Here is a 57,671-nt window from a genome sequence, read left to right as displayed (position 1 = left end):
GCCGATCGTTATTGAAATGTCGGAGATGTTTGTGCCTAAGGGCAAAGGAATCGTTCAGGTCGAGAATAAGAACGGACGCCGGGAGGCCACGTTATCGCAAGGCTCCGGCAAGCCGTATCCGATCGTGGTGGTTACGAATAAAGGCAGCGCCAGCGCATCGGAAATTTTGGCGGGAGCATTGCAGGAATCGGCAGGAGCGAAGCTGGTCGGTGAGCCGACCTACGGCAAAGGCACGGTGCAGTCAAGCTACTCTCAGGAACTGGGCGATGGCAGCATGCTCAAAATCACGATCGCCAAGTGGCTGACCCCGAACGGGGAGTGGATTCACAAGAAGGGAATCCAGCCGGACATCAGTGTGTCCCAGCCGGATTATTTCTGGGTAGCTCCGATCAATAAAGAGAAAACCTATAAGTATGATATGCTCGGTGAAGACGTGAAGAGCGCGCAAATCATGCTCAAAGGCCTCGGCTTCGATCCGGGCCGGGTAGACGGCTATTTCGATAAAAATACAGAGCGTGCACTGAAACAATTCCAGGGTGCTAATGAGCTCGAAGCAAATGGTGTGCTTGAGGCTAAGACGGCAGAGAAGCTGGAGAGCAAACTGATTGAGCTCATCCGCGATCCGAAGAATGATGCACAATTGAACCGTGCCTTGGAGGAAATCCGGAAGGAAATCACCAAAGCGGCGTCGAAACCATAAGAGGGCTGACTTCAGCCTTCTTTTTTCTTAAGATGATTGCTTGTGGACCGTTAGGATGGTTGCTGGAGTAACTGTTATGATTACTGCTAGTGGAGTCGCTGGGCTTACTTGCTCGTGTAAAAGTTAGCTGTTTGCAGGTGTAAAAGTTAGCTGTTTGCAGGCGTTATCGTTATGGCGTTATCGTTATATAGTAATTGGATTTGTTGTATTTAAAAGTTGCATTTTAACGTTCAACATATAATTAGCTGGATTTTCTGTATTTAAAATAAGTCTTTTAGGAAAGTAGAGTTAAAAACAGTACTTTAGTTACAATAAATACAGCTATTTTGTCTAGTCGGTGCAAAAAGATAAAATAGACACAGGCAATCCAGCTAAATGTACATTAATCGTGAATATTGGCACCGATTGTGCTTCTCAAAAGGATGGGGGCGTGAATACCACTTGGATACCGTGCTTGAAGTTCTGTGGATGCTGGCGGAAGCGGGAGGGCAGCTTCTCCTGCAGCCGTTCTATTATATTGCGATTATTCTGATCATGCTTATTTATAGGCGTCAGGTGCTGCTGGAGCGCAAGCTATTCCATGTCAGGCTGCACAGCTGGGGCGCGCAGACGTGGCGCACCGTCCTAGGAGGACTCGCGGCCGGAGCCTGTGTATCGCTCATTTCGCTGTTTCTCGGCATGTCCATAAGCATGGAGGGGATCATCTGCATTTGGGCGGTCACGCTGTTTTTGCTGCTGTTCCGAGTCCGTTATCTATGTCTGGCTTATGCTGTGGGGCTGCTTGGCATAGCTCAGTTTATTCTGAATCTGGCTCCGGGGCTTCAAGGCAGCGGATGGATCGCCGAGGTGATTCGGATTGTCCGTGAGCTGAATATGCCTGCGCTGCTATGCTTAGCGGCCGTGCTTCATGTGGCGGAGGGCCTGCTGGTACGCTGGCAGGGGGCAGCCTTTGCCGGACCGCTGTTCTTTGAAGGGAAGCGCGGGAAGCTGGTTGGGGGCTATCAATTGCAAAGCCTGTGGCCGGTTCCGCTGTTCCTGCTGATTCCGGCGCAAACGGCCGGGGCTGTCCTGCCATGGACGCCGTTGTTTGGCGGGGATGCCTGGCAGGGAGGGTTTCAATGGATTGCTTTTCCGATCGTGATTGGTTTTACGGAGATGACCACTGGGCTGCTGCCAAAGGCAAAGGCTCGGGTATCCTCCGGCCGGCTGGTCGGTTACGGGGTGGTTATGCTGGCGCTAGCCCTGTTAAGCGCATGGTGGAGTCCATTTATGGTTGTGGCTGCGCTGGCGGGCATTATTTTGCATGAAGGGCTGGTGTGGCTTAGCCGTTTGGAAGAACAGAAAAGCAGCCCGCTGTTCGTTCATCCGGTTGACGGACTCAAGGTGCTTGCCGTGCTTCCGGGCAGTCCTGCGGAGGAGCTCGGCATCCAGGCCGGTGAGACGATCGCCAAGGCCAATGGCACTCCTGTGACCACGAAGGAGGAGCTGCACGCCGCGCTGCGCATGAACCCGGCTTTCTGCAAGCTGGAGGTGCGCAATTTCGCGGGCGAGAGCAAGTTCCTGCAGCGCGCGATTTATGCGGGCGAGCATCACCAGCTTGGCGTTATATTGGCGCCCGACGATCAGGCGCCGTTCGCCGTGCGGATGCGGCCGATCTCGCTGATTCACCTGCTTCGCCCGCGCCGCGAAGGAGAGTCGGCAAATCGCGGGGCTCGCCGTTCTGGAGGAGGGCATAAGTCCAGGTCTGCGGACAAGGGCCAGACGCCGTTGAAGCAGGATATACAGGCGGAGACGGAAGGTTAGCCAAAGTGTGTAAAGAACCATTAGGCGAAATCAGGTAAACTCAGGCGAAGTCACGTTAAATCACGCAAAATCAGGCGAGATCGGACGAAATTAGACGAAATTACGTAAAATCACCCGAAGTCACACAAAATCACACAAAATCACACAAAATCACACGAAATCGCTCGAAATCACACAAAGTCACGCAAGTTATCCGAAGTCACCCAAAGTCATACGAAATCACACGAAATTACTGTATTTGGGGTGGTCACTCGGCCACAGGCAGCGGAATATAATCTATAAGATCAGCGCGACAAAGAGCAGTTCAGAAGAGGATCTCTGAACTGCTTTTTTTGTGAAATACCTGAGGTTAACAATGTACGATCGACAACAAATTGATTAGGTTGAGAAGGTCGGTCGGATGTACTTGTGCAGCAGGATGGAGATCTCCATAGTACGGCAAATAAAACGCAGCATGAGCACAGATCTTGTGCAGGCAGCGCAGAGCTATAGCCCAGGCAGCACAGAGCTATTCGCCCTGGCGGCGCCGAGTCTAAGAAATACGGCAAACAAAAACGCAACGAGTATGAATTGCTCGCCTGGGCGATGCTGAAATCCAAGAAATACAGCAAATCAAAAACGCACCGTGAGCGGCAAGCGGCTCGCGGTGCGAGAAAGGCCAGGCTATAGCACAATCCAGCCTGGCTACTGCTGCAGCTGGCGAAGGACGGTGATTTCGACGCGGCGGTTTTTTTGACGGCCGGCTTCGGTGGAGTTGTCGGCATCCGGGCGTGTGTCCGCGTATCCGGCATACTGAAAGCCCTCCGGATCGAGCTTCTCGGTGTCCACGAAATAACGCAATACCGATAAAGCTCTGGCTCCTGACAGCTCCCAGTTATCCTTGTATTTCGAGGCATGGACGATCGGCAGATTGTCCGTATGTCCTTCAATGCTGATGACGGTGTCAAGCGTGCTGAACAGGCTGGCAAGCTTGGACAGCGTCTTGGCGGAGCCCTCTTTGAGCTCGGCCTTGCCTACGTCGAACAGGAAACGGTCGCTTAGGGTGATAGAAATCCCCTTGGGCAGGTCGGCTATCGTAATCTGATCCTCCAGCCCGTTGTCTTTAATGTAAGCTTCAATCATCTTCATCAGGTTGGACAGCTCTTCCTCCTGCTTGCGGAAGGCCAGCTCGCGTTCCGTAAGCGGCCCCTGCGAGGAGGCTCCCTGCTGCAGGCCGCTGCCTTGGTTCTGGTCTGGCCCCTGGGCATCCTTGCCGTTGTTATCCGCTTGATTCGTGCCCAGCTCTCCTTCGGATGGCGGGTTCCGATGGGTGTAGCGGTCGGCTGAGTCCAGAATTCCGCTGCCCTTTTCCAGAATCGAGTCCCCGCTCTTGAACGTATGCTGGAGCGATGCGGTGACGACCTCATATTTTTCGATATCGAGGCGGCTCATCGCATACATGATCACGAAAAAAATAAGCAGCAGTGTGATCAAGTCAGCATAAGTGATCAGCCAGCGGTCTCTGGTCTCGGCTCCTTCCTGCCTGCGTTGTCTGCTGCTGCGCTGCCTCATAGGTCATTCTCCATGAAGGAAGCTGATGATGAAGACGGAGATGAAGATGCAGCGGAAGGCAGCCCGGCATCCATGTCCGTGACGAAGGAGTCCATTTTCCGCCGAACGAGGATCGGATGATCTCCATTCTGGATGGAAAGTACGCCTTCAAGAATCATTTCCATCCGGGTGATGTCGTCTTCGCCGCGGGCTTTGATCTTGGAAGCGATCGGCAGGAATATGAGGTTGGCGCTAGCCACCCCGTACAGCGTAGCCGTAAAAGCCAATGCGATCGAAGGGCCGAGGGCCGTCGGCTCCGTCAGGCTGCCCAGGACATGGATGAGCCCCATGACCGTCCCAATGATTCCCATCGTCGGGGCATATCCGCCGGCGGATTCGAAGATTTTGGCGTAGCCATCGTATTTGTACTGGGCCGCATCCATGTCATACTCCATGATTTGCTTGACCATTTCCCTGTCGGTACCGTCAACGACAAGCTGAATCCCCTCCCGCAAATAGGCGTCGGGATGCTCGGCGATCTTCTGTTCCAGGGAGAGAACGCCTTCACGTCTTGCTGTTGAAGCCATATCGACGATGTCTTCAATTAATTGCCCGGTGTTTGCGTTTGCGGATGTAAAAGCGAGCTTCAAGGCTCGGGGAATTGTCTTTAGCCTCCGAACAGGAAAGCTGATCATGACCGCTGCGAACGTACCGCCGAAAACGATCAATGCTGCCGTAAGCTGCATGAGGCCTCCGACCTCTCCGCCTTCCCACAAAAAACCGCCAATCAGGGCGGCCAGTCCGATAATAATGCCAATAATCGTTGCGATATCCATAGATTTTCGACAGCTCCTATCCTATACTTACCGATTGCATCGAGAGGATGAAAAAGGTATAATTACATGGGAACACTTATTCCTATTTTGCGTAAATGTGGAATTAGCAAATCCGGCTTCTGTGACGCCTATCTGTGTCATCGGTGCATGATTTTCTTAAAAATAGAGAATTAGGTTAATATGATAAGGAGGCCTTGTCCTCCTTTTTGGAAATAATGAAGATATTTTAATTCCCTAGTATTTCATTTTAGACGATAAGGGTGATGTTGGACAATGAGTGATATTGTCTTTAGCAACAATAAATTTGAAATTGTCTCCGATTTCTCTCCCCAGGGCGATCAGCCAGCGGCGATCGAGGAGCTGGTGGAGGGGGTCCGCCAAGGCAAGAGGCACCAGACGCTGCTGGGCGCAACGGGTACAGGGAAGACGTTCACGATTGCCCATACGATCGCTAAACTAGGCCGTCCAACGCTCGTGATCGCCCACAACAAGACGCTGGCTGCCCAGCTTGCGAGCGAGTTCAAAGAATTCTTTCCGAACAACTCTGTAGATTACTTCGTCAGCTATTATGACTACTATCAGCCAGAAGCCTATATCCCATCCTCTGACACATACATCGAGAAAGATTCCAGTATTAACGAAGAGATCGACAAGCTTAGGCACTCCGCGACAAGCTCGCTGTTCGAGCGCCGCGACGTTATTATCGTAGCCAGCGTGTCCTGCATCTACGGCCTCGGTTCGCCGATGGAGTACCGCGATCTCGTCCTCTCTTTGCGGATCGGCATGGAGAAGCCGCGCAATCAGATATTGAGCCGGCTGGTAGATATTCAGTATCAGAGGAACGACATCAATTTCGTCCGGGGCACGTTTCGCGTGCGCGGCGATGTACTGGAGATTTTTCCGGCATCCAAAGGGGAGCAGGCTGTACGGATTGAATTCTTCGGCGATGAGATCGAGCGGATTACGGAAATCGACGTGCTGACCGGGGAATTGGTGGGGGAACGCGATCATGTGGCTATTTTCCCGGCTTCTCACTTCGTTACCCAGGAAGAAACGATGCGCATTGCGATCCAGAATATCGAAAGGGAGCTGGAGGAGCGGCTGGAGCTGTTCCGCTCGCAGGGCAAGCTGCTGGAGGCGCAGCGGCTGGAGCAGCGCACCCGTTACGATATCGAAATGATGAAGGAGGTTGGATTCTGCTCGGGGATCGAGAACTACTCCGGGCCGCTGACCTTCCGGGAGCGGGGAGCTACCCCTTATACCTTGCTTGACTATTTTCCGGACGATATGCTGATCGTGATCGATGAGTCTCACGTTACCCTGCCGCAGATCAGAGCGATGTACAACGGGGACCAGGCGCGGAAAACCGTGCTTGTCGAGCATGGATTCCGGCTGCCATCGGCGCTGGATAACCGTCCGCTGAAGTTCGAGGAGTTCGAGGGGAAGGCGAATCAGCTGATTTACGTGTCCGCGACGCCGGGTCCTTACGAGATTGAGCATACGGATAAAATGGTAGAGCAAATCATCCGCCCGACAGGGCTGCTTGATCCGGTCATCGAGGTGCGTCCGACGAAGGGGCAAATCGACGATCTAATCGGAGAGATCCAGGATCGCCTGGAGAAGGATGAGCGGGTGCTGGTCACTACGCTCACGAAGAAGATGGCCGAGGATCTGACCGATTACTTGAAAGAGATCGGCATTAAGGTCCGTTATCTCCATTCCGATATCAAGACACTGGAGCGGATGAGCATCCTGCGGGATCTGCGGCTGGGTACCTTCCATGTACTGATCGGCATCAACCTGCTGCGGGAAGGGCTGGATCTGCCGGAGGTGTCACTAGTGGCGATACTGGATGCGGATAAGGAAGGCTTCCTGCGCTCGGAGCGCTCCTTGATCCAGACGATTGGCCGGGCGGCCCGGAACTCCGAGGGACGTGTGCTTATGTACGCCGATCAGATTACAGATTCGATGGATAAAGCGATCAAGGAGACGGAGCGCCGCCGCGCGATTCAGATTGCCTACAATGAGAAGCATGGCATCACGCCGCAGACGATCCGCAAGAAGGTACGCGACGTCATCGAGGCGACCCGTGTGGCCGAGAGCAAGAGCGAATACCTGGCTGACGTAGGCAAGGGCAAGATGTCCAAGCGCGATCGCCAGGCGATGATCGGACGCCTGGAGGCCGAGATGAAGGAAGCGGCCAAGAACCTGCAATTCGAACGCGCCGCAGAGCTGCGCGACGCTATTCTTGAGCTTAAGGCGGAGTAAAAAACGAAGCTATATTCAGTTGAGCTTAAGTATGGAATTCATAGCAGGGTGGTGAAATGATTCTGAAGAACCTGCGCTTTCTGTAAGAAAGCTGCTTTGAAAGCATAGGCTGCGGCCGCCTTTGTTTTCGGATTTCAACCGTTGTGGATCTATCAAATGATGAAATTTGAAAACAATTCCGGCCGTAGGAGCATTTTTCTAACGCAGCTATCTTCATCCAAGTCCATAGCTCAAGTTATATAGTATCAAGGAGATGAAAACATTGGCCAGTGAGAGTATAGTCATTAAAGGTGCCAGAGCGCACAACTTGAAAAATATAGATATTACGATTCCGCGTGACAAGTTCGTGGTGTTGACCGGGCTCAGCGGATCAGGGAAATCCTCTCTGGCCTTCGATACGATTTATGCGGAAGGGCAGCGTCGTTACGTAGAATCGCTTTCCGCTTATGCGCGTCAATTCCTGGGGCAAATGGAGAAGCCGGATGTCGATTCTATCGAGGGGCTGTCTCCGGCGATTTCGATCGATCAGAAGACGACGAGCCGGAACCCTCGCTCTACAGTAGGAACTGTAACGGAAATCTATGACTATTTGCGCCTGCTGTTCGCCCGGGTTGGTCATCCCCACTGTCCCGAGCATGGCATCGAGATTACTTCGCAAACGGTAGAGCAAATGGTAGACCGGATTATGCAGTATCCAGAGAGAACGAGACTGCAAATTTTGTCGCCCGTTATTTCAGGCAAGAAGGGGGAGCATAAGAGCCTCTTCACCGAGATCGCGAAGCAAGGCTTCGTACGGGTCCGGGTCGATGGAGAGCAGCGCGATCTTTCCGAGAAGATCGAGCTGGAGAAGAACAAGAAGCATTCAATCGAAGTGATCGTGGACCGGATCATCATTAAGGAGGACGTGCGCAGCCGGCTGGCGGATTCGATCGAAACGGCTCTCAAAATGTCCGGCGGACAGCTGCTTGTCGATATTATCGGCCAGGAGGAGCTGCGGTTCAGCTCGAATTTTGCCTGTCCGATCTGCGGCTTCAGCATCGAGGAGCTGTCTCCGCGAATGTTCTCCTTTAATAGTCCGTTCGGCGCCTGCCCGGAATGCGACGGGCTTGGAGCCAAGATGATCATCGATCCCGAGCTGCTCATCCCGAATCCGAATAAGAGCATTGAAGAAGGCGCGTTTGAAGCTTGGGCTGGAAGCACGTCCAACTACTATCCGCAATTTCTGAAATCGGTGTGCGAGCATTACGGTATTCCGCAGGACATACCGGTCAGCGAGCTGACAAAGGAGCAGATGGATATACTGCTGTACGGGACCGGCAATACCAAAGTCCGCTTCCGTTACCAGAACGATTTTGGCATGAGCAAGGACGCTTATGTAACCTTTGAAGGAATCGTGCACAATTTGGAGCGCCGTTACCGGGAGACATCCTCGGACGGGATTCGTGAATTCATCGAAGAGTTCATGGGCTCCAAGCCGTGCGGCACATGCAAAGGACACCGTCTGAAGAAAGAAAGTCTCGCCGTCACCATTAATGAGCGGAATATGGCCTACGTAACCAGCCTTTCAATTGGCGAGGCGAGAGAATTCTTTAACGGCTTGAGCTTGAGCGAGAAAGAGATGACCATTGCCCATATGATCCTCAAGGAGATTAACAGCCGTCTAGGCTTCCTTGTTAATGTTGGTCTTGACTATTTGACGCTGAGCCGCGCAGCTGGAACGCTGTCCGGAGGCGAGGCCCAGCGGATCAGGCTGGCTACGCAAATCGGGTCTAGCCTGATGGGAGTACTGTATATTCTGGATGAGCCGAGCATCGGGCTTCACCAGAGGGACAATGACCGATTGATTACCACGCTTGCCCATATGCGGGATCTCGGCAATACGCTGATCGTCGTGGAGCATGACGAGGATACGATGATGGCTGCCGATTATATTATCGATATCGGCCCGGGAGCCGGCATGCACGGGGGACAGGTTGTCGCGCAAGGAACACCGCAGGAAGTGATGGAGGATCCGAACTCCCTGACGGGCCAATATTTGAGCGGCAGGAAGTTCATCCCGGTGAATACGGAGCGCCGGAAGCCTGACGGACGCTGGCTCGAGGTGAAGGGCGCGAAGGAGAACAACCTGAAGAATATTAACGTGAAGTTCCCGATCGGCGTGTTCACCGCTGTGACGGGCGTATCCGGTTCAGGGAAATCGACGCTTGTTAATGAAATTTTATATAAAACGCTCGCCCGTGATTTGAATCGTGCCAAGGTACGCCCGGGTCAATACCGGGAAATCAAAGGCTTGGAGCATGTCGAGAAGGTCGTGGACATCGACCAGTCCCCGATCGGGCGTACGCCGCGTTCTAATCCGGCGACCTATACGGGTGTCTTTGACGATATTCGCGATCTCTTCTCCCAGACCTCGGAAGCGAAGATTCGCGGCTATAAGAAAGGGCGCTTCAGCTTCAACATCAAGGGCGGACGCTGTGAGGCCTGCCGCGGAGACGGGATCATCAAGATCGAGATGCACTTCCTGCCCGATGTATATGTGCCTTGCGAGGTATGTAAAGGAAAGCGATATAACCGCGAGACGCTAGAAGTAAAATACAAAGGCAAGAGCATCGCTGATGTGCTGGAGATGACGGTGGAAGTGGCGACTGAGTTCTTCCAGAACATTCCGCGGATCCACCGCAAGATCCAGACTCTGCTTGATGTAGGACTGGGCTACATTAAACTGGGCCAACCGGCGACGACGCTGTCGGGCGGGGAAGCACAGCGGGTGAAGCTGGCTTCTGAGCTGTACCGCCGCAGTACGGGCAAGACGATTTACATTTTGGACGAGCCGACGACGGGTCTGCATGTCGATGATATCGACCGACTGCTTAAGGTGCTCCACCGATTGGTAGACTCCGGGGAGACGGTGCTCGTCATTGAGCATAATCTCGACGTCATCAAGACGGCAGATTACCTCATTGATCTTGGACCTGAAGGAGGCAGCGGCGGAGGCACCATTATCGGTACAGGCACGCCGGAGGAGCTTGCCAATAATAAGCAATCCTATACGGGACGTTATTTGAAGCCGATCCTGGAGCGAGATACGAAGCGAACCCGGGAGCTGCAGCTGCAAGGATGACCCGGTGAGCTAAGCTGGTCGGAGAACAGGGGACCAGTATGTGGTTTGGCAGATCGGCTGCTAGAGCAACAGAGCTGAGCATATCGCGCTTGGAGTCGCCGATTTGCATCATGCAGTAATCCTCATGTGTTGTGAGCCTCGTGCTGTGGGCTGCGCATTGTGGGCTCCGCGCTGTGGGCTTAGTTATGAGCCAGTGAACAGTGCGGTGATCAGCAGGGGATCTGCAAGGTGCAAGAGCTGAAGGGCAGAATGCTCAGGAATTTTTGTTGCTTGCGTGCTTTGTTGCTTGAGAAGCCCCCCTGAGCCACATCCAGTGACTCGGGGGGGTTATGTTTTGGGCGGGGCGCTTAATGTACTCCTCTTAAAATCAAGGGAAAAGGTTACTTAAATTAAGCAAACCCGTCCGAAATATTGTCTAAATTGTGACAAATTTATTTTTTATTTGCTGTTCCCCTTGCATCTCGCCCTCGGGGAAGATAACATATAGGGAGATGTGTATATACGTGATTTTAAAGAAGGGGGTTACGGCATGCGACTGCTCGCAGAAGCGGCAGGGAATACATCAAACTTCAACGGTTTCGATATTTTTATGCTGCTGTTTACAGTAATTATTTTTATCGGCGTGGTTCGGCTTATGGTCGCTCGTCCGAAGAAGAATTTGTTTGCAATCGGTTTCGGCATCGTAAGTTTGCTCGTTTTCCTGGCATCGGATGCTGTGATGATCAGCGGTTGGTTTAAATAAATACGGTAATGAGCGGAAGACACTTTGTTTCGTTACGGAACAGGGTGTTTTTTCAATTCAAGAATTGTACATACAAATAATATAAGCCTGCATCGACCGTTTCCTATAATGAAGTATCGACCGATGGATGCTTGGTCTATTTCATCCAGGCCGCTTTGGATCGGGCTTGGACTATATGGCTGCTTGATAATCTTTCTAGAAGACAGCTGTGCCAAAGAGCCCACCGATAGGTTATCCTAACGGTGGGCTCTTTGGCGTAGCTTTTTGAATTCACTTGGGAAGACTTTGAACTAGAATTCAGTTCTAGCCCCCATGCTGTGCTAAATAGCTGCTAATTTTAGCGTCTGCTGGGAGCTGAGTGGGAATAAATAGAACAAAAGCAAAGCTAGCTGCCAAAAAAAGTAATGCAATTTTTTTCTTCATTTTCATACACTCCTTTTATTATGGTTTTATAATTGATCAGAGTTTCTGAGGATGCAACGTCTCTAAACTTCTCAAATAATCCCATACATTTAATTATGCACCTTTTATTGTTTATAATAGCAGATTTCTTAAGACTTGTTAATAAAAATATAAAGCCGTTAGTATAATCTTTTTTTTCTAGATAATAGTAAGCGAGATTATGCAATAACAGTGAGAAAAGATTAGTACTAAACTGGTTCTTATAGATGTCAAAAGTCATTTCCTCATTAACATAAGTTGCAATTTCCGATTCGAATTGCTTGAGAATATGATCTACATTGATATGATATCGGTTAGCTGCCTCCATAATATTAAAAAGAGCTGGAATAAATTCATCTTGGTCTTTCTCGATATAAGCTATGTAATCTGGAAGTATACTGGCATCTCCAGACAATAGCTTGTTTACATAGGAATTGGCCTTCGCCCATTCAAGGATAACCTGTTTCCAGTGCCTGGTGTCGGCATCATCTTCTTTAACCCAGCTTAAGTCGGCATAGGAATAAGTGTATTGCAGTGCCTGCTTATAATCTCTCCGTGCATCACAGACATCGGCATGGAACAGGTTGGATAATGCGATATACGTAAACAAAGGTCGGCTTGGTTTACCGGCTTGTTGAAGCTTGTCGGATCGAGCCGAGAAGTATTGCGTTTTAGCTAAATGCTCCAGTTTATTGGCGATCATTTCCACCTTGTCCCACTGGTTTAAAGAGCGATGGATATTGCCTAAGTCTTTTAATGCATCCAGCTGATCAAGCTCATCTAACCGCTCTACATAAGGCTCGAAAAGTATAGCAGCTTGATAGTTTTTCTCTTGATCGCTCCCTAACCGGATTTGAAACAAGCGATACTGGCATAAGGCAAGCCGTTCTGAATGCTGGTTCTTCTCACTGGCGGCCACGTCCGAGAATAATAAGGCTGCAGCGGAGTGATACCCTTTCTCGAAGAGATCCTCTGCCACGTCAAATAATAAAGGAGAATACATGAGATTATCTAGCAGCAGATTCAACGTCCGTTGGATCGAGTCCAGCTTGTCCAGCTCTGCGCAGCGGTAGATGAAGGGCTTGAACCTACGCCAGTTCGGAGAAGTTTGACTTAAGTATTCCTCAACATATTGCTCGTAAAAATAACCTTCCGGCAGATTCATCACGGCAGTAAGGCGATCCAGGTGATCAACCGTTAATATTTTATTTCTGCTAAAAATGGAACTGAGCGTACCCGCATTTAAACTAGCGCTGTGTGCTAATTTTCTGAGATTCATATTTTCACGTTTCATAAAAAGGTCTAGCTGCTGGAGAATCGAAGCTGTTTGCCCCATACAAATCATCCTTCTTCAGAAAATTCCTACTAAATTCACTAAAGAGCTCTGGGCACCCGTGAAGTTCCTATTTAAATTCTGCTTTAATGCCCAATAATTGTTAACATATTACAAATATAAACAATATTTGAAGGGTGGTCAATTCTTTTCCGCAAATCTATTAAATATATTCTAAATAGGATGAACAATGAAATGATGCGGGGCAAGTGCCTAAAATGTCCTATGGTCGCTCCTGCTCCCAGATGTCTTGGATGATATGGGCTCATAAGAGGTAGAAATCAGGATATAAAGGCGGTCGCAAGCCCATGCCCCGAAGCAGCTATAAAGGTGACCATGAGCTTATGCCCTCGCAGCAGCTGTAAAGTTGATCAAGAGCTCATGTCCTCGAAGCAGCTGTAAAGGTGACCATGAGCTTAAGTCGTCGAAGCAGCTAGAAGGTCGATCATGAGCTTATGTCCTCGAAGCAGCTGTAAAGGTGACCATGAGCTTATGCCCTCAAAAGCAGCTGTAAAGGTGACCATGAGCTTAAGTCGTCGAAGCAGCTAGAAGGTCGATCATGAGCTTAAGTCGTCGAAGCAGCTAGAAGGTCGATCATGAGCTTATGTCCTCGAAGCAGTTATAAAGTCCGATCAAGAGCTTATGTTCTTGAAGAAACTTTCTATCAAAGCTTTCCGTTTCCTCAGATTCATTATCCTGCCTTATCTGCGACCATTCTTTAGTTCAACTTACTATAAGCTACCGGGCACTAAGCTGTTGTATACTGTGAGGCATCAAGCTGTTGTGCACCTTAGATGCCATACACTGAGCTGCTGTACAGGAAGATGTCGTGCATTAAGGCTGTGGTATCACTATGATGCCATGACACTGAGCTGTGTTGCACATGAAGCATGCCATACACTAAGCTGAGTCGGACACTAAGAAGCCATGCACTAAGCTATGTTGTACCCGGAGATATAATGCATTAAGGCTATGTTGTACACGAAATGGAATTCATGTATCTAATCTATGCTTCAAACGAATGTTTCAGGAGATAGATGGATTTCATGCACCTAGAATCAAAGAACCCAGCCCATGCTAGCAAATACCCTTCTTCTAATGACATGAAATGCATTTAAATCTGCTTTCTCTTTCTTGCCACAGAAATTAACTGCTAAAAATCCATTTATATTAGGATCTATATTCTATATTAGATAAGTTAATGTGATTCAGGATGATGATCAGCGCTCTGGAAGGGATTAAAGCTAGAGTCTGCCGGAAATGTCTGATAAAATAAATAAGTTATCGTCGTTTCATTTTAAATTTAATGAAAATTATTATATGAGGGTCTATTCTATGGATCACTCTGGGAGGAATATATGAGCAGCACAACATTAACGCGGCAAGACGTGGAGTTGCTGGCACCGGCAGGCGATTGGGACTGCATGAGGGCGGCAGTGGCGAATGGGGCAGACGCTGTTTTTTTTGGAGTCGAGAAATTCAATGCCAGGGCCCGAGCGAATAACTTCCGCATGGACGAGCTTCCGGAAATTATGGCCTTTCTCCACAGCTATGGGGTAAAAGGTTTTCTGACCTTCAATATTCTCGTATTTGAGGATGAGCTGCGGGATGCAGCCGAACTGATCGAGGCATGTATTGATGCGGGCGTGGATGCGGTGATCGTACAGGATTTAGGCTTGGTCAAAATGATTCGCGAAATGTCGCCAGACTTCCCGATTCATGGCTCGACCCAGATGACGATTACTTCGCCGGAAGCGGTCGAATTCACGAAGCCCTGGAATATGGAACGCGTCGTTCTGGGCCGCGAGAATAATTTGAAGCAAATCCAGAAGATCGGGGAGCAGGCGAGGCTGCCGATGGAGGTATTTGTCCATGGTGCGCTTTGCGTATCGTACTCGGGTCAGTGCCTGACCTCAGAAATGTGGGGCGGACGTTCGGCGAACCGGGGAGAATGCGCTCAGGCCTGTCGTCTTCCGTATGACCTGATCGTGGACGGCGAGCCCAAGCCGATGGGAGATGTGGCGTATTTGCTGTCTCCGAAGGACCTGGCGGCGATCGATCTGATGCCTGAGTTAATCGAGGCGGGCGTGACGTCGTTCAAAATCGAAGGCCGCTTGAAAAGCCCGGAGTATGTGGCTAATGTCGTGAGCAAGTACCGTAAGGCGATTGACCGTTATTTTGACGGGAAGGATGCCCGTCCGTCAAAGGAGGAGGTTCGCGAGCTGCAGCAGAGCTTCTCGCGCGGCTTTACACATGGCTTCTTAGAGGGGACGAATAACAAGAAGCTCGTGGAAGGCACGTTTCCAAAAAGCCGAGGCGTGTATTTGGGCCGGGTAAAGCAGGTGCTGCGCGATGGCGTGGTCTGCCGTCTAGAGGCTCCTTTGAAGCGGGGAGACGGAATCGTCTTCGATGCCGGGGATCCGACGAAAAAGGAAGAAGGCGGGCGTGTCTACGACCTTCGCCGCAAAGGCGTTAAGCTGGAAGGCGAGGCGGATGAGAACTGGATCGTCGATATCGTTCCGGGACGGAATGACGTCGATCTGCGCAAGGTTCGCGAAGGCGACCGGATCTGGAAGACGAGCGACCCGGCGCTTGATAAGAGGCTGCGCCAGACTTTTGAGACGGACAAGCCGTACCGGGTATTCCCGGTGCATGTTCGTGCTACGGGGCGGGCAGGCGAGCCGCTGGCGACCTTCTGGACGGATGTACAGAAGGGAACAACGGTGCGCGTCGACTCCGAGCTGCTGCTCGAGACGGCGCAGAAGCGGCCGATGGACGATGCCCTGCTCGAAGAGCAGTTTGGCCGTCTCGGCGGCACGCTGTTTCAGCTGGAGCGCTTGGACACGGCGCTGTATGGCGACGTGATCCTGCCGATGCGAGAGCTGAACAGCATCCGCCGGCGCGCAGTGGAGCTGCTAGCCGGCGAACGGCCCAAGCCGCCCGTTTACGTGAAACGGGCGGATGCCGCCACCGCCGCCACAGCTGTGCTGGGCCTGGCTCTTATCCACCGCTAGATGTGTATAAGATTGCAGGGTGACTGGAGGGGGCAGTGGTATGTGCTGCTTCTTATTCATGGCACTCTCTCTTCATGGTTGAGAAGCGGCAGCACGGTCTCTTATACCTACCTAGATGAGTATAAGCGACAGGAGCTCACCGCGCTGTGCCGCAGCCTGCCGCAGGTGCAGGCTGCGCTGGAGGCGGGCGTAGGGATGATCTACGCCGACTTTGAATTTATCAAGCAATTCCCGGCAGCGGTGGAAGCCGTTCGTGCCGCCGGCAAGCGCATTGCGCTGGCCACGCCGCGTATCCATATGCCGGGCGAGAACGGCTATCATAACAACATCCTGCGCCTTCAGCCGGACGCGGTGCTGGTGCGTAATACCGGTGCGCTGTATTATTATCTGCGCCACCGGCAGGAGAATCCGGATGCGAAGCATCCGCAGCTGATCGGCGACTTCTCGCTGAATATTGCGAACCATAAAACCGCGGAGCTATTCCTAGAGGCGGGCTGCGATATCGTTACGCCATCCTATGATCTCAACATTCAGCAGATGGTTGACTTGCTAGGCTGCAGTCAGAGCCTGGCCGGCAGCATGGAAATCGTCATCCACCAGCATCTGCCGATGTTCCACACGGAACACTGCGTCTACTGCACTTTCCTGAGCGAAGGGACGGACTACACGAACTGCGGCCGGCCTTGCGAGCAGCACAGAGCATCACTGCAGGACCGTATCGGCATGTCCCATCCGGTCCGTGTCGACGAAGGCTGCCGTAATACGGTGTATAATGCGATCGAGCAATCGGGTGCGGAGTATTTGCGCAACTTCCTGGAGCTGGGCGTGCGAAGCTATCGTGTCGAATTTCTGGAAGAAACGCCGGAGAAGGTGCACGAAGTCATTCGTCTGTATACCCAAGCCTTGCACGGCGAAATTAGCGGCACCCAGGTATGGAAAACACTCAAGGCGACGAATCAGCTGGGCGTAACACGCGGACAGCTGGTGAAATAATTTAACCCCCTCGGAACGTCATGTTATGGACGGGAAGAGGGGGTTGTTTTTTCATTCAACGGTATACTGGACCGAAGATGAAATTAATTACTTCTTAACCTTACCATCAGTTGATAGAAGATATAGATGCTAAGCAGAATAAAAGATAAAAACGTGAGTACCGCTAAACCTCCCCCAGCTTGGGAATCTCGCAAAAATATTAATCCAACCAGACTCAAAATCATATTCATTAGAAACCACCAGATCATTGCTTTTCCCGCAGCTTTGTCGAAAATCAAACTTTTCATTGCACCTGTTAGTTTGCTAATGTGTAACACATCCTTATAATCAAATAATTTGGCTAGACAGACTCAATGAAATGAAAATAGAACACGTTCTTATTATGGTTTGAAGATAGTATCATAAGCAGCTGCTCCCCCGGCTGCACCAGCCATTGCACCACTAACGCCACCTGCTATTCCTCCGGTTATAATGCCCGCTGTGGTACCAAACACTGGTATAACGGAACCAGCCGCTCCAGCCGCCGCCGCTCCAGCTGCTGCTCCTCCTATTGCACCAGCTACTCCTCCAGCAACTGTCCAAACATCCCTCCAACTTCCTGCATCGATAAGGACTAGCTCATCTTCAGTTAATGCTGCAAAATTTGGCTGAATAGTAACTTCCATAAAAAATAATCCTCCCTCGAAATAATATATATGTTGTTACTATCATTATATATGCATCCAAAAAAATGTAAATATAGTAATTAATTATAGTTTGATTTTTTAAAGTTATTGCCTTCTAAGCATCATTAAATTTTTTAGATGAAAATATCAAGGATAAATTAATCTCACATCCTTGCCCTCAATCTATAAGCGCCGCAGTAATTTTGCCTGCAGACAGGGTTGTCGTATAATCTGCGGGCGTTCCGGTATGCTCATAACCAGTCGGCCAAAAAATCGTTGAGGTCGGCGGGGAGGAATTCAGTGAAGACATCATGATCCACTTGCCGCAGCTGTCTCGGTAACTAAAGTGGTCGCATATCACGACATCATGCCGTGTCGTCCATTCGGGAAGCGGGTCAGGAACGACCTCGAATTTCTGGTCGCAGGCGGCAACGACAAGTCTGGCGTTGGTCAATGAATCTATCGGCTCCTCCTCAGCCAGGAAGGTTTTTACAACCTCGCCCGCAACCTTGTATTCGAGCTGGTGATCACCATTCAGGGATAGCTCAATTGGAACAGTAGTTCCGCCTTTTATCATCCAAGGTCCTCCATCGTTGGAAAATCCGGTATTCCAGAACCAGTGCCAGTTATCGTTAGCCGCTTCAGCAGGCTTGGTGGATAGGCCGCATTCATAATGAACATTCGCACCATATACTCCTAAATAAAAGTTAATGAAGCCTTAATTTTTCTCGAAGGCTGCGCTTTTGGGAAGCTGAATGTTGGTTCTAAGCCCATATACGGCTTCATCCTTCGACCAACGCAGCACCTTTGCATACTCTTCCATGACTATAACCTCTCTTCGTGTATTTTTGGGAATCCGAGGGGACAAGCTGTGCTTATGCTGAACAATATTCCCCTCTCATTAGTAAAGGGAAATTGAGAGAGAGTTTTACAACCTGTTTTTCTAAAAAAATATATTTAAAGTTAGGAAATTTCAAAAGAATTTCTCGACCCTATCAAATAAAAAACGACCCCTAGAGGTCGTTGAGAGTTCGTCGTTTGTTTAGCTTTCATATTTAACAATTGTTGCAGCTGGTTCAATACATTCTTCTTTTCAGCTTTATCTGCATTTTCATCTTCATCTAACTGCTTTTTTCCAATCGTTCTTTTCGAAATCAGTATGATGGATTGTTGAGAATATGATAGTTAGCACGATGTACAGCACATGCCCTACATGAATACTATCAATGACCTTTTCTCCATGGCCGATTTTGTTCCTAATCTCCTCGATTTTTTCCGCTTCTTTAATCAAAGAATACATCTGTTTGAAATCATCATTCTTACCATGGATCCCGACCTCTTTTAAAGCATCCCTTAACTTTTCCATAATGCGCCTGTTATCTTTGCCAAACTTTTTTATTTTCGTCTTTAAGAAAGCACTGATATCCACCTGATCCTCTGACGTATTTGCAAATTTCTTTATCAGCTTATTATAATTTTCAATGTAATAATCGAAGATCCTCTCATTCAATAATTCAATAAATTTATCTAGTGAAGCAAAAATATTAAATAACGCCATCTTGTTATTGGCATACTCCACGTTAATACATCCCTCTAGGAGATATTCGACCCAAGAAGGAATCAGCTCATCTTTTAATAAACCAGTGACATCAAGACTGATGTTCTTCTCCAATTCATCAAAAGCATTATGGCTGACAGAATCATTTTGAATAAAACGGCCTTTCAAATAAATATCTTTACTCAAATGATTGAACCTGTCCAGTTCTATGTCATGATTAATAAAAGCATTAACATCATGGCCTTCAGAATCATAAAAGTACAAGTATGGAGAAGAAACATCAGTAATAATATTAAACTCTCCTGCTCTCAGAGAAAGAGTGAAAGGGAATTCTTCCTTCTCTCTGAAATCTGAGGTGTCCAAATCAACATCTGCTTCTTCCATGACCTCTTTGCAAACAAGATAGGGAACCAGCTGATTCAGTACGGTTAACGGTGTCGTATTAAGAAGCTCGATCATCATCTCTTTGTTCGTTTTATTCGTACTATCGTGCCCGTAGGACAAATTATCATATAATTTTGCGATAAAAGTTCTTTTAATTTTCTTAATGGTTAACATACCCTTATATCGTTTTATAAGGCTCCGTCTATTCTTTTTATGAATTGCATTCAGCAGATGATCATCCATATCAAGATTTACCTCTTTTCTATTAGTCGATAGATATTAATGTTTGGAGCTCTATAAATAATACTTGGAAGGGATAGTTCAATTAGTTCGACATCAACCGCCAACTTCCTGTTTATTCCACCCCGTTTTTGCAAGAAAACGTTGAATATTTACCTTGAAGAAGCTGCTTAGAAAACATTCTGTACAGGTCAATTTAGAGTCCCGGCTTTAGTTCTTTTTACTTTTACCGTTGTATTGAGCAGAATTAACGTTGAAGCCGGTTTTTTGTGTATAATAGGCTTATGTTATTTCAGGTCTGTTACATAAAGGGGATATAGCGGGATGAAGATACGTAAAGCCATTATACCTGCAGCGGGGCTAGGAACGCGGTTTTTACCGGCAACTAAGGCGATGCCCAAAGAAATGCTGCCGATTGTCGATAAGCCGACAATTCAATATATTGTAGAAGAAGCAGTGGCCTCCGGGATTGAGGATATCATTATCGTAACTGGTAAGAACAAACGTGCTATCGAGGATCATTTCGACAATTCGTTTGAGCTGGAATTCAATCTTCATGAGAAAGGCAAGTGGAAGCTGCTGGAGGAGGTTCGGAAGTCCTCAGAGATGGCGGATATCCATTATATCCGACAAAAGGAGCCGAAGGGGCTGGGGCATGCGATTTGGTGCGCGAGAAAATTTATAGGGGACGAGCCATTCGCGGTGCTGCTCGGGGATGATATCGTCGAATCGGAAAAACCGTGCCTAAGGCAAATGATCGAAGTCTACAATGAACAGAAATCATCGATCGTAGGCGTGCAACCGGTCCCGTGGAACGAAGTATCCCGGTACGGCATCGTGGATGGAACAGAGATCGGAGATCGTGTTTTCATCGCTAATCAACTGGTGGAGAAGCCGGAAATGGAGAAGTCTCCGTCTAACCTGGCGATTATGGGCAGATATATTTTAACTCCTGCGATTTTTGGCATCCTGGAAGAACAGCGTATTGGCGTAGGGGGCGAAATCCAGTTAACGGATGCGATCTCCAGGCTCAAAGAGTATGAGCAAATCATCGCCTACAATTTTGAGGGAGCCCGGCATGATGTGGGCGAGAAGCTGGGCTTTATTCAGACCACGATACATTATGCTTTGCAGAACGAAGAATTAAGAGATCAGCTTCTGGATTATATGGCGCAAATCGTCGATCGGAACGAACGAACAAAAACGGCTTCTCGTTAAACGAGAAGCCGTTTTATGTTGTCCTAGAACTGCAGCCCTGCGAGCTGATCTATGGAGTTTTTCTCCGCAGGATCGATTTGCATCAATTGATCGTAAACCGCCTGATCGGTTGCTCCGTTTTTCTGCAAAGCGGCCAGGTACCAGCGGGCGATTTCCCGCATGGTGGAATCCTTCAAGTCCTCGGTTAGGCCGTTTTTCAGAATGGCAGCGGCCTGATCCGGCTCATTCATCATAAAATGCATTTTGCCAGCGTTTAACGTCATTTGCGGCGTAATATAGAACTCACCGCCCTGGAATTGCCCTGGAGGCAGGCTCTTCAGATGCTCGACCCCAGAGGCCACATGCTGGTAGGCAGCCAGCCCGGTTTTGAAATACTGCTCTTTCTCCGGGATATTAGTCTGTCCTAACGCTTGGTAACCCAGCTCAAAGGATTGAGAAATCAGTTGATCATACCAATTCATATCCCAAGCATATTTGTCCGCATTATCTCTAAGTATGGCGTAAGCCTGTTCGTGCTCCCCTTTTAGCTCGTGGAGGGCCATAAGCTGGTTGTAGATATTTTTATTAAACGGTTCCTTCTTCAAGGTATTGGTCAGCAAAGCATAGCTCTCATTGTAGAAAGCCTCATCCTGCGTTTGTTCGTAGCCTGCTTTAAGCAGCACATGGAGATTCAAAGCAGCATCAGGCAGACCCGCACGTTTTTGGAGTGCCCGCTCCAACGGCGCTTTGATCTCTTGAAAGTTGGAACTCGTGCTCATGAGCTCTTTGCCCCGGGTTACTTCATCATTAGCTTGAATGTAGCGGATCGAAGTAAAGATCAAGACTAAAGAAGCGACAACTGTCACCGCGCTGTATATCCCGCGTGCAGCAGAAGGCTTTAGAGCCAGCCGCTTGACAGGTGCGTTATCCATCGCTGCGGCCATTCCGCCAAGCCCAAGGAAAAAGATGATGCCGATGTATACATAGCTCATATTGAAGTCCATCAAGCTGTGAATGAACAACGAGAATACGAGAATGAAGTAGATGAAATGGGATTCGCGCTGCTCCTCGGATGAACGGATATAACCTCGAATATATTTACAGGAAATAAACAGGATAAAGGCCAGGAACACCACAAAGCCTAAAATGCCGACTTCAACAATATACTGCATGACAAAGCTATGGGCTTGTCGGCTGAGGTAAGGGTTGTTCTGGTATTTTTCATATAGGGAAGCCCATGCGCCACCGCCGGCGCCAATTACTGGGTAATCCTTCACAACCTTAAGGGCATCCTTATAAAAGGTTAGACGCTCAAGCACACTGTGCTGCTGGAAATTGATATTCTCCAGGCGTTCGCCGATATTGCCCGGCAATATATGCTTGGCATTCGTTCCTAGGAACACGGCTGCAAGAATGACAACGGCTACGATGGAACCGATCGGCAGCCACAGATTGGCCAGCTTGCGTGTTGATAAGCCGCTGAGGCGCTGTTCCAGCTTAGGAGCAAGGAAGCGTTGAATAGCCCAAGCAAGAGCCGCCACGATCACGGATGCAGCTAATACGTATCCCCAGCCTTTGGCTGGATTATGGATGATGCCTTGATGGAACTGCTGTCCTAATTCGGTTACCGGCTTAGCAATCAGCAGCGTGCCGATCCCAGCGATCAGGCAGTACAGTATCCACAGCACCTGCTTTGCAGGCTTCAGGAATAACAGAAGAATTATAAATACGACCGGCAGAAAGACGAGACCCCCGCGTGACAGAGTCAGCAGAATGGATAACGCCATGGGTACAAGCATGAAGCCGTGGATGGCCTGCTCATACCCTTTCCGGGAACGAGTAATGGCGAACACCGCAACAAAGAAGAAAGCCATCAGGAATGCGGCGTATGTATTCGGATATTGGAACACGGAGGCCAGCCGCGGGCCATTAGCATCAATCCAGACAGCCTGGTTATATTCTCCATTAAATACAGTGCCCGAAAACCATCCGACGAGGGCTGACGCGGTTCTGCCTTGGCCGAGCCAATTGAGCAGCCCGAACATAACGATGATGTAAGCGGCAGTAATCGTCGTTATTTCGACAAACCGGTTAGCCTGTTTATTTTGCAGCAGATATAAGCCTATAATAAATTGGATGGCGTACAGGCATTGAATAAGTACCATGTTCATTGCAAAATGATGCGATACCGCTGATATGACCGAGAGCAGGTAAGTGATCGGTAACAGCAGTACGAAGGCAGCTGTCCAGCTGCGCTGGTCATCCAGCTTGATGTTTTTGTAGTAAGCAGCTAGCCAGATTAGCAGCAGGAAGCTGCCGATAATAACAGACCCAAAGATGGGGTTCTCGAATTGCAAGATTAGGCCATTGAATAGCCCCGCTTGAAAGGGGGCCCAAATCATTAATAGGACAATACCAATTTTTAACAGCCATACAGCAACCGACAATTTGTCTCCATTTCTCGACGCTGAGGATTTTTTCCCGTATACTGGATTCGACAAGGTTACAATCTCCTTTGCTTGTAGATACGTCAATTATTTTAGCATAATGGTAGAGTTGGAGCCACATATCATTAATAACACGAGCTTAATTTTGGAGGTTGGACAATGAGTTTTTGGAGAAACCGACAGTTGATTTTGCAATTTATAAAGCGGGATATTAGCAGCAAGTATAAAGGATCCTACTTAGGGAAGATATGGTCAATTCTAACTCCGCTATTTATGTTGGCTATATATACGTTCGTATTTAGTGTGGTATTTCAGGCGAAATGGAATGTTAACACAGATAATAAATTAGACTTTGCATTTATTATTTTTTCAGGAATGATAGCTTTTAATGTTTTCTCAGATGTAATTCTTAGGGCCCCTAATTTGATTATTAGTAATGTGAACTTTGTAAAGAAGATAGTTTTTCCCCTAGAAATATTAGTTGTGGTCGTTATGGGATCTTCCCTATTTCTTGCGGGCATAAATTCACTTATTCTTATAATAGGACAGTTTATATTGAATGGAGTTATTCAATGGACTGTAGTTTTGCTCCCGGTAGTCATGTTGCCGTTGATATTAATAACTTTGGGATTAGGGTGGTTCATAGCTTCTTTGGGAACTTATTATCGCGATATTAGTCATGTTATCGGCTTAATTGTATCTGCTTTAATGTTCATGAGTCCTATATTTTATCCAGTTTCAAATATTCCCGAAGGTCTAAAAGGGTTATACTCATTAAATCCAATTAGTCACATTGTGGAAGATATGCGAAGAGTGCTAGTGTTTGGCCAAATGCCAAATTGGGAATGGATATTTTTCGGGAGCATACTAGGACTGGTTGTGTCATTTTTGGGATTAAAGTGGTTTAACAAAACAAGAGGAGGGTTCGCGGATGTCCTCTAATATTTCCATTTCCGTTAAAGAAGTCAGTAAATGCTATAGAATGTTTGATCGTCCTCAAGATCGTTTGAAGCAGGGATTTATAAGGAGCAAGAAATATTATAAAGAGTTTTGGGCGTTAAAAAATGTATCCTTTGATGTACTGCGCGGTCAAACGGTCGGAATTATAGGGCGTAATGGCTCGGGAAAAAGTACAATACTTCAGATCATTGCTAATACACTTAATCTTACTTCAGGAGAAGTGAAAGTAAATGGAAGAGTTGCCGCCTTGCTGGAGCTTGGAAGCGGCTTTAATCCAGAGTTTACTGGAAGAGAAAATGTAATCATGAATTGCACTATAATGGGGCTTAGCAGCGCTGAAATACAAGAAAGGCTTCCTTTAATAGAGGAGTTTGCAGAAATAGGGGATTTCATTAATCAGCCTGTAAAGTTATATTCATCAGGAATGTATGTTAGACTTGCTTTTGCATGTGCGATAAATGTAGATCCAGATATCCTTGTAATTGATGAAGCATTAGCTGTAGGGGACATGCGTTTTCAATTGAAATGCATGGATAAGATCAAATCTTTCCAAAAAGAAGGAAAGACTATACTTTTTGTAAGCCATGATTCTTATTCCATTAGAAATGTATGCGACGAGGCCATCTGGATGATGGATGGTCAAATTTATCGCCGCGGTGATGCTAAGGCTATTATAGAAGAATACCAAGATTATATGAAAGCAGACAGCGTTCAAACTTCGAAGGAGGATAGTGATATCCAGATACCAGAACAGTACGGTGATATTTTAGATATTAAAGATGTAAGAATAGTTGACTCTACGGATAATATTATCCCTTTCAGGCAGCCAATTAGTGTAGAAGTAGAGTACGCCCTAAAGGAACCAGTAAAACAACTGCTTGGTGGGATTGCAATCTATGACAATCAGAACAATTATATCTGTGGGTTAAATACAAAACTGAGTGGATGTTCACTTCAGGATCAGCCGGGAAATTACAAATTGAGGTTGCACTATAAGGAAATGAATTTAATGCCTGGCACTTATTTTATTGATGTTGGTTTTTTTGAAAGTGCAGGAGTGGTTCCCTTAGATTATCAAGGAAAGATCAAATCTTTCAGAGTTGCTTCTGGAGAGTATTTAGCTGAAGGAATGGTCTATCTGGACCATGAGTGGGTCTTGTTGGAGGAGGAGTAACAACCAAAATGCAAAAATACGATCATGAGCTTGATATGTTGTCAGAAAATTCTGCATCGTTAGTTCTACGGCAAATTACGGCGGGCTCAAAAGTATTGGAATTAGGGCCTGCGACAGGCTATATGACCCGTTATATGAAAGAACAGCTTAATTGCTCTGTGTACTGTATTGAATATGATAAGGATTCGGCAGAGCAGGCGTCTGTTTATTCAGAAAAAATGATAATTTCCGATTTGGAGGATGTATTCACCTGGAATAAAGAGCTTTCAGGTGAATCATTTGATTATATCCTATGTGTGGATGTACTAGAGCATTTGAAAAATCCCCTTGAAATACTGAAAGAGGTCGTTAAATTTTTGGGGCCAGATGGCTCTGTCATAACCTCGATCCCCAATGTCTCTCATAACGTTATTGTTATGGGGCTTCTTAAAGGTGAGTTCAATTACAAGCCATTAGGTCTACTAGACAATACTCATATTAGGTTTTTTACAAAAGAGTCCATTATAGAGATGCTAAATGACGCTGGTCTAGAAATTTTAGAAATGAAAGCTACGAAGGCTCGGCCTGAAGACACTGAATTTCATAGAAGCTACGAAGAATTCCCCGAGTTTGTTCAACAATATTTACTCAGTAACCCTGAAGGGCATGCCTATCAATATATTTCTATTGCCAAGAAGAAGGCATCAGACAGAGTACGGGCCAGAAATACAGGTGCTTTATTTCCCATATCAACTATAGACCCCACTTATAATCAATTACAAATATTTTGGAGTGAGGACGGTCAGTTTACTGAAGAAAGTTCAACTCAATGTTACCTTAATTATGATGATGAATACCATATCTATAAGCTTGATATACCCGCTCTAAAGGTAAACAAGATTCGAATTGACCCGGGCTCATGGTCAGGGTTTATCCGTATTAAATCGATCAAATTAATCAATAAAAACCATAGCGGCACTATGTGCACTATTCAAGAATCCTCTTCTTTAAATGATTGGGCTGAGTTATCAGAGGGGAATAATGTATCTTTAATTAAAAAAGACGAAGTTTTTGAAGTGTTTGCTTCTAACAAAGATCCCCAGTTGATTTGGGATATTGTTGCAGAGTCCAAAGATGCTAATCTTGAAATATGGATTGAGCTCTCTGCTTCAAAGGGGAATTATGCTGATCAGGTGAGTGCTTTTATATTGAATTCTAATCTCTCAATAAAGGCTTTAGAAGAACAGTTACTTCATTTACAGAAAAGTCATGAAGAGATGTATAGTAGAATTGAAAAAAAGCATAGTAGCTTGGAAGAACAGCATAGAAGCCTAGAAGAGCAGCATAAAAGCCTAGAAGAGCAGCATAGAAGCTTGAAAGAAAAGTATGTCATGTCGACTTCGCAATTGGAATATGAGCGGATGGAAAATAAATCCCTGCTTGAAGAGATTGATAGAATCTCAGAACAATTCAATGATAAAACACAAGAACACGAACAATTAAATAATGTATTGGCTGAAATGAAATCTTCAAGATCTTGGCGTATAACAAGGCCGTTACGATATATAGGGAGTAAAGTTAGGGGAATTAAAAGGAAGCTATCAAAGTTCCTTGCTCTTATCTTTAAATATCCATTTAAAATGAATTTGATTCCAATGCAGAATGTGATAAGTAAGGAGAAGGATCAATGGGAAGCAGTAAGTCATGACCCTGCATTTATCCTTGATGGAAAGTTTCCTACGGGGTGGGTTGTCATGAAGCTCCTAACAAGCTCGGAGGTTAACTTACCACTAAAAATATATTGGGATCAAGGACATGGGATGTCAGAGCAGGATAGCTCTGTGGTCGGTGTGTTGGTTCGGGGGCAACACGTTGAACAGAAATTCAAGGTGCTGATACCTAATGATACTATTTCCCTAAGAATAGATCCTGGTGAAGAAACCGTAAAATTTTTAATGAAAGATCTTAGATTGGTAAAAATCAGTAAATATCATGTGTTCATTGATGCCCTAAGAGACTATACCCGGGTACGAGGCGGGGTCATTCGTTCAATACTTCCGCTGTCCCGAAAAGTAATTCAAGTATTAAAGAATTCTGGATTATCGGGAGTTAAGAATCAAACGAAACGCGTATTGGGATTGTCAGAAATAGGCGATTTGACTCAAAACTACCAGCAGTGGGTGGATTCTAGGACCTTAACTAAATCAAGAATTAAAGAGATTAAAAAAGAAGTTGAACACTTCACCTATAAGCCGTTAATTTCAATCATAGTTCCTGTTTATAATGTCGAGGAGAAATGGTTGAGGAAATGTATTGATTCTGTACGGAATCAACTTTACCCTCATTGGGAGCTATGCATTGCTGACGATGCTTCTCCAAAAAAACATATAAAAGCATTACTTGAAGAATATAAGCTCATTGATCCACGAATTAAAGTAGTGTACAGGAAACAAAATGGGCATATTTCCGAGTGTTCTAACTCGGCGCTGGAAATAGCAAGTGGGGAATTCATCGGTCTACTGGATCATGATGATGAATTATCAATAGATGCATTATATGAGAATGTAAAGTTGCTTAATAAACACCCCGATGCTGATTTGATTTACAGTGATGAAGATAAAATCAGTGTAGAAGGAGAAAGGCATTCGCCGTTTTTTAAGCCGGATTGGTCACCGGATTTATTATTATCACAAATGTATATATGCCATTTTGGTGTTTACCGGAAGAACCTCGTTGATCAAATCGGAGGTTTTCGTAAAGGATATGAGGGTAGCCAAGATTACGATCTCGCTTTGCGTTTTACAGAAAAGACGGCTGCTATTTATCATATACCCAAGATACTTTACCATTGGAGAACGATTCCTGAGTCAACTGCATCAGGAGCACAGGCTAAGAATTATACGCACTATGCTGGTTTAAAGGCATTACAGGATGCTCTTAAACGCAGGGAATTAGATGCTGCTGTAAAGGAAATTGGTGATTATTCAAATATGTTTAGAGTTACTTATAGGGTGAAAGAAGAGCCTTTGGTCTCCATTATTATACCTACTAGGAATATGGGAGAGGTGCTGGATAAGTGTCTAGACTCTATTTTTTCTAGAACTCTTTACAGTAATTTTGAAATATTAATTATTGATAACGGAAGTACGGAAGAGCAGACACTTGCGATATTTAAAAAATGGTCTGACAAATTTAGTGAAAAAGTAAGAATACTGCGTATAGATATACCTTTTAATTATTCCATACTGAATAATAGAGCCGTTCAAGAAGCTAGGGGGGAATATATCCTACTTTTGAACAATGATATTGAAGTTATTAGCGAGAATTGGTTAGAAGAGATGTTGGGACATGCCCAGAGAAAAAAAATTGGTGCTGTAGGAGCTAAATTGCTGTATCCAGATGACACCATTCAACACGCTGGTGTTGTTATGGGGTTGGGTGGGATAGCAGGACATTCTTTTAGAACTTATCATAAATCAGACCCGGGCTATTTTGGAGCACTTTTAGTCAATAGAAATTGCTCTGTAGTAACAGCAGCATGTTTGCTTATTAAGAAAGAGGTTTATCTTGAAGTAGGGGGACTAGAAGAAGAGCTTACTGTAGCATTTAATGATGTTGATTTATGTTTGAAATTGCTTGAAAAAGGATATATTAATATTTGTTTAAATAGTATTGAACTGTATCATCATGAATCTAAATCTCGTGGGGCTGAAGATACACGTGAAAAACAGGCTCGATTCCAAGGTGAGATTAACTATATGTCGAAGAAATGGCATCGATATATACAACGAGATCCTTACTATAATATTAATTTGTCCCTTGAGAGCGATCAGTCGTATAGGTTGAGAAATGATTAGTGGTATAGTTTGAATAATACAATAAAGTAAAAACAAGGAGTTTTTAATTTGGAATTATCAATAGTATGTCCTATATATAATGAAGAAGAGAGTATACCGCATTTATATGCTGCATTAATTAAATCACTAGATAAATTAAATAAAAGCTACGAGATTATCTTAGTTGATGACGGTAGTAGGGATAGAAGTTTTGATGAGTTGAAAAAATTACAAGAAAAAGATCCGCGAGTTAAAGTGATAAAGTTTAGAAGGAATTTCGGACAAACAGCTGCTATGTCTGCTGGATTTGACTATGCTCAGGGAGACATAATTATTAGTATGGATTCTGATCTTCAAAATGATCCAGAAGATTTTGCAAAACTTATTGATAAGATGAACGAAGGATATGATGTCGTAAGCGGCTGGAGGAAGGATCGCAAGGATAAAACTGTTAGTCGAAAAATTCCCTCTAAAATTGCGAATAAATTAATATCAAAATTAACGGGGGTACATTTGCATGATTATGGCTGCTCGCTAAAAGCATATAAATCAAATGTGATAAAGAATGTCTATTTATATGGTGAAATGCATCGTTTCATACCTGCTATTTGTAGCATGATTGGTGCAAAAATTGTTGAAATACCAGTTAAACATCACCCTAGGAAGTTTGGCGTCTCAAAATACGGAATATCCCGAACGATACGAGTAGTTTTGGATTTGATCACTGTACGATTTCTCCAATCCTACATGACCAGACCTATACAAATATTTGGGAAACTGGGTCTATATTCAATTTTTATGGGTTTAATATTTTTTGTGCTCACCTTATATATGAAGTTTGGAGGGACAATGAATATAACGGGAAACCCCTTCTTTGTTATTTCGATTTTTTCTTGGTTAGCAGGATTGCAATTGATTGTTACCGGATTACTCGCTGAAATTCAAACAAGAGTATATTATGAAGGACAGAAAAAGCCGATCTATGTAATAGATGAGATTGTAAGTGTTGGAAGTTTTGTTGATCAGGAAGGAGAAGTAGTATGTCAGACTCCTTGAAAAAGGTTTGGATGATTGCTCCTACTCCCTTTTTTTCCGATCGTGGATGTCACGTTAGAATTTTAGAGGAGATTTATGCTCTTAAGGAACAAGATATTACAGTTGATTTATTTACCTATCACTTAGGACGAGATATTGAAGGAGTTCACACCATTCGAACTATAAAAATACCATGGTATAAAAAGAAGTCACCAGGTCCTTCATATCACAAACTATACTTAGATGTTTTTTTATTCATAACATGTTTATTTAGACTTTTTAAATCTAAAAATAGACCGATAGTTTTACACGGTCACTTACATGAGGGAGCATTTATTGCAATTTTTCTTAAAATATTCCTTAAAGTCCCGGTAATATTTGACGTTCAGGGGAGCCTGGTTGATGAATTGCAGAGCCATAAATTTATTAAAAAGGGCAAACTTCTGTACAAATTATTTTATAGTTTAGAGTCGTTTATATATAAGAAATCTGATCATCTAATTGTCTCTTCTAAAAATACGGCAGATTTTATTATAGATAATTTTAAGATATCCGAACAAAAAGTAACTGTCATTATGGATGGTGTTAATTCAAATTGGAGTTCACAGTTACTAGAGTGGAATAGCAGAAATAAAGCATTAAATGAATTAGGAATTCCAAGCGGAAAAATTATTATAGGCTATTTAGGGGCATTGAATGAATATCAAGGAATTGATATCTTGCTTCAAACCATAAAGGATATTAGTTTATCGGCTGAAATCGGCAAGCTGCACTTTTTAATAATGGGCTATCCTAATGTCGAAAAATACAAAAATACTGCAAAAGAAATGGATATTGAAAATCATGTTACTTTTACTGGAAAAGTGGCTTATGAAACAATCGGCTCATTGTTATCTGTTGCAGATATTGCCGTTTCGCCTAAAATTTCTTTAACAGAAGCAAATGGAAAAATTATTAATTATATGGCTATGGGACTACCGGTTGTTGCATTTAACACTCCCGTTAATCAGCAATATTTAGGAGAAGATTATAGATATTTTGCTGATATTAATAACAAAGACTCTTTTAAGGATTGCTTGTTAAGCCTACTCAGTGATGGCCCAGATGAATGGAAGAATACTGGCGATAATTTAAAAAATAGGGTAGTCAATGAATTTAACATGGGGAAAATTGCAGAGCAAATCCTTGGAGTGTATAAACATGAAAATAGTAATAACAATCTTTAAACATAAGAGCTTTAAAATTGTTTTTAGATTACTGGTAACTGTATCTTTATTAATCTATGCGTTTTCTAAGTTTTCTATAGCAGAGAGTATAACTGTTATAAAATCAGCAAATTTTAGTTGGTTCGGGGTTGCTCTTTTATTAAATATCATTACCGTTTTATTACAGGGGCATAAATGGTTTTACATAAACCGATATTTAGGGATAAACATTCCTTATACGAGAACACAACAATTGAACTGGATAAGTAATTTTTATGGTTTTTTTACTCCGGGGAAATTAGGTGGAGACGCATACAGATTTATTAGTTTAAATAAAACTTCAACAGGGAAGACTATCTCTTTTGCTTCAACCATGATTGAGAAACTTTCTACGTTATATGCTGTTTTTTTCTTAGGCGCATTATCTGCATTCTATGTTGGCCAAGTATATAGTGATATTGAATTTAGTCCGTTAATTTATCTCTTTTTAGTATCTATAATTGGTATATTGATTGTATCTCTTTTTTATAAGCAGATCAAAGTTAGGCTAGACAAGGCTCGACCACAAAATTCACTGGCTAAGAAAGTAACAGGATTTTTATCAATAATATTTAATAATCAGAACACCTTTAAAACAGTGCTCATAGTTTTTGTATATTCTCTATTTTATCAAATAGTGTCTTCGATAATTGTTTATGTTTGTTCTATATCTTTATCAATGCAGTTTAGTTTTTTCGATATTCTCTTAGTTTTTTCAATATCTACATTGGTAACTGCCTTACCTATTTCAATCTCTGGAATTGGTGTCAGAGAGACAATTTACGTAACTTTGTTAGGGGCAATGGGCGGGGGAAGTACCAGCAGTCTTTCTTTATCTGTTTTGGTTTTTTTATCAGGATTGTTTATTGTATTAATTGGTGGAGTTATGTCCTTAAAAAAATTAGATTTAAAAAGTGATGATGAGAAAGTCTGTTAAGAGTTGTTTTTATATGGAATTTGGCTTTTAGAAGGGATTGGATTCAGTTGCCGGGTAAAGTTGGGAAAGGGTTGTTAAGTGAAAAAAAAGTAAAGGCCTGTATAATTATTTCACTTTTTATCTTTGTAACAATTCTCTTTTTACAGAACGATGCAAATGTATATCTAAGGTTCTCAGGTTTGAGCCAAGATAGCACCATTAGTATTTATCCTGATTATGGGGAGGGTTTTTCAGAATCCACAGTACTAAAAAAAAGGGTTTCTGCTATTTCTCAAAAACAAGTTAAAATAAAACTAGCCAATTTAAGGGGTTTAAAAAATATTCGACTGGATTACGATGGCTCTTCTGAAATAGTGATAAATTCAATATCTTTCGGCACGCGTTTTTTTCAAATTAAAGAATGGTCTCAGGAAAAACTAGCAAAATATCTTGAAAGTACAATAAATATACGTTCAAAAGGTATTACTAATGAAGGAATACTTTTCAAAAGTAATGTTGATGATCCTCAAATTTATTTTAGTCAAGGTGCAGTAAATGAAGTAAGAGAGTTAAACTATAAACCTTATAAATTCATAGAACTATCCATTCTTTTTTCTATGATTTTATCAATCATTTTATTGATAAAATCAAATAATATATTAGGAATGGTTAATTTTTATAAAAAGTATCGTGATAAATTAGATCGAATGTTTTCAGGAACATTACAAGGTATTCTTTTCTTTTCTCTTTTAATTGTGTTTATTATTTCTATGCATAGCCAGCTTAACAATCATCCTGATGAATTGGTATCTTATTTCGCTGCTGAGTATTATACGGATCATTGGATGCCACCAGATCTTAGGGATCCCACAATTACCCATACTTTTTCGGTATATGGTAATTCACGCTTATCTGAATCAAGTCCCTATTATTTAATTGTTGGTAAGATTTCAACTCTGATGACTTATATTGTCGGAGGAGGAAGTTTTTTTAGGATTGTAAATTTTATAATGTTACTGATAATGATATCCATATATCTGCTTAGGTACAAGAAACACCCATATTTAGGAGTAGTCCTCTGTTTAACCCCGCAATTATGGTATATTTTTTCCTATGTTACTTCTGACGGGTGGGATTTTTTCATAAGTTTTTTAGCATTGTATCAATTTGTGAAAAAGGAAAGTATGCTTAATAAGGTTTTAAGAGAATCACTATGTGGGAAAAATATCTTGCGAATCAGTATAATTTCATTATTATTTGCATTAATCTTTATGGCAAAACCTAATTATTATGTAATGCTTCTTTTATTCTTTTTTATACTTCTTTTTAAATTAATAGACTCGGAAAAGTCGCAGCGTATGGCAATGTTTTCAAAATTTTTAATTATGCTCAGTTTCGTGTTGCTATTTGTTGGGTTACGTATGATTCCTGACTTTGTACATTATGGAACAGAAGGTAAGAGTGCCATTAAGGCAGAAATGATAGAAGCGACAGCTCAATATGAATTTAAACCTTCAACACCAATGAATGAGAAATATGCAGGTCTCTCATTGCATGATAGAGGTATTGACATAAAAGAATTACTAATTGATAGGCGCTGGATTGAACTCTCTATTAAATCTTTTATGGGTGTTTACGGTTATATGGAGTTTTATGCTAGCTCAATGTTTTATAGTTTCCTAACGTTTCTGTACTTAGTTATATATGGTTTTATTTTATATTATGGTTTTACAGCAATTGAAAATAGGAAACGAATGTTGTTTTTTATATCACAAATACTTGTGCTACTATCAATAAGTTTATCTATTTATAATTCGTGGTTTCTAGATTTTCAACCGCAGGGAAGATATATACTACCCTCTTTGCTGATCTTAGCCTATTCAACGACTCTCAATAAAAAAATATATCAAAATATTGTGTTTAAATTTATTTTAACTGTTACCTGTGGACTTTCCTTATATTCATTATTAGCAGTTGGTTTAATTAATGTTGTATAAATCATGAATATAACCTTTCCAATAGCTAATTATATTTGATAACTTGGTGTTAAATGTTACGCTGAGATATTATGCTAATTTTAAAGGAGATTTTTTATGAAAGTATTAATAACAGGTGGAGCGGGTTTTATAGGGTCTAATCTTGTCGACAGATTACTTGCTGAAGACCATAAGGTTATAGTCATCGATAATTTAAACGAGTTCTATGATCCGGAGTTAAAAAAAAATAATATCATTTCTCACCAGGCTCATAAAAACTACAAATTTTATAATGCTGATATAACGGATAGTAGTCATATTAAGGGGATTTTCACAAAGGAGATTCCTACTCATATTGTTCATTTGGCGGCATGGGCAGGAGTACGACCTTCTATTCATAATCCTATTCTTTATGAAAATGTAAATGTATTGGGAACACTTAATTTACTGGAAATATGTAAGGAAATGAACATAGTGAATTTTGTATTCGCTTCTTCATCTTCAGTATATGGCACGAACTCAAAGGTTCCTTTTTCAGAAAATGATCCAATTAATCAGCCTATTTCCCCTTATGCCGTCACCAAGCGAACAGGAGAGCTTCATTGTTATACATACTCCAACCTGTATAACATACCGATTTCTTGTTTAAGGTTTTTTACCGTGTATGGTCCTCGCCAGCGACCAGAAATGGCTATTCATAAATTTACTAGAATGATTGATCGAGGACAGAAGTTGACCATGTTCGGGGATGGTAATACCAAAAGAGATTACACTTACATTGATGATATTGTAGAGGGTATCCTAGGAGTGCTTCAAAGACCTAAAAATTTCGAAATTTATAATATTGGTAATTCAAGTACAGTAGAACTCCGACAATTAATTCAATTACTTGAAAATGGATTGAGTAAAAAGGCCAACATAGAAATATTAGACGAACAGCCTGGGGATGTGCCTATAACTTATTCTGACATCACTAAACTGAATAAGTTGAGTGGATTTGAGCCTAAAACATCTATTGAAAGTGGTGTTGAATCTTTCCTGAAATGGTATGTTGATAATCGTGAATTGTTATTAAGAATTACGTAAATTACACCAACATATGTTAAAATTATATTATTATTCGACATGAGTGCAGAAATTGTCGGAAATAAACAAGTAATCGGGGAGAGTTATGGAGATAACAATAGTTGGAACTGGATATGTTGGTTTGACTGCAGGGGTTTGTTATGCAGAGCTGGGACATCAAGTTATCTGTGTAGACAATGATCAAACTAAGCTTGATTTGTTGATTCAAGGCATTAGTCCTATTTATGAACCGGGACTTGAGCCGCTAATGAAAAAAAATATGCAGCAGGGGAGATTGAGTTTTACATCTGATATAACTTCAGCAGTTCGAAGCTCTACGATAATCATACTTGCTGTAGGCACCCCTTCCATGGAAGACGGGGATATTAATTTATCTTATATTGATGCGGCTGCCAGACAAATTGGCCAAGCGATGAAAGAAGAAAAAATTATAGTAAATAAAAGTACAGTGCCTGTGGGTTCTGCTGATCGAGTGAAGAAAATAATTCAAGAAGTATGTCCGGATGTCCCATTTTCCGTTGCTTCTGTTCCTGAATTTTTAAGGGAGGGATGCGCGGTCCATGATATTCTAAATGGTGAAAGGATTATTATTGGTGTAGATAATGATCGTGCTAAAGAAATTCTTGTTAAACTACATGAGCCTTTTAATTCACCGATTCAAGTAACAGATACTAGAAGCGCTGAATTAATAAAATATGCTGCTAACTCGTTTTTAGCTATGAAGATTTCATTTATGAATGAGATTTCAAATTTAGCGGAACATTTAGGTGCCGATGTACTAGAAGTAGCAAAGGGGATTGGTGCTGATAGCCGGATTGGGAATAAGTTTCTTAATGCTGGTGTAGGCTTTGGAGGCTCCTGCTTTCCTAAAGATACCTTAGGTATGATTAAAATGTCTGAACGTGCAGGTTATGACTTTAGAATACTTAAAGAAGTAGTTAAAGTTAACGATGTGCAGTACTTGAAAGTTATACAGAAACTTCAAAGTATCTATCCAGTTGTTGAAGGTAGAACGATTTCTATTTTGGGTCTCTCTTTCAAACCTGAAACAGATGATTTACGTGAAGCCCCATCCATAAAAATTATAAATTCGTTACTTGAATTAAGTAGGGATAACATTAGAATAAATGTTTATGATCCAATTGCAATTGAGCCGGCTAAAAAGTTGCTTGGATCATCAGTAAATTATTGTTTAAGTATTGAGGAAGCCATAAAGAATACTGATGCTTGTATTATAGTTACAGAGTGGAAACAGATAAAAGAATTTGATTGGAATAAAAATAAACAATTAATGAATTGTCCAATTATTATTGACGGTAGAAATTGCTTAACTCCTGAACAATTAGATCAAATTAGCTATATTGGTATGGGCAGGTTTCCAGTAAGTTCTATAAATGGTGAGAATTTAAATACAAATAAAAAATTGAGTTTTGTCAGATGATATAAAGGAGATAACCAAATGAAAGGTATAATTCTAGCAGGAGGTACAGGCTCGCGCCTTTATCCTTTGACTAAAGTAACTAATAAGCATCTTCTACCTGTAGGTAAATACCCCATGATTTTTCATGCGGTACATAAATTAAAACAAGCAGAAATCACTGATATCTTGATTGTTACAGGCAAAGACCATATGGGCGACGTCGTTAACTTGCTCGGAAGCGGTCATGAGATGGGGGTCACATTCACTTACAAGGTTCAAGACGAGGCTGGGGGGATTGCCCAGGCGCTTGATTTGGCTGAACAATTTGTTGGTGATGATCAAATGGTGGTTATTCTAGGTGATAATGTATTTGAAGATGATATTTCTCCATTCGTAGCTAATTTCAGGCAACAGGCTGGTGCAAAAATATTAATTCAAAAAGTAAGTGATCCAACACGATTCGGAGTTCCTGAATTGGATGGGGATCGTATTGTTTCCATCGAAGAAAAGCCTAAACAGCCTAAATCTAATTATGCTGTAACGGGGATATATATGTTTGATCACACCGTATTTGATATAATCAAGACTTTGGAGCCCTCTGCTCGAGGGGAATTAGAAATTACAGACGTCAATAATGCATATATTAAACGTGGAGAACTAACCTACGATGTATTAAAGGGCTGGTGGACAGATGCAGGAACACATGCATCCTTAGCCCGGGCTCATGATTTGGCGCAAGATATCGTGTTTGGCGAAGAATTTGGTAAACTTAAGTTATAGTAAGTATAAGGAGGAGAGTCATCCATGAAATTAACTCCTTTAAAGTTAGAAGGCGCCAGCCTGCTAGAACCGGTGGTACATGGCGATCACCGGGGTTTTTTTATGGAGAGTTACAATGAACAGGTTATGAAGGAGCTTGGAGTCAATCATCAATTCATCCAAGATAACCAATCGCTATCTGCAGAGCCTGGTGTTTTGCGCGGACTGCATTACCAGTTGAACCCTAAAGCACAAACCAAGCTGATCCGGGTGCTCACGGGGGCAATCTATGATGTAATTCTGGATATTCGTCGCAGCTCCCCTACTTTTGGACAATGGATCGGAGTCATACTCAGCGAGCATAATAAGCGTCAACTTTTAGTACCTAAAGGATTTGCCCATGGATTCTGTACCTTGGTGCCAAATACGCAAGTCTTTTATAAAGTGGACGAATATTATTCCCCGGAACATGACCGCGGCATATTATGGAATGATCCGGCTTTGAACATTGACTGGCCGGTTGGCGAACCATTGCTATCCGGTAAAGATCGGAATCACCCGACATTTGCGGATGCAGAAATGAACTTTGACTAGGAGGTCTCAATTCATGAAATTGCTGGTTACAGGTGGTGCCGGATTTATCGGCAGCAATTTTGTGCTATATATGCTACAGCAGTACCCGGAGTATGAAATTATAAATGTGGACTCTCTGACGTACGCAGGTAATTTGGAAAATTTAAAATCGGTGGAGAATAATCCGAAGCATACGTTTGTTAAGGCCGACATTACGGATGCTAAGACCATGGATGAGCTCGTAAGTCAAGGTGTTGATGTCATCGTGAATTTTGCAGCTGAATCCCACGTGGACCGGAGCATCCTGGAGCCGGACGTTTTCGTGAAGACGAATGTGCTGGGTACCCAAGTGTTGTTGGATGCCGCCCGTAAGTATGAGATTACAAAGTTTGTTCAAGTCTCTACAGATGAAGTGTACGGTACCCTCGGAGATACGGGATTTTTCACGGAGAAGACGCCGCTTGAACCTAATAGTCCGTACTCCTCAAGTAAAGCAGGAGGAGATTTACTAGTCCGTGCTTATCACGAGACTTTTGGTCTTCCTGTAAATATTACGCGCTGCTCCAACAACTACGGCCCATATCAATTCCCGGAGAAGCTGATCCCCCTTATGATCTCTAAAGCTTTGGCCGATGAGTCGCTTCCAATCTATGGTGATGGCTTGAATGTTCGGGACTGGTTATACGTTGAAGATCACTGCAGCGCAATTGATCTTGTGATTCATAAAGGGAAAAATGGCGAAGTATATAACGTTGGTGGTCATAATGAGCGAACCAATATACAAATTGTTAAAACTATTTTAGAACAATTGGGCAAGCCGGAGTCACTAATGACTTTCGTAAAAGATCGCCCAGGCCATGACCGCCGTTATGGCATTGATCCAACTAAGATTATGAGTGAGCTTGGTTGGAAGCCGAAACATAACTTTGAAACTGGCATCAAGGAAACGATTGAGTGGTATTTGCAAAACAAAGAGTGGTGGACTCGAATCCAATCTGGTGCATATCAAGAGTACTATGCTAAGCAGTATGGGGATCGGCTCGGTGAGCTTTCATGAGAGTCCTTGTAACTGGAGCAGGAGGGCAATTAGGGCAGGACGTGGTTCGCTTTTTTCAGCAAGCTGACCATATAGTGCTGCCCTGTGACCGAGAGATACTGGATATAACGGCCTACCAAAATTGCTTAGAGCGCACACAGGAATTCAAACCGGACGTTGTCATTCATTGTGCAGCATATACGGCCGTGGACCAAGCGGAGAGTGATATCGACACAGCGTACGCCGTAAATGCTTCCGGGACTAGAAACATGGTGCTGGCTGCACAGAGCGTAGACGCGAAGTTCTGTTATATCAGTACGGATTATGTATTTGATGGATCGGCACAAGCTCCTTATCATGAATATGACAATACAAACCCACAGAGTATCTATGGCAAATCAAAGCGGGCTGGGGAGGTGCTGGTACAGAGCTTGTCGTCCGCTTTTTTCATCGTACGAACCTCCTGGGTGTACGGGCTATATGGACATAATTTTGTGAAAACCATGCTAAAATTAGGTGCGGAGAAGCCTGAGTTGAAGGTGGTTAATGATCAGAAGGGATCCCCGACCTATACCGTTGATTTGGCGCAGTTTTTGCTCGAGCTTACCCAGACGGAGAAGTACGGAATTTATCATGCTTCTAACACAGGGGAATGCACTTGGTTTGAATTTGCCAAGGCGATTTTTGATGAAGCAGAGAGTATCTTGGGCAAGGCTTATTCGGCTTGTGTCGAACCATGTACCACAGAAGATTTTCCTCGCCCGGCTCCGCGGCCTCGCAACTCGGTCATGGAACACTTGGCGATTCGCACCAACGGTTTCAAGGATCTCCGTCCGTGGAGAGAAGGTTTAAAGGCATTTTTAGGTGAGCTTGCAGCAAGTAAATAATGATACAATAGTATGGCAGCCACTAGTTGGGTTTGTTATAATGGGACGTATCATGGCAAGAAATGAGGTTGTTGAGATGGAAATTGAGAAAGTACTTCAACAACAACAGGAATTACTCGCGCAGCTTATTCAGATGGTGGCAGAAAGTAATCAGAGACTCACGCAAATGGATCAACGGTTGGATTCCATGGATCAACGATTGGGTCAAGTAGAGCAGCAGACGGCTAGAATCGAAGCCATTGAACATAAGCTGGATAAATTATCGGATCGATTAGAGGAATATCGTAACGACTCGTATTCGCAGCGTCGGCATATGACCGGAATGGAAGCTGATTTGAATCAAATTCTCCGCCGGCTTGAAAGACTGGAAGATCATGTACAGATATAACCCGATCCGCAAGGATAAATTGGTAGAGAGCACTCGGATTTAGCGGTGCTCTTTTCTTGTAATAATAAATTTAGAAAAGGATTTAGCCTATGTTACCTACCGTTAGCGTTCATATTGTAACTTATAACAGTGCAGACGATATCGTGGAATGTCTCGACGCAGTCATGCAGCAGACCTATGGAATCGATCAAGTGGTTGTTATCGACAACGCTTCTTCGGACGATACGGTGGATCGTGTCAGATCATTTATAGAGCGAGTGAATGATACTGGCAGCATTAGCGATGACAAGATAAGAACTGAAATTCTGCTGGTTCCCAATCTAGTGAATACAGGATTTGCTCCGGCACATAACCAGGCGATTCAGCTCACGGAAACCGACTATGTTCTGGTGTTAAACCCGGATGTGCAGCTTCAGTCGAATTATGTCGAGAAACTTGTTAATTATATGTTATGCCACCCGGATGTTGGCAGTGCTACGGGGCTGCTTATTTTGAAGTCCACACCAGAAACGGTCGATAGCACTGGAATCATTATGAACGGGATTTGGCGTGCCTTTGACCGAGGAGCTGGAGATTCGGCTCAGGAGTGGCGCAGCTCTGGCGAAGTATTTGGCGTATCAGGAGCTGCAGCCTTATATAGTCGAACGATGATTGAGGATATTTCGATTCAAGAAGAGTTTTTTGACGCGGATTTTTTCGCCTATAAAGAAGATGTGGATGTGGCTTGGCGAGCGGAGCAGCTTGGCTGGAAGGCTTATTATTGTGCAGAAGCCATCGGGCTGCATGAGCGAGGCTGGAAAAAAGGCAGCCGAAGGCAGCAGCCTATTTTCATTCGTAAAATGTCCTATATTAACCGGTATAAGATGATCTATAAAAATCTGCGTGGAATTGGCTGGCTAAGGCATCTCCCTAAACTGGTGATCTATGAACTGATGACTCATGCATACATCCTGTTTAGAGAGCCAAAGGTGTTGACCGCTTGGAGAAGCTTCTGGCAGCAGCAGCCTGAACTCAGGCTGAAACGGCAGGCGATTCAAAACAAAATTCAAAATAAACCTAAAAACAAGCTCTAAACTCACCGGAACTCATCTCAGGATGGGTTCCTCTTTTGTTAATATTCAACAAGCTTTGAACACTACAACCAGTCCCAATGAAAAAACATAATCATTATAGTATTCCAGTCCTACTAAAACATTAAAATTGTATATTCAACTAAGACTTTAGTATGTATAATGAATAAGCAAACATCATTCGATAGGTGCAGTTTAGCTTATCTATTTACAGGGAGGAAGTAGGATTGAAGCAGCTTAGAAGAAAGAGCAACAAATTCCTGGGTCTGATTCTTGGACTTTCATTGCTGGTATCCTCAGCAGCAGGAGCTTTAACTGCACCGGCACAGGCAAATGCCGAGACTAATGCCAAGGGAAGCAGTCTTCAGCAGCATTGGGCAGGAGCAGTCCTGAAGGAGTGGAAGGACAAGGGCTTCATCAAGGGGGATGAACAAGGCAATCTTCAGCCGGACGCTAAAGTGACAAGAGCCCAGCTGGCAGCTTTGGTTAACCGTTCATTCCAACTGGAAGAGTCGAAGGCTGTCTCTTACAGTGATGTAAAGGCAGAGGCCTGGTATTACAAGGAGGTGGCCAAGGCAGCGGCTAAAGGCTACATGAAGGGCTACGAGAACGGAACATTCAAGCCTAACGCCGACGTTAGCCGGCAAGAACTGGCCGTTATTTTAACGTCATTGCTCGGGCTTAAGCCATCCGATGCTTTCCATTCCTTCAAGGATACGGCGAACAGTCCGGCTTGGAGCAAAGGAGCAATCGGCGCTGTAACGGACAACGGGATTATGAAGGGGAGCAACGGCAGCTTCAACCCTCTTGCACCAGCAACTCGCGCAGAAGTGGTCAGCGTGCTGGATCGGGCCTTGAAGCAGACGTCTGGCCAAGCCATCGTAACCTACGATAAAGCGGGAAGTTATGGATCTAGCGCCGGAACCGAAACCATCAAAGGTTCAGTACATATTAAGGCTGCAGACATTACATTGAATAATCTTCTAATTGAAGGCGATCTGCTGCTGGGCGAGGGCATTGGCGAAGGAGATGTCACTCTGAACAATGTTACCGTCAAAGGATCAACGATCGTTGAAGGCGGCGGCAAGAACAGTATTCATGTCGTAGATTCCGTGCTGCTAACGGTCATTGTCAATAAAAAGGACGGGAGTGTTCGCATCGTTGCTGAGGGCGGCAGTGTGGTCTCGCAGGTCACTCTGCAATCCGGCGCTATTCTGGAAGAAGCAGGACTAAGCGGACTGGGCTTCCAGGACCTGATCCTCTCGGAGCAAATTCCTGCAGGAGCTGAAATATCGCTTGCAGGTAAATTCGAGACAGTGGACGTGGTGGCGACTTCGCTGAACATCAATCTGGCCTCGGGCTCGATCGGTGAATTGTCCATCGGTGATCAAGCTGCAGGCAATAACATTCAAATCGGCGCCTCGGCCCTCATTTCCTCGCTGATTTTGAACGCGGCGACGAACGTCGGTGGGCAGGGCTCGATTGGACATGCTGTAATCAACGCCTCTGGATCAACCCTGGCGCAGCGTCCGGGAAGTACAAGCTATATTAGCAACAACTCTGTTCACATTAACGGGCAATTATCCTCTGGCGGCACAGGAATTACGAGCGGATCGAGCTCAAGCGGCAGCGGGGGCAACAGCGGCAATAATGGCGGTTCTACCCAGCCGGAGGACAGCCACCTGATTGTAACGAACGGTAAAATAAGCTTGAAATTCATGAGCGCAGTCCCAGGTCTGGAGCTGGCCGATCTGAACGTTACTGCGACGATTGCCGGAGAAGCCGTCAGTCTGGAGAACATGGCTTTCAATAGCGCGGCGAATGAGCTCTCCTTTGACCCTGTTTCATTGGAGGAGCATTACGGCAAGCCACTCGCTGTACAGGTGACGCCAAATGAAGGAGTAAGCAAATTCAGCGGGATTCTGAGCGGAAGCGCATATTTGACTGGCTTTGCAGGTTCGATTGTAGATGTAGATGATCAACCGGTGGAGGGCATGACGATTAAGTTCCGCAGAGGCCTTGCCAATACGTCCGGCGCCGTCGCGGCAACTGTAGTCACCGACCAGAATGGACGGTATTTGGTTAACCTGCCGGCTGGGATTTATACAGGCGAGCTGAACAAGGCTGGATTTATTAAAGGCTATGTAGTTGGAGTGTCCGTCAGCGACCAGTTTAACCGGAATGAAGACGCAACGGCGATTAAAGTGCCTGAATCCGGGGAGCTGCGCATTGTGCTGACCTGGGGAGAGCGGCCTCTGGACGAGGATTCCCATCTCATTGGCCCTACGCCTGCTGGCGGTAATTTCCACACCTGGTACGGAGACAAAGTACATTACTTTAACGGTGAAGTCTACGCCGACCTGGATCACGATGATGTAGACTCCTACGGCCCGGAGACAACGACCATTCGCCAAAGAGTCGATGGCCTGTATACGTTCTATGTGCATAACTATTCTCGGAACGGCTATGATGGCAGAGAAACCTTGCGCAAATCCTCCGCGAAGGTAGAGGTATATGACGCGAGCGGCACTCCTATGGCCACTTATCATATTCCTGTGGGAGAAGGCAATGAGCTGTACTGGCATGTATTCGATATGAAAATCGAAGGCAGCAGCATAGAGTTCATCGACCAAAATATTTTAATGAATGATGCCCCAAGCGGTACCGTATCTGATCCAAATGCAGAGTATGCGCTTTTGCTAGAGGAGCAAAACAAACTGGCATCCGTTACGACGGTTACGTACGATGCGCAGCTTGACGAGGCGCTATCGCTAACATATCCAGGGCAATCCTTGTTGGACGATACGGAGGTTCAAATTCTCAGCCTGTTCCCTAGCTCCGTAACGGATGATGTTTATTTAACGAAGAGTCCGGATCAGAGCAAGGTGATTCTAAGCCAATATAACAATACCGGCGATTCGGTATTTTACAGTGCAGAGGTTGAGTTGACCCGAGGAGGCTTCAAGGTTACCAGCTGGCTGGAAATTGAGCTGCCAACGATGGATGTTCTGCTAATTGAGGCCAAGGCTGTTGCAGAAGCCCTGGGAAGACCGGAGCTTGCCAGCGAAATTCAAGCTGTCAACGATGCGCTGGGAGCTGGGGTTGACCACTCGGTCAAAATTGCGGCCCTGCAGTCGCTGCTTGACGCTCTAGCAAATCTGCAATAAGCGGAAAATATCTTAAGCTTCGTTCTTAATTGCTATTTGATAGAAGCGGCCTTCAGGGGGCAAACCTACCTTGAAAGGCCGCTTCTTTTTTCGTTTAATATAAGTACTCTATCTATTATGATATAATGTCGAGAGATTACTAATTTTGTCAGGGGCGCGTTTTGAATGGACTTGAGCATTATCATCGTAAGTTATAATACCTGCCGCCTAACTCTCGATTGCCTGCAATCGGTATTCGACTCCAGGACGGCCTATCAATATGAGGTTTTTGTTGTCGACAATGCTTCTGCGGATGATTCCGTAGAGGCGATTTCCCGCGATTTCCCGCAGGTGATCCTCATAGCCAACGAGGAGAATACTGGCTTCGCCAGAGCGAACAATCAGGCGATGGAAGCCGCTAATGGGCGTTACGTGCTGCTGCTCAACTCGGACACGATCATTCAGCCGGATACGCTGCAGACGATGGTGTCCCTGATGGATGAGCGCCCGGACCTTGGCGCGGCGGGATGTAAGATCATCCTTCCCGACGGCTCGCTGGATAAAGCCTGCCGGCGCGGCTTTCCTACGCCCTCCGCCTCTTTCTATTATGCCTTTGGCTTCTCCCGGCTGTTCCCGAATACGCCGCGGTTCAACCAATACCAGCTGGGCTATCTTGATCCGAACGAGGCTTATCCGGTCGATTGCCTGATGGGGGCCTTCATGCTGGTCCGGCGCGAGGTCATCCAGCAAATCGGCGGCCTAGACGAAACCTTTTTTATGTACGGCGAGGATGTCGACTGGTGCTACCGGATCAAGGAAGCGGGCTGGGGCATTCAGTATGAGCCTGCTACATACATTGTTCACTATAAGGGAGCAAGCAGCCGGCGCAAGCCATTTAAGATTATCTATGAGTTCCACCGGGCGATGTGGGTATTTCACCGCAAGCATTATAAGCGCCGATATTCGTGGCTGACGAACGGCCTCATCGGCTTGGGCATCGCCGTGAAATTCATGCTGTCCGTGATCAGCAATAAATTGAAGCCGGGCAAGCCGGCCGTACGATCGGCACCCGCTTCGGCATCGGCTCAATCGCCGCAAGGAACTAACGGTAACATGGAGGTGAGACGATGATCCGGAAAAATCAGCGTTTCCTGACCCAACTCTATATTTTAACGGACTTCATATTCGTTCAGATCGCTTTTCTGTTGGCCTGGTGGGTGAAATTCGAGAGCGGCCTCATTCCCTACGAGCAGCCGCTTCCCATTGAGATCTATGCGTTTTGGAGCCTCGTCTACGGTGCCGTATCCATTCTGGTGGGAATTCTCATTTCCTTCTATTCGCCTAAGCGCAAGAAACGGTTTGCTGATGAAGTGCTGAAGATTATCCAGGTGCATTTTACGAGCCTCGTTATCCTGCTCAGCTTGATGTTCTTCGTAAAGCAGGTCGATATTTCGAGGTATTATCTGGCGATTTATATGGTCTTTAATCTGCTGTTTATCATGCTGTATCGTTATTTTCTAAAAAGATCGCTGAAGCAGCTCCGCCGAAAGGGTTACAACAAGCAGTTCGTGCTTATTATCGGAGCCGGCTCGCTCGGCCGCAAATTTCACGACAACCTGAAGCAATATCCGGAGCTTGGCTATGAAATCATCGGCTTTCTCGACGATTTCCAGCAGTGGGATGCGGGCGAGAAGGGGAAATACAGCCCGATTCTCGGTACAGTTGCTCAGCTGGAGGATATTCTGGAGAGCAAGCTTATCGACGAGGTCGTGCTGGCCTTGCCGCTGGAGGCGCATTCCAAGTATGCCAAAATTATTGCCAGCTGCGAGAAGGCCGGCGTGCGAGCGCTGATTATTCCCGATTTTTTCGATTACCTGCCGGCAAGGCCGTACTTCGACAATTTCGCGGGCATGCCGATGATCAATGTCCGCGACATTCCGCTGGATATGGCAGGCAACCGCTTGGTGAAGCGCGCTTTTGACATTGTATTTTCAATAGCTGCGATTATGATCACTTCGCCGGTGATGCTGTTCGTTGTGATCGGCATTAAGCTGACCTCCCCGGGACCCGTCATTTTCAAGCAGGAACGGGTGGGACTGAACCGCCGCACCTTTCAAATGTATAAATTCCGCTCAATGAACGTGCTTCCTGAAGGGGCGCCAGACACGGGCTGGACGACTGCGAATGATCCGCGGCGAACGAAGTTCGGGGCGTTTATCCGCAAGACGAGCATCGATGAGCTGCCGCAGTTCTTCAACGTGCTCGCCGGGCATATGAGCGTCGTGGGCCCCCGTCCAGAGCGTCCATACTTTGTGGAGCAGTTCCGGGAGGAAGTGCCGAAGTACATGGTGAAGCATCATGTCCGCCCGGGAATCACGGGCTGGGCACAAACCCATGGCCTGCGCGGGGATACCTCGATTGAGGAACGGATTAAGCATGATATTTTCTATATTGAGAACTGGTCGATGCTGCTGGATATTAAAATCATTTTGCGGACGATCATTCACGGTTTTGTGAACAAGAATGCTTACTAGAGTTTGGGGATGTTGTAAACGATGAGAAATAAGCTGCTATACAGTCTGCTGGCCGCCGGCGCGCTAGGAATCGTGCTGCTTGCAATAGGGCTGCGGCCGGCGGAGCAGTCGTTCACCGGCTTCAAGGCTCACCGCATTATCGCTCATGCGATGGGCGGCATTGAAGACATGACCTACACGAACACGCTGGAGGCTTTTATGGTCAACTATGAGAAGGGAACCCGGGTGTTCGAGGTGGATCTGCTGCTGAGCAAGGACGACAAGCTGATCGCTCGCCATGAATGGGGGGAATTCTTTACGAATATGCTCCGTCAGCAGGAAGGGCTCAGCGAGGATCGTTATGGCGCGGTATGGACGTCCGAGGAATTTAAGCAGGCCAAAATCGACGGGCGGTACGAACCGTTATTCTGGGACGACATCGTGGAGCTGATGGCGGAATATCCGGATATCTACATCGTGACGGATACGAAGCAGATCAAGCCCGAGGAGATCGACAGTATTTTTGCGAAAATCGTCGAAAGCGCGAAGCGCAGGGATCCGAAGCTGCTGGACCGTATCGTGCCGCAAATTTATAACCAGCCGATGCTGGGGCAGATCAAACGGCATCATCCATTTGATTCCGTGATCTATACGCTCTATCAGTCACAGGATAGCGATCGGCAGGTGATCCAGTTTGCCCGGAGCAGCGGAATTGCTGCAGTGACCATGTCCGAGGGCAGGGTCAACGAGAAGCTGGTCAAAACCTTGAAGCGGGCCGGAATCCCGACGTATGTTCATACGATCAATGATATGAAGCTGGTGTCCAATTATAAGAAAATAGGTGTATACGGCTTTTATAGCGACTTTCTGGCCGGAAATGATACCGATGCCGCGTCTTAATCTGTTCCCCTATCATGCGAACATTGACAGGGTATCCATCGTCACTTAGACTAGGAATAAAGCGGCTATATCGCGATAAAACAGGCATCATGAATATTGGGAATTTCAGGTGGCGGGGCGTGTGGCGGGCCCCGTTTTTCGTGCCGATGTGGGAGGAATGGAATTGAAGCAAACGATATCGTCTTGGCGACATGTGTTCAAAATAGACCCCGATCGCATCTTGGATGATGCGGCCCTGGAGGCGGTCTGCCTATCCGGCACCGATGCGGTGATGGTGGGGGGCTCAAGCGGCGTTACCTATGATAATACGGTAGAGCTACTATCGCGAGTCCGCCAGTTCGAGGTTCCTTGCGTGCTGGAGGTCTCGACCCTGGAGGCGGTCGTTCCCGGCTTTGATTTATACGTGATCCCCATGGTGCTCAACACGAAGCATCCCGACTGGCTGATCGGCCACCATGCCCGTGCCGCCCATAAATATAGCTATTTGATCCCTTGGGAGCAGCTGATTCCCGAGGGCTATATCATTTTGAATCCGGATTGCACCGCAGCGGCCATCTCCGAAGCGAACGCAGCCTTGACGGAATCGGAGGCCGCAGCCTATGCGGAAATCGCAGACAAGCTGCTGCATCTTCCGATCGTCTATCTCGAATATAGCGGCAGGCTCGGCGATCTGGAGCTGGTCTCTGCTGTGCATCGTTCGCTGGGCGAATCAAGGCTGTTCTATGGCGGGGGCATCCAGGATGCCGGCACAGCGCGGCTTGCCGCAGCAGCCTGCGACACGATCGTGGTCGGCAATGCGCTGTACAGTGACCTGGAGCAGGCCTTGTCTACGGTGGCCGCGGTCAAGCCGGAGCGTGCATAAGCAGCCTCTGCTGCCAGGCGTTCTGAAATGAAGAAAGGAGCATCTCTATGCAACCTGTGAATATACAAGAAGCGATAACTAGGCTGAATCCCGAGCAGCGCCGGGCTGTGGTGACGACGGAGGGACCGCTGCTCATTATGGCGGGTGCGGGCAGCGGAAAGACGCGGGTGCTGACCCATCGCATCGCCTACCTTATAGCGACGCGCAAAGCGCCGCCTTGGGCGATCCTTGCGATCACATTTACGAATAAAGCGGCCAGGGAAATGCAGGAGCGCGTATCCCAGCTGGTAGGGCAAGAGGGCAAGGACATCTGGGTCTCGACCTTCCACTCAATGTGCGTTCGGATATTGCGGCGGGATATTGAGCGGATCGGTTTTTCCTCGAGCTTCTCGATTCTTGATTCCACCGACCAGCTGTCCGTCATTCGCAACTGCATGAAGGACCTCAATATCGATACGAAGAAATTTGAGCCAAAGGCCGTTCAATCGATGATCAGCACCGCGAAGAACGAATTAATCACTCCTCAGCAGTATGAGCAGAAAATTGGAGACTACTTCGAGGGTATCGTGGCCAAGGTGTATACGATGTATCAGAAGCGGCTCCGCCAGAATAATTCCCTGGACTTCGACGACCTGATCATGAAGACGATCGAGCTGTTTAAGGAAGTTCCTGAAGTGCTTGACTTTTACCAGAAGAAATTTTCCTACATTCATGTCGATGAATACCAGGACACGAACCGCGCCCAGTACATGCTCTGCAAGCTGCTGGCTAACAAGCATCACCGCATATGCGTTGTCGGCGACAGTGACCAGTCGATTTACCGCTGGCGGGGAGCGGATATTACTAACATTCTCAACTTCGAAGAGGACTATCCCGAGGCAACGACCATTTTGCTGGAGCAGAACTATCGCTCTACCTCGAACATCCTGAATGCGGCGAATGCTGTCATCGCTTTGAATACGGGCCGCAAGCCCAAGAACCTATGGACAGATAAAGGCGACGGGGACAAAATCAAAGTATACCGCGCAAGCTCCGAGCATGAGGAAGGCTATTTCGTCACGTCGGAAATTCATAATAGCATCAAAAGAGGCAGAAGCTATCGGGATCACGCGATTTTGTACCGGACGAACGCTCAATCCCGCGTCATCGAGGAAACGCTGATCAAGTCAGACATCCCTTATCAAATCGTAGGCGGGATCAAGTTCTACGATCGCAAAGAGATCAAGGATTTGCTCGCGTATTTGCGTCTGCTCTCTAATCCGGACGATGATATCAGCCTGACGCGAATTATCAATGTACCGAAGAGAGGCATTGGGGACACGACCGTCGCCAAGCTGACGGCAGCGGCGGCAGAGCGGGGGATATCGATTTTCCGTCTGCTCTATACGGTGGATGACCTCGGATTCGCCGGGCGGACGCGGAATGCGCTCGTCGAATTCTATGATATGATCTCGGCGCTGCATCAGATGGTCGAATTCCTGTCCGTGACCGAGCTGACGGAGAAGCTGCTGGAAATGACAGAGTACCGCCTGGAGCTGCAAAATGAGAATACAATTGAGTCCCGCTCCCGTCTGGAGAATATCGATGAGTTCCTGTCTGTGACGATGGAGTTCGAGAAGAATAACGATGAAGACCGGTCGCTGGTCGCATTCCTGACTGATCTCGCGCTGATCTCCGATATCGATACGATGAATGACGAGGAGGAAGGCCAGCCTGGGGATGCGGTCACCTTGATGACTATGCATAGCGCCAAGGGGCTGGAGTTCCCGATCGTCTTCATTATCGGAATGGAGGAAGGGGTATTTCCGCACAGCCGTGCCTTCATGGACAACGAAGAGCTGGAAGAGGAGCGCCGCCTGGCTTATGTAGGCATTACGAGAGCAGAGGAGCGCCTGTTCCTCACCTGTGCGCAGATGCGGACGCTCTTCGGCCGGACGACGGCCAATGCCCCATCCCGGTTCCTCGAGGAGATTCCAGAGGAGCTCAAGGAGGATACCGACATCCCGCGCGACCGCTACCGCCGGGGCGCAGGAATTGGCGGGGCGTACAGCGGCCGTGGCTTCGGCAGCGGTGCGGGAAGTAACTTTGGCCACCGGACGACGGCTGACCGGGGAGGAGCAAGACCTTTCGCGCCGGCATCGAGCGGCGTTACCGTGACTACAGGCGTTCCCGGAGCCCAGGCTGTGAAGCCGGCAGGCTCGGCCGACTTCAATGCGGGCGACAAAGTGTCGCATGGCAAATGGGGCATCGGAACTGTCGTCGCGGTAAAGGGCACGGGGAATGATATGGAACTGCAAATCGCGTTTCCTGCTCCGACAGGAGTGAAGCGTCTGCTTGCAGGCTTTGCGCCGATCACTAAAGTGGAGGAGTAATAGAAGGGCAGGTAACCCGACAGCGGACTTCAGCTTGTAGCTTCAATTGGACATTTAATTGGACTAGAAAATAACGAATGGCTAGGGGCCAGGTACAAGTAGATGTGCTGGTCCCCCTTTCGATACATAACCTAATTAGGAGGGTTGTCCGTATATGGATGCGATGCAAACGATGGAGCGGCTTATTGAGCAATTGAATCAATACAACTATCATTACTACACCTTGGATCAGCCACTGATCAGCGACAAGGAATATGATGCCTTGTACGATCAGCTAACCGCGCTTGAAGCGGAGACAGGCATCGTCCTGCCCGATTCCCCGACGGGACGGGTCGGCGGGGAGCTGCTGAAGGGCTTCGAGCCCCACCGGCATTTGGCTCCGCTCTGGAGCCTGGACAAAGCGCAGACGGAGGAGCATCTGATCAGCTGGAACAATCGGCTGCTTCGCCTGATCGCGGATTATAACGGCAAAAATCCGGACACCCCGCTCCCGGCGCCTACCTATGTCGTTGAGCTTAAATTCGACGGGCTGACGCTGAACCTCACCTATACGGACGGCAAGCTCGTTCAGGCCTCCACCCGGGGGAACGGCGTCGTCGGCGAAGGGATTCTCGCCCAGGTCAAGACAATCAAGTCCGTGCCGCTGACGATTCCCTACAGCGAAGGCACAATAGAGGTTCAGGGCGAGGGCATCATGAATTTGTCCGTCCTGGCCAAATACAATGAGACCGCTGCCGAGCCGCTTAAGAATGCTCGTAATGCCGCTGCGGGCGCGCTGCGGAATTTGAACCCGCGGACGACGGCGGAGCGCAAGCTGAGCGCTTATTTTTACAATGTAGGCTACTCAGACCGTATTCAATTCGCCGATCACCGCGAGATGATGGATTTCCTGAGGGAGAATCGTTTCAAAGTGAATTCGTATGTCGAGTATTTTGACGATTTCACCCAGGTGATGAAGGCGTTGGAGGATATTCAGAAGCGACGGGATTCGCTTGACTATCTGATCGACGGAGCCGTCGTTAAAGTTACGGATATGAGAACCCGCGAGGTGCTCGGCTATACCGATAAATTTCCGAGATGGGCGATCGCCTATAAATTCGAAGCTGAGGAGACAACGACCGTTCTGGAGTCGGTATCCTGGAACGTCGGGCGGACCGGCAAAATTACGCCGCTCGCCAAGGTCGAACCCGTCGAGCTTGCCGGTGTAACCGTGCAGAACTGTACGCTGAACAATGCCGGAGACATCGAGCGCAAGAACCTGAAGTTTGCTCTGGGAACCCGTGTATTCATCCGGCGTTCCAATGATGTCATCCCGGAGATTCTCGGCAAAGTGACGGATGAGCAGGACGGCGGAGAAATCGTGTTCCCGGATACCTGTCCGGCCTGCGGCTTTCCGTTAGAGCAGCGGGGAGCCCATCTGTTCTGCAACAACCGCTTCGACTGCAAGCCGCAAATTGTCAGCCGCATTACTCACTTCGCTTCCCGCGATGCAATGGATATCGAGTCTCTTAGCGATAAGACCGCCGGGCAGCTGTACGAAGAGCTGGATGTACACGAGCCGGCGGACCTTTATGAGCTCACGTTCGAGCAGCTCATCAAGCTGGAACGCTTCGGCGAGAAGAAGGCTAACAACCTGCTGGACGCGATCAACAAAAGCAAGGGGCGGGACCTGGCTTCCTTTCTGTATGCACTGGGCATTCCGAATACGGGGAAATCGACCACGAAGGTGCTGGCCGACCATTTCCGCGATTTAAATGCAATTATGGCGGCGACGGAGGAAGAGCTGATGCAGCTGCCTGATATCGGCGGTATTGTCGCCGAGAGCATCGTTACGTTCTTCGCGGATCCGTTCATGCAGGCAGGGATTCATAAAATGCTGGAGCTTGGCGTGGAGGCCAAGGCGCCGGAGGAGCGCGCCCCCTCGAAAGATTCCTTCTTTACCGGCAAAACGGTCGTGCTTACCGGTACGCTGCACCAGCTCAGCCGCGATGAGGCAACGGAGCGGCTTGAGGCTCTTGGTGCGAAGGTGACGGGCAGCGTGTCCAAGAAGACCGACCTTGTCATCGCTGGAGAGAAGGCGGGCAGCAAGCTGGCCAAGGCCAAAGAGCTTGGCATTCCGGTCATCGAGGACGAGAACGAGTTCGTCCGTCTGTTGAACGAATGAATGCCTTTGGCCAACAAGTAAATACTGAAATCCCCTTGGCAGGAAGTTGCTCGCTAGGGGGATTTTTTATATATAATCGGGCGGCGCTGATCGCGGAATGATCCAACGTTCTACCTTGTAGAACAGGGAGTCTATCAGGGGCTAATATTTTTTATTGGATAAAATGCTTCCAAAAATGTAACCAAGTTGGTGCCAATTACGTTTATAATGATGAACTAGTGAAAATACAAATTTTGGAGGTAAAGATGTCTATTAAAGGAATGAAAAAAGCGCTATTCTTTGTCATTTGCCTCGTGCTTGTAGCGGGATGTACCAGCAATCCCGGTGCGAAAGAGCCCGAGCAGCAAAGCTTGAGGGTAATGTTCTGGGATGAGAACTACTTTTTCCAACAATATGGGGACTTGTTTACCATGGAGCACCCTAACATTGAGATTGAAGTCGTAAGCACTAATAATATTTATAGAGATATGGGGCCGGACGGCGATTATGAGAAGGCCTTTAAAGAATTTATCGAGAAGGAACAGCCGGACGTTCTAATGGTAAGTATTGATCAGATGGAGACCTTTGTTGCGGAAGGCAGGATCCGTGAACTCGATACATTGATTGAGCGGGATAAGTATGATATCAGTACGATCTACCCTGCATTGATTGATCTTTTGAAGGAGCGCGGAGATAATAAAATTTATGGTCTAACCCCTAATTTTTATGGTTCGGCGATTTTGTACAATGCGGATTTGTTCGCCAAACACGGTGTGGAATTGCCGCGTGACGGCATGAGCTGGTACGACATCATTGAGTTGGCCAAGCAATTCCCTACCGATGGCGACGAGAAGACCCGTATATACGGCTTCGGCAATAGCTGGGGAATGGATATGTCGCAGCTCGCATCGATGATTTCATCAGATGAAGGAATCGAGCAGATCGATACGAACACTATGAAGCTAACGGTAAACACCGATTCGTGGAAGAGAATTTACCAGACTGCCATCGATGCAGTAAAGGCCGACGTTTTTTATAATCCAGGGGAGGACGGCTTCCGAGGCGGTTCAATGGAAGAATACTATCAGAGCCAGCCGTTTGTTGTGGGTAGAGCAGCGATGACGACAGGCGATGCGTATGTCCTCCGCAATTTAAAGGAAGCGGCAGAAGCTTTGAAGGACTATAAGCCTTTTGAGGTTGGAATCGTAGCAGGACCAGCAGCCTCTACTGAGCCGGATAAATCGAGAAGTATCAGCATGAGTGAAGTGTTCTCCATTTCCGCTAACTCTCCGAATACGGAAGCTGCATGGGAATTTATTAAATTTGTGAACGGCGATCAGTTTGCCAAGATTAAATCGAGAAGCTTGAACAATGGATTGCTGTCCCGGATGGGGTATACCACGGAATACAACGGCGTTAGCCTCGAGGCCTTTTATAAGCTGAAGCCGCTGCCAGTCGATTACTCGGGCTATAGAAAAATACCTGGCACATTCTTCGAGAAATTCCAGCCTCTGCTCGAATCCGAGTTGAAGGCCGTTGAGAATAACACCAAATCTCTGGATGAAGCTTTGGCCAAGATTGAGGCAGAAGGTCAAGTCGCTTTGGATCAGGCCGTTAAGGAACAGGAAGAGAAGAAGAAGGAAGAGGAAGCTAAGGGCGGCACGGGCGAAGGGACTGCGGATGATTCGGCACCAAGCTCAAACTCGGGCGAAGGCTCTAGCGGAGCTGAAGGGGAAGGTACAGCCGATACGCAAGACTCAACCGAAGGCGGCAGCGAAGGCTAGCCTTTAGATATATGATACGGGTTGAACGCAAGGATTGCTTATCTTAAGCTTCCACGGAGTTGGAGCGGATATCCTGATAATGTTATGGACTTTGATGGAATGGCCCGGTGACTCGGCTGGCTAAAATAGAACGGGTGGATGTGTAAATGAAACGACTGTTGTACGGCATCGTCATGCTTTGTTTTATGGACTTGTTTATACAGCTCCCCATTATGGGGCCGTTCGCCAAGAGCCTTGGCGCCGGATCATTCGTCATTGGTCTTGCCGTAGGATTATATTCGCTGACCAATATGTTCGGAAATATCGCAGCAGGCTATTGGATCGACCGTTTTGGCGCACGAACCATCTTGCTGTTAGGCTTTTTCCTTACAGCGGGAGTGATGCTGCTGTATCCTCTCGTAAGCCTGCCTTGGCAGCTTATCGCGGTCCGTTTTGTTCATGGGCTGACAGGAGGACTCTTAGTGCCCAGCGCCTTTACATTGATCTCGCATTTTGCCTCGGCGCGGCAGCCGGGAAGGGCGATGGCTCTTTCCGGTGCGGCCGTCGGCGCGGCGGCAATTGTTGGTCCGGCTGCGGCGGGGATTACGAAGGCCCAGCTGGGCCTTCATCCTTTATTTATTGGAACAGCGGTTCTGCTCGCGCTTGGCGGTCTGCTTGTCTGGGCGGCTGTGCCAGCATCGGGAGCAAGGCAGATCACCCGTCGTCTTCAGCCGGAGCCATCTCAGCCGCTGGCAGGGTTTGAAGTCATTCTTCGCAAGAAGCCGGTGATGCAATCCTATGTCGGTGCATTCTCGCTAATGTTTGCGATGGGAGCCTTGACCTATGCTTTGCCCTTGAAGGCGGATCAGCTAGGGTTCTCGGCGCAAGCCTCGGGTTTAATGCTCAGCACCTTTGGTGTAGTCGCGATTGTGGTGTTCGTCTTGCCAAGCAACCGGTGGTTTGACCGCCTCTCCTCTTTGACTTTGATGTATTGGGGCGGGATGGTTATCATGCTTTCGCTGCTGCTGCTGTCGTTCTTTCGGGAGCAGGTGGTTATGTTCGCTGTGATGGCTTTGTACGGGTTTGGATTCTCTTTATTATTCCCGTCGATGAATGCTCTATTAGTGAATAACGTGAGCGGCGAGTCCAAGGGGCGAGCTTTTGGATTGTTTTATGCTTTTTTCTCTCTGGGCGTCGTGGCCGGCTCCTCGGGAATCGGAGCCCTTACAGCGGACTATGATGTTGCTTTGCGAATTGCAGCTGCGTTTTTGCTGCTGGCGGGCTTAGTTATTGCGCTGCTGCAGTATGCTGAGCGCAAAGGCATGAAGAGAAGCAGCATATAGGTCGATTGGCGGCGTATATTTTATTGCATTAGTATTTCATTTGGTTAATCCTCGGGCCAATACGCAGGATTAACCTTCTTTTTTAAGAAGAACATAGCGGCAACTAGGACTAGGCGCAGCGCGGAAGAAAATCAAATGGAGGTCATACATCTAGAGAAAGAGTCCGAAAGCAAGATCCGGCAGCACCGGGAGGGTGCTGTTTGTTTATAAGCAGCTTTAGAAGATAATCCGGAGTTCAAAAGTTGTGTTCTAAGATGGGGAGAATATGTAGTGCTCGCTTATAACGAACGATTGCATAACGGATTATTTAAAGGTGCGGAATTGCTGTTTACGGCCCGTCTTATTGGACTAAAAAGATACGGATATTATTACCATAGTCATTTCTGAAAAAATATATTGCATTCTGTTCTCGGCCGTGGTAAATTATTATTTGTCGCTTGAAACGAGCTGAATAAATTAGCTTCGAAGATGGTTGACAACAACTTAGAAATTTGTTATTATATTTAAATGTCCGACGAAATAGAAATACTTGAATTGCGTTGGATAGAAACAAGCAAGTTCTTTGAAAACTGAACAAATGGAACTCGTTAATTAATGATTCAATCATGAATCGTCAGATTCAAAATGAGCTTAATCAGCTTATTCCAACTGGATTGTCATCGCCTTCGGGCGACGGACGTCCAACTTTATTGGAGAGTTTGATCCTGGCTCAGGACGAACGCTGGCGGCGTGCCTAATACATGCAAGTCGAGCGGGGTTGTTTTGGAAGCTTGCTTCCGAATCAACCTAGCGGCGGACGGGTGAGTAATACGTAGGCAACCTGCCCCTCAGCCTGGGATAACTAGCGGAAACGTTAGCTAATACCGGATAATTTGCTTCATCGCATGAAGGAGCAATGAAAGACGGAGCAATCTGTCACTAAGGGATGGGCCTACGGCGCATTAGCTAGTTGGTAGGGTAATGGCCTACCAAGGCGACGATGCGTAGCCGACCTGAGAGGGTGAACGGCCACACTGGG

Annotated in this window: 37 protein-coding genes, 1 rRNA gene and 1 pseudogene (1 of these 39 running past the window's edge); 32 read left to right on the top strand and 7 right to left on the bottom strand. The window is 46.1% G+C overall.

Going from position 1 to position 57,671, the window contains the following annotated elements:
* A protein-coding gene (locus BN2762_RS05435; RefSeq protein ID WP_055106455.1) for a S41 family peptidase crosses the window boundary here: on the top strand, positions 1 to 700 show its 3' portion. Its footprint begins 764 nt before the window's first position; only the last 700 of its 1,464 coding nucleotides appear in the window; the start codon falls outside the window, past its left edge; it ends in the stop codon at positions 698 to 700.
* Between the two features lie 441 nt (positions 701 to 1,141).
* Complete coding sequence (locus BN2762_RS05430; RefSeq protein WP_055106014.1) at positions 1,142 to 2,503, top strand: PDZ domain-containing protein; 1,362 nt, start codon at positions 1,142 to 1,144, stop codon at positions 2,501 to 2,503.
* Between the two features lie 684 nt (positions 2,504 to 3,187).
* Here the strand turns inward: BN2762_RS05430 and BN2762_RS05425 are convergent.
* Positions 3,188 to 4,054 carry a flagellar motor protein MotB gene (locus BN2762_RS05425; RefSeq protein WP_055106013.1) on the bottom strand — a complete coding sequence of 289 codons (867 nt, stop codon included), beginning with the start codon at positions 4,052 to 4,054 and terminating at the stop codon, positions 3,188 to 3,190.
* Positions 4,051 to 4,869 (bottom strand): flagellar motor protein, encoded by an 819-nt coding sequence (locus BN2762_RS05420; RefSeq protein WP_055106012.1) that lies wholly within the window; start codon positions 4,867 to 4,869, stop codon positions 4,051 to 4,053. Before BN2762_RS05420 ends, BN2762_RS05425 begins: the two co-directional genes overlap by 4 nt.
* A 273-nt stretch (positions 4,870 to 5,142) precedes the next feature.
* Here BN2762_RS05420 and uvrB point away from each other — a divergent pair, with 273 nt between their 5' ends.
* The 3 genes from uvrB to BN2762_RS05405 all read left to right on the top strand — a co-directional run bounded on the left by uvrB (position 5,143) and on the right by BN2762_RS05405 (position 11,000).
* Positions 5,143 to 7,137 (top strand): excinuclease ABC subunit UvrB, encoded by a 1,995-nt coding sequence (gene uvrB, locus BN2762_RS05415; protein ID WP_055106011.1) that lies wholly within the window; start codon positions 5,143 to 5,145, stop codon positions 7,135 to 7,137.
* A 262-nt stretch (positions 7,138 to 7,399) separates the two neighbouring features.
* Positions 7,400 to 10,258: an excinuclease ABC subunit UvrA gene (gene uvrA, locus BN2762_RS05410; RefSeq protein ID WP_055106010.1), complete on the top strand. Its 2,859-nt coding sequence runs from the start codon at positions 7,400 to 7,402 to the stop codon at positions 10,256 to 10,258.
* Between the two features lie 529 nt (positions 10,259 to 10,787).
* Positions 10,788 to 11,000 (top strand): hypothetical protein, encoded by a 213-nt coding sequence (locus tag BN2762_RS05405; RefSeq protein WP_019635665.1) that lies wholly within the window; start codon positions 10,788 to 10,790, stop codon positions 10,998 to 11,000.
* Positions 11,001 to 11,385: 385 nt separating this feature from the next.
* Here BN2762_RS05405 and BN2762_RS05400 read toward each other — a convergent pair whose 3' ends face one another.
* Positions 11,386 to 12,777 (bottom strand): hypothetical protein, encoded by a 1,392-nt coding sequence (locus BN2762_RS05400; protein WP_055106009.1) that lies wholly within the window; start codon positions 12,775 to 12,777, stop codon positions 11,386 to 11,388.
* A gap of 1,355 nt (positions 12,778 to 14,132) precedes the next feature.
* On the opposite strand from BN2762_RS05400, the pseudogene BN2762_RS27520 reads away from it, so the two are divergent.
* Positions 14,133 to 16,781, top strand: a pseudogene (locus BN2762_RS27520) (DUF3656 domain-containing U32 family peptidase).
* Between the two features lie 380 nt (positions 16,782 to 17,161).
* Here BN2762_RS27520 and BN2762_RS05385 read toward each other — a convergent pair.
* From BN2762_RS05385 to BN2762_RS05375, 3 genes are all read right to left on the bottom strand, one after another.
* Complete coding sequence (locus BN2762_RS05385) at positions 17,162 to 17,446, bottom strand: hypothetical protein (RefSeq protein WP_055106007.1); 285 nt, start codon at positions 17,444 to 17,446, stop codon at positions 17,162 to 17,164.
* Between the two features lie 178 nt (positions 17,447 to 17,624).
* Positions 17,625 to 18,023, bottom strand: coding sequence for a hypothetical protein (locus BN2762_RS27515; RefSeq protein WP_230202433.1), 399 nt, complete (start codon positions 18,021 to 18,023; stop codon positions 17,625 to 17,627).
* Positions 18,024 to 18,563: 540 nt separating this feature from the next.
* Positions 18,564 to 19,631 (bottom strand): hypothetical protein, encoded by a 1,068-nt coding sequence (locus tag BN2762_RS05375; RefSeq protein ID WP_055106006.1) that lies wholly within the window; start codon positions 19,629 to 19,631, stop codon positions 18,564 to 18,566.
* A 321-nt stretch (positions 19,632 to 19,952) separates the two neighbouring features.
* On the opposite strand from BN2762_RS05375, the gene galU reads away from it, so the two are divergent.
* On the top strand, positions 19,953 to 20,846 hold the full coding sequence (gene galU, locus BN2762_RS05370) for a UTP--glucose-1-phosphate uridylyltransferase GalU (RefSeq protein WP_055106005.1): 894 nt from the start codon (positions 19,953 to 19,955) through the stop codon (positions 20,844 to 20,846).
* Positions 20,847 to 20,869: 23 nt separating this feature from the next.
* Here galU and BN2762_RS05365 read toward each other — a convergent pair whose 3' ends face one another.
* Positions 20,870 to 23,326: an O-antigen ligase family protein gene (locus BN2762_RS05365; protein WP_055106004.1), complete on the bottom strand. Its 2,457-nt coding sequence runs from the start codon at positions 23,324 to 23,326 to the stop codon at positions 20,870 to 20,872.
* 105 nt (positions 23,327 to 23,431) lie between these two features.
* On the opposite strand from BN2762_RS05365, the gene BN2762_RS05360 reads away from it, so the two are divergent.
* From BN2762_RS05360 to BN2762_RS05240, 25 genes are all read left to right on the top strand, one after another.
* A complete protein-coding gene (locus tag BN2762_RS05360) occupies positions 23,432 to 24,214 on the top strand; it encodes an ABC transporter permease (RefSeq protein ID WP_055106003.1) in 783 nt (260 codons plus the stop codon).
* The gene (locus BN2762_RS05355) at positions 24,204 to 25,406 is read left to right on the top strand and encodes an ABC transporter ATP-binding protein (RefSeq protein WP_055106002.1); all 1,203 of its coding nucleotides are present in this window, start codon (positions 24,204 to 24,206) and stop codon (positions 25,404 to 25,406) included. Before BN2762_RS05360 ends, BN2762_RS05355 begins: the two co-directional genes overlap by 11 nt.
* The gene (locus BN2762_RS26450) at positions 25,382 to 29,242 is read left to right on the top strand and encodes a glycosyltransferase (RefSeq protein WP_222861026.1); all 3,861 of its coding nucleotides are present in this window, start codon (positions 25,382 to 25,384) and stop codon (positions 29,240 to 29,242) included. Before BN2762_RS05355 ends, BN2762_RS26450 begins: the two co-directional genes overlap by 25 nt.
* A 48-nt stretch (positions 29,243 to 29,290) precedes the next feature.
* Positions 29,291 to 30,277 (top strand): glycosyltransferase family 2 protein, encoded by a 987-nt coding sequence (locus BN2762_RS05345; RefSeq protein ID WP_055106001.1) that lies wholly within the window; start codon positions 29,291 to 29,293, stop codon positions 30,275 to 30,277.
* Positions 30,262 to 31,482, top strand: coding sequence for a glycosyltransferase (locus BN2762_RS05340; protein ID WP_055106000.1), 1,221 nt, complete (start codon positions 30,262 to 30,264; stop codon positions 31,480 to 31,482). The genes BN2762_RS05345 and BN2762_RS05340 overlap by 16 nt, the downstream gene beginning before the upstream one ends.
* On the top strand, positions 31,457 to 32,437 hold the full coding sequence (locus BN2762_RS05335; protein ID WP_055105999.1) for a lysylphosphatidylglycerol synthase transmembrane domain-containing protein: 981 nt from the start codon (positions 31,457 to 31,459) through the stop codon (positions 32,435 to 32,437). Before BN2762_RS05340 ends, BN2762_RS05335 begins: the two co-directional genes overlap by 26 nt.
* A 20-nt stretch (positions 32,438 to 32,457) precedes the next feature.
* A complete protein-coding gene (locus tag BN2762_RS05330; RefSeq protein WP_222861025.1) occupies positions 32,458 to 34,413 on the top strand; it encodes a DUF2142 domain-containing protein in 1,956 nt (651 codons plus the stop codon).
* Positions 34,414 to 34,509: 96 nt separating this feature from the next.
* The gene (locus tag BN2762_RS05325) at positions 34,510 to 35,478 is read left to right on the top strand and encodes a GDP-mannose 4,6-dehydratase (RefSeq protein WP_055105997.1); all 969 of its coding nucleotides are present in this window, start codon (positions 34,510 to 34,512) and stop codon (positions 35,476 to 35,478) included.
* A gap of 85 nt (positions 35,479 to 35,563) precedes the next feature.
* Entirely contained in the window at positions 35,564 to 36,919 is a 1,356-nt protein-coding gene (locus BN2762_RS05320; RefSeq protein ID WP_055105996.1) for a UDP-glucose dehydrogenase family protein, read from the top strand.
* 18 nt (positions 36,920 to 36,937) lie between these two features.
* Positions 36,938 to 37,678, top strand: coding sequence for a sugar phosphate nucleotidyltransferase (locus tag BN2762_RS05315; protein WP_055105995.1), 741 nt, complete (start codon positions 36,938 to 36,940; stop codon positions 37,676 to 37,678).
* Positions 37,679 to 37,702: 24 nt separating this feature from the next.
* Entirely contained in the window at positions 37,703 to 38,251 is a 549-nt protein-coding gene (rfbC, locus tag BN2762_RS05310; RefSeq protein ID WP_055105994.1) for a dTDP-4-dehydrorhamnose 3,5-epimerase, read from the top strand.
* A 13-nt stretch (positions 38,252 to 38,264) separates the two neighbouring features.
* Positions 38,265 to 39,287 (top strand): dTDP-glucose 4,6-dehydratase, encoded by a 1,023-nt coding sequence (gene rfbB / locus BN2762_RS05305; RefSeq protein WP_055105993.1) that lies wholly within the window; start codon positions 38,265 to 38,267, stop codon positions 39,285 to 39,287.
* Positions 39,284 to 40,153 carry a dTDP-4-dehydrorhamnose reductase gene (gene rfbD, locus BN2762_RS05300; protein ID WP_055105992.1) on the top strand — a complete coding sequence of 290 codons (870 nt, stop codon included), beginning with the start codon at positions 39,284 to 39,286 and terminating at the stop codon, positions 40,151 to 40,153. The genes rfbB and rfbD overlap by 4 nt, the downstream gene beginning before the upstream one ends.
* Before the next feature lie 52 nt (positions 40,154 to 40,205).
* Positions 40,206 to 40,541: a hypothetical protein gene (locus BN2762_RS05295; protein ID WP_148499879.1), complete on the top strand. Its 336-nt coding sequence runs from the start codon at positions 40,206 to 40,208 to the stop codon at positions 40,539 to 40,541.
* 89 nt (positions 40,542 to 40,630) lie between these two features.
* Positions 40,631 to 41,614, top strand: coding sequence for a glycosyltransferase family 2 protein (locus BN2762_RS05290; protein ID WP_055105990.1), 984 nt, complete (start codon positions 40,631 to 40,633; stop codon positions 41,612 to 41,614).
* Positions 41,615 to 41,838: 224 nt separating this feature from the next.
* The gene (locus BN2762_RS05285) at positions 41,839 to 44,778 is read left to right on the top strand and encodes an S-layer homology domain-containing protein (RefSeq protein WP_055105989.1); all 2,940 of its coding nucleotides are present in this window, start codon (positions 41,839 to 41,841) and stop codon (positions 44,776 to 44,778) included.
* A gap of 165 nt (positions 44,779 to 44,943) precedes the next feature.
* Positions 44,944 to 45,888: a glycosyltransferase family 2 protein gene (locus BN2762_RS05280; RefSeq protein WP_055105988.1), complete on the top strand. Its 945-nt coding sequence runs from the start codon at positions 44,944 to 44,946 to the stop codon at positions 45,886 to 45,888.
* Positions 45,885 to 47,291: an undecaprenyl-phosphate glucose phosphotransferase gene (locus tag BN2762_RS05275; protein ID WP_055105987.1), complete on the top strand. Its 1,407-nt coding sequence runs from the start codon at positions 45,885 to 45,887 to the stop codon at positions 47,289 to 47,291. Before BN2762_RS05280 ends, BN2762_RS05275 begins: the two co-directional genes overlap by 4 nt.
* Positions 47,292 to 47,312: 21 nt before the next feature.
* Positions 47,313 to 48,170: a phosphatidylinositol-specific phospholipase C/glycerophosphodiester phosphodiesterase family protein gene (locus BN2762_RS05270; RefSeq protein WP_055105986.1), complete on the top strand. Its 858-nt coding sequence runs from the start codon at positions 47,313 to 47,315 to the stop codon at positions 48,168 to 48,170.
* A gap of 163 nt (positions 48,171 to 48,333) precedes the next feature.
* A complete protein-coding gene (gene pcrB, locus BN2762_RS05265) occupies positions 48,334 to 49,032 on the top strand; it encodes a heptaprenylglyceryl phosphate synthase (RefSeq protein ID WP_187386478.1) in 699 nt (232 codons plus the stop codon).
* A gap of 47 nt (positions 49,033 to 49,079) precedes the next feature.
* Positions 49,080 to 51,404 carry a DNA helicase PcrA gene (gene pcrA, locus BN2762_RS05260; RefSeq protein WP_055105985.1) on the top strand — a complete coding sequence of 775 codons (2,325 nt, stop codon included), beginning with the start codon at positions 49,080 to 49,082 and terminating at the stop codon, positions 51,402 to 51,404.
* A 154-nt stretch (positions 51,405 to 51,558) separates the two neighbouring features.
* Positions 51,559 to 53,568, top strand: coding sequence for an NAD-dependent DNA ligase LigA (ligA, locus tag BN2762_RS05255; protein WP_055105984.1), 2,010 nt, complete (start codon positions 51,559 to 51,561; stop codon positions 53,566 to 53,568).
* Positions 53,569 to 53,813: 245 nt separating this feature from the next.
* A complete protein-coding gene (locus BN2762_RS05250; RefSeq protein ID WP_083484774.1) occupies positions 53,814 to 55,331 on the top strand; it encodes an ABC transporter substrate-binding protein in 1,518 nt (505 codons plus the stop codon).
* A gap of 146 nt (positions 55,332 to 55,477) precedes the next feature.
* Entirely contained in the window at positions 55,478 to 56,653 is a 1,176-nt protein-coding gene (locus tag BN2762_RS05245) for an MFS transporter (RefSeq protein WP_055105983.1), read from the top strand.
* A gap of 686 nt (positions 56,654 to 57,339) precedes the next feature.
* Positions 57,340 to 57,671 (top strand): 16S ribosomal RNA (locus tag BN2762_RS05240); the annotation flags it as partial.

Source organism: Paenibacillus ihumii (assembly GCF_001403875.1).
Taxonomy (GTDB): Bacteria; Bacillota; Bacilli; order Paenibacillales; family Paenibacillaceae; genus Fontibacillus; species Fontibacillus ihumii.
The sequence above is the reverse complement of the archived record's forward strand: the minus strand, read 5'-3'. Positions and strand labels throughout refer to the sequence as shown.

Bases quoted from the DNA above. Each gene is read 5' to 3' on its own strand.
- BN2762_RS05425 (WP_055106013.1), bottom strand. From the start codon at position 4,054: ATGAGGCAGCGCAGCAGCAGACAACGCAGGCAGGAAGGAGCCGAGACC.
- BN2762_RS05420 (WP_055106012.1), bottom strand. From the start codon at position 4,869: ATGGATATCGCAACGATTATTGGCATTATTATCGGACTGGCCGCCCTG.
- uvrB (WP_055106011.1), top strand. From the start codon at position 5,143: ATGAGTGATATTGTCTTTAGCAACAATAAATTTGAAATTGTCTCCGAT.
- BN2762_RS05405 (WP_019635665.1), top strand. From the start codon at position 10,788: ATGCGACTGCTCGCAGAAGCGGCAGGGAATACATCAAACTTCAACGGT.
- BN2762_RS05400 (WP_055106009.1), bottom strand. From the start codon at position 12,777: ATGGGGCAAACAGCTTCGATTCTCCAGCAGCTAGACCTTTTTATGAAA.
- BN2762_RS05385 (WP_055106007.1), bottom strand. From the start codon at position 17,446: ATGGAAGTTACTATTCAGCCAAATTTTGCAGCATTAACTGAAGATGAG.
- BN2762_RS27515 (WP_230202433.1), bottom strand. From the start codon at position 18,023: ATGATAAAAGGCGGAACTACTGTTCCAATTGAGCTATCCCTGAATGGT.
- BN2762_RS05375 (WP_055106006.1), bottom strand. From the start codon at position 19,631: ATGGATGATCATCTGCTGAATGCAATTCATAAAAAGAATAGACGGAGC.
- galU (WP_055106005.1), top strand. From the start codon at position 19,953: ATGAAGATACGTAAAGCCATTATACCTGCAGCGGGGCTAGGAACGCGG.
- BN2762_RS05360 (WP_055106003.1), top strand. From the start codon at position 23,432: ATGAGTTTTTGGAGAAACCGACAGTTGATTTTGCAATTTATAAAGCGG.
- BN2762_RS05355 (WP_055106002.1), top strand. From the start codon at position 24,204: ATGTCCTCTAATATTTCCATTTCCGTTAAAGAAGTCAGTAAATGCTAT.
- BN2762_RS05340 (WP_055106000.1), top strand. From the start codon at position 30,262: ATGTCAGACTCCTTGAAAAAGGTTTGGATGATTGCTCCTACTCCCTTT.
- BN2762_RS05335 (WP_055105999.1), top strand. From the start codon at position 31,457: ATGAAAATAGTAATAACAATCTTTAAACATAAGAGCTTTAAAATTGTT.
- BN2762_RS05325 (WP_055105997.1), top strand. From the start codon at position 34,510: ATGAAAGTATTAATAACAGGTGGAGCGGGTTTTATAGGGTCTAATCTT.
- BN2762_RS05320 (WP_055105996.1), top strand. From the start codon at position 35,564: ATGGAGATAACAATAGTTGGAACTGGATATGTTGGTTTGACTGCAGGG.
- BN2762_RS05315 (WP_055105995.1), top strand. From the start codon at position 36,938: ATGAAAGGTATAATTCTAGCAGGAGGTACAGGCTCGCGCCTTTATCCT.
- rfbC (WP_055105994.1), top strand. From the start codon at position 37,703: ATGAAATTAACTCCTTTAAAGTTAGAAGGCGCCAGCCTGCTAGAACCG.
- rfbB (WP_055105993.1), top strand. From the start codon at position 38,265: ATGAAATTGCTGGTTACAGGTGGTGCCGGATTTATCGGCAGCAATTTT.
- rfbD (WP_055105992.1), top strand. From the start codon at position 39,284: ATGAGAGTCCTTGTAACTGGAGCAGGAGGGCAATTAGGGCAGGACGTG.
- BN2762_RS05295 (WP_148499879.1), top strand. From the start codon at position 40,206: ATGGCAAGAAATGAGGTTGTTGAGATGGAAATTGAGAAAGTACTTCAA.
- BN2762_RS05290 (WP_055105990.1), top strand. From the start codon at position 40,631: ATGTTACCTACCGTTAGCGTTCATATTGTAACTTATAACAGTGCAGAC.
- BN2762_RS05280 (WP_055105988.1), top strand. From the start codon at position 44,944: ATGGACTTGAGCATTATCATCGTAAGTTATAATACCTGCCGCCTAACT.
- BN2762_RS05275 (WP_055105987.1), top strand. From the start codon at position 45,885: ATGATCCGGAAAAATCAGCGTTTCCTGACCCAACTCTATATTTTAACG.
- BN2762_RS05270 (WP_055105986.1), top strand. From the start codon at position 47,313: ATGAGAAATAAGCTGCTATACAGTCTGCTGGCCGCCGGCGCGCTAGGA.
- pcrA (WP_055105985.1), top strand. From the start codon at position 49,080: ATGCAACCTGTGAATATACAAGAAGCGATAACTAGGCTGAATCCCGAG.
- ligA (WP_055105984.1), top strand. From the start codon at position 51,559: ATGGATGCGATGCAAACGATGGAGCGGCTTATTGAGCAATTGAATCAA.
- BN2762_RS05250 (WP_083484774.1), top strand. From the start codon at position 53,814: ATGTCTATTAAAGGAATGAAAAAAGCGCTATTCTTTGTCATTTGCCTC.
- BN2762_RS05245 (WP_055105983.1), top strand. From the start codon at position 55,478: ATGAAACGACTGTTGTACGGCATCGTCATGCTTTGTTTTATGGACTTG.